The sequence below is a fragment of the Variovorax sp. 770b2 genome, assembly GCF_900115685.1.
Taxonomy (GTDB): Bacteria; Pseudomonadota; Gammaproteobacteria; order Burkholderiales; family Burkholderiaceae_C; genus Variovorax.
Genome location: NZ_FOXJ01000001.1, coordinates 453,170 through 509,826, shown reverse-complemented (window position 1 = coordinate 509,826; position 56,657 = coordinate 453,170). Strand labels below are relative to the sequence as shown.

At 66.5% G+C, this 56,657-nt stretch carries 50 protein-coding genes and 1 tRNA gene (1 of these 51 cut by a window edge); 19 read left to right on the top strand and 32 right to left on the bottom strand.

What is annotated here, in order from left to right; all coding sequences use genetic code 11:
- The 6 genes in view from BM133_RS02175 to BM133_RS02150 are tightly spaced (at most 40 nt apart) and all read left to right on the top strand, a layout consistent with a single transcriptional unit that may run on beyond the window.
- Positions 1–950, top strand: the 3' portion of a protein-coding gene (locus BM133_RS02175) for an ABC transporter substrate-binding protein (protein ID WP_093431329.1). 316 nt of this gene lie to the left of the window's left edge; the window shows 950 of its 1,266 coding nt (coding positions 317–1,266); its start codon lies off the left edge, out of view; the stop codon is at positions 948–950.
- A 40-nt stretch (positions 951–990) separates the two neighbouring features.
- Complete coding sequence (locus BM133_RS02170; protein ID WP_093431327.1) at positions 991–1,857, top strand: carbohydrate ABC transporter permease; 867 nt, start codon at positions 991–993, stop codon at positions 1,855–1,857.
- Positions 1,850–2,701 carry a carbohydrate ABC transporter permease gene (locus BM133_RS02165; protein WP_093431326.1) on the top strand — a complete coding sequence of 284 codons (852 nt, stop codon included), beginning with the start codon at positions 1,850–1,852 and terminating at the stop codon, positions 2,699–2,701. Before BM133_RS02170 ends, BM133_RS02165 begins: the two co-directional genes overlap by 8 nt.
- A 3-nt stretch (positions 2,702–2,704) precedes the next feature.
- On the top strand, positions 2,705–3,826 hold the full coding sequence (locus BM133_RS02160) for an ABC transporter ATP-binding protein (RefSeq protein WP_093431324.1): 1,122 nt from the start codon (positions 2,705–2,707) through the stop codon (positions 3,824–3,826).
- Positions 3,827–3,851: 25 nt separating this feature from the next.
- Positions 3,852–5,102, top strand: coding sequence for a YbiU family protein (locus BM133_RS02155; RefSeq protein WP_093431323.1), 1,251 nt, complete (start codon positions 3,852–3,854; stop codon positions 5,100–5,102).
- 19 nt (positions 5,103–5,121) lie between these two features.
- A complete protein-coding gene (locus BM133_RS02150; RefSeq protein WP_093431321.1) occupies positions 5,122–6,321 on the top strand; it encodes an AGE family epimerase/isomerase in 1,200 nt (399 codons plus the stop codon).
- A 55-nt stretch (positions 6,322–6,376) separates the two neighbouring features.
- On the opposite strand, the gene BM133_RS02145 is transcribed toward BM133_RS02150, so the two are convergent.
- The 4 genes from BM133_RS02145 to BM133_RS02130 are packed head-to-tail and all read right to left on the bottom strand — an operon-like array spanning position 6,377 to position 11,394.
- Complete coding sequence (locus BM133_RS02145; protein ID WP_093431319.1) at positions 6,377–7,939, bottom strand: DHA2 family efflux MFS transporter permease subunit; 1,563 nt, start codon at positions 7,937–7,939, stop codon at positions 6,377–6,379.
- A 38-nt stretch (positions 7,940–7,977) separates the two neighbouring features.
- Entirely contained in the window at positions 7,978–9,333 is a 1,356-nt protein-coding gene (locus BM133_RS02140; protein ID WP_093431318.1) for an HlyD/EmrA/EmrK family protein, read from the bottom strand.
- Between the two features lie 50 nt (positions 9,334–9,383).
- Entirely contained in the window at positions 9,384–10,865 is a 1,482-nt protein-coding gene (locus BM133_RS02135) for an efflux transporter outer membrane subunit (protein ID WP_093431316.1), read from the bottom strand.
- Positions 10,858–11,394: a MarR family winged helix-turn-helix transcriptional regulator gene (locus tag BM133_RS02130; RefSeq protein ID WP_093431315.1), complete on the bottom strand. Its 537-nt coding sequence runs from the start codon at positions 11,392–11,394 to the stop codon at positions 10,858–10,860. The genes BM133_RS02135 and BM133_RS02130 overlap by 8 nt, the downstream gene beginning before the upstream one ends.
- A gap of 79 nt (positions 11,395–11,473) precedes the next feature.
- Here BM133_RS02130 and BM133_RS02125 point away from each other — a divergent pair, with 79 nt between their 5' ends.
- The gene (locus BM133_RS02125; RefSeq protein ID WP_093431313.1) at positions 11,474–13,258 is read left to right on the top strand and encodes an ABC transporter transmembrane domain-containing protein; all 1,785 of its coding nucleotides are present in this window, start codon (positions 11,474–11,476) and stop codon (positions 13,256–13,258) included.
- Positions 13,259–13,270: 12 nt separating this feature from the next.
- Here BM133_RS02125 and BM133_RS02120 read toward each other — a convergent pair whose 3' ends face one another.
- The 26 genes from BM133_RS02120 to BM133_RS01995 form a co-directional block, all read right to left on the bottom strand.
- On the bottom strand, positions 13,271–13,723 hold the full coding sequence (locus BM133_RS02120; RefSeq protein WP_093431312.1) for a DUF1178 family protein: 453 nt from the start codon (positions 13,721–13,723) through the stop codon (positions 13,271–13,273).
- Positions 13,724–13,730: 7 nt separating this feature from the next.
- Entirely contained in the window at positions 13,731–14,336 is a 606-nt protein-coding gene (locus BM133_RS02115) for an NUDIX domain-containing protein (RefSeq protein ID WP_093431310.1), read from the bottom strand.
- 1 nt (position 14,337) lies between these two features.
- Positions 14,338–14,643 (bottom strand): DUF2818 family protein, encoded by a 306-nt coding sequence (locus tag BM133_RS02110; RefSeq protein WP_093431308.1) that lies wholly within the window; start codon positions 14,641–14,643, stop codon positions 14,338–14,340.
- Positions 14,644–14,658: 15 nt separating this feature from the next.
- Positions 14,659–16,146: an NADH-quinone oxidoreductase subunit NuoN gene (gene nuoN, locus BM133_RS02105; RefSeq protein WP_093431307.1), complete on the bottom strand. Its 1,488-nt coding sequence runs from the start codon at positions 16,144–16,146 to the stop codon at positions 14,659–14,661.
- Between the two features lie 110 nt (positions 16,147–16,256).
- Positions 16,257–17,735 (bottom strand): NADH-quinone oxidoreductase subunit M, encoded by a 1,479-nt coding sequence (locus BM133_RS02100; RefSeq protein ID WP_093431305.1) that lies wholly within the window; start codon positions 17,733–17,735, stop codon positions 16,257–16,259.
- 25 nt (positions 17,736–17,760) lie between these two features.
- The gene (gene nuoL / locus BM133_RS02095; protein WP_093431304.1) at positions 17,761–19,806 is read right to left on the bottom strand and encodes an NADH-quinone oxidoreductase subunit L; all 2,046 of its coding nucleotides are present in this window, start codon (positions 19,804–19,806) and stop codon (positions 17,761–17,763) included.
- Positions 19,807–19,813: 7 nt separating this feature from the next.
- Positions 19,814–20,122, bottom strand: coding sequence for an NADH-quinone oxidoreductase subunit NuoK (nuoK, locus tag BM133_RS02090; RefSeq protein ID WP_007837741.1), 309 nt, complete (start codon positions 20,120–20,122; stop codon positions 19,814–19,816).
- Positions 20,119–20,778 (bottom strand): NADH-quinone oxidoreductase subunit J, encoded by a 660-nt coding sequence (locus BM133_RS02085; RefSeq protein ID WP_093431302.1) that lies wholly within the window; start codon positions 20,776–20,778, stop codon positions 20,119–20,121. Before BM133_RS02085 ends, nuoK begins: the two co-directional genes overlap by 4 nt.
- Before the next feature lie 37 nt (positions 20,779–20,815).
- Positions 20,816–21,337 carry an NADH-quinone oxidoreductase subunit NuoI gene (gene nuoI, locus BM133_RS02080; RefSeq protein WP_042579825.1) on the bottom strand — a complete coding sequence of 174 codons (522 nt, stop codon included), beginning with the start codon at positions 21,335–21,337 and terminating at the stop codon, positions 20,816–20,818.
- Positions 21,338–21,354: 17 nt separating this feature from the next.
- The gene (gene nuoH, locus BM133_RS02075; RefSeq protein ID WP_093431300.1) at positions 21,355–22,431 is read right to left on the bottom strand and encodes an NADH-quinone oxidoreductase subunit NuoH; all 1,077 of its coding nucleotides are present in this window, start codon (positions 22,429–22,431) and stop codon (positions 21,355–21,357) included.
- Positions 22,428–24,599, bottom strand: coding sequence for an NADH-quinone oxidoreductase subunit NuoG (nuoG, locus tag BM133_RS02070; RefSeq protein ID WP_093431299.1), 2,172 nt, complete (start codon positions 24,597–24,599; stop codon positions 22,428–22,430). The genes nuoH and nuoG overlap by 4 nt, the downstream gene beginning before the upstream one ends.
- A 20-nt stretch (positions 24,600–24,619) precedes the next feature.
- Entirely contained in the window at positions 24,620–25,960 is a 1,341-nt protein-coding gene (nuoF, locus tag BM133_RS02065; RefSeq protein WP_093431297.1) for an NADH-quinone oxidoreductase subunit NuoF, read from the bottom strand.
- Positions 25,960–26,499 (bottom strand): NADH-quinone oxidoreductase subunit NuoE family protein, encoded by a 540-nt coding sequence (gene nuoE / locus BM133_RS02060; protein WP_256219034.1) that lies wholly within the window; start codon positions 26,497–26,499, stop codon positions 25,960–25,962. Before nuoE ends, nuoF begins: the two co-directional genes overlap by 1 nt.
- Positions 26,500–26,509: 10 nt before the next feature.
- Complete coding sequence (locus BM133_RS02055; protein WP_093431294.1) at positions 26,510–27,763, bottom strand: NADH-quinone oxidoreductase subunit D; 1,254 nt, start codon at positions 27,761–27,763, stop codon at positions 26,510–26,512.
- 1 nt (position 27,764) lies between these two features.
- Positions 27,765–28,376 carry an NADH-quinone oxidoreductase subunit C gene (locus BM133_RS02050; RefSeq protein ID WP_093431293.1) on the bottom strand — a complete coding sequence of 204 codons (612 nt, stop codon included), beginning with the start codon at positions 28,374–28,376 and terminating at the stop codon, positions 27,765–27,767.
- 13 nt (positions 28,377–28,389) lie between these two features.
- Positions 28,390–28,869, bottom strand: a complete 480-nt coding sequence (locus tag BM133_RS02045; protein ID WP_007837763.1) for a NuoB/complex I 20 kDa subunit family protein — start codon at positions 28,867–28,869, stop codon at positions 28,390–28,392.
- Between the two features lie 12 nt (positions 28,870–28,881).
- Entirely contained in the window at positions 28,882–29,241 is a 360-nt protein-coding gene (locus tag BM133_RS02040) for an NADH-quinone oxidoreductase subunit A (protein WP_012748607.1), read from the bottom strand.
- Positions 29,242–29,308: 67 nt separating this feature from the next.
- Positions 29,309–29,393: transfer RNA gene (locus BM133_RS02035), tRNA-Leu, on the bottom strand.
- 119 nt (positions 29,394–29,512) lie between these two features.
- Positions 29,513–29,914: a preprotein translocase subunit SecG gene (secG, locus tag BM133_RS02030; protein WP_093431291.1), complete on the bottom strand. Its 402-nt coding sequence runs from the start codon at positions 29,912–29,914 to the stop codon at positions 29,513–29,515.
- A 37-nt stretch (positions 29,915–29,951) separates the two neighbouring features.
- Positions 29,952–30,737, bottom strand: a complete 786-nt coding sequence (tpiA, locus tag BM133_RS02025; protein WP_093431290.1) for a triose-phosphate isomerase — start codon at positions 30,735–30,737, stop codon at positions 29,952–29,954.
- Positions 30,731–31,729, bottom strand: a complete 999-nt coding sequence (locus BM133_RS02020) for an NAD(P)H-quinone oxidoreductase (protein WP_093431288.1) — start codon at positions 31,727–31,729, stop codon at positions 30,731–30,733. Before BM133_RS02020 ends, tpiA begins: the two co-directional genes overlap by 7 nt.
- An 88-nt stretch (positions 31,730–31,817) precedes the next feature.
- The gene (gene pnp / locus BM133_RS02015) at positions 31,818–34,145 is read right to left on the bottom strand and encodes a polyribonucleotide nucleotidyltransferase (protein ID WP_093431286.1); all 2,328 of its coding nucleotides are present in this window, start codon (positions 34,143–34,145) and stop codon (positions 31,818–31,820) included.
- A 206-nt stretch (positions 34,146–34,351) separates the two neighbouring features.
- Positions 34,352–34,618 (bottom strand): 30S ribosomal protein S15, encoded by a 267-nt coding sequence (gene rpsO / locus BM133_RS02010; RefSeq protein ID WP_056579564.1) that lies wholly within the window; start codon positions 34,616–34,618, stop codon positions 34,352–34,354.
- 89 nt (positions 34,619–34,707) lie between these two features.
- Positions 34,708–35,637, bottom strand: coding sequence for a DMT family transporter (locus BM133_RS02005; protein ID WP_093431284.1), 930 nt, complete (start codon positions 35,635–35,637; stop codon positions 34,708–34,710).
- Between the two features lie 79 nt (positions 35,638–35,716).
- Positions 35,717–36,889: a pyridoxal phosphate-dependent aminotransferase gene (locus BM133_RS02000; RefSeq protein ID WP_093431282.1), complete on the bottom strand. Its 1,173-nt coding sequence runs from the start codon at positions 36,887–36,889 to the stop codon at positions 35,717–35,719.
- Positions 36,890–36,907: 18 nt separating this feature from the next.
- Positions 36,908–38,197, bottom strand: coding sequence for a branched-chain amino acid ABC transporter substrate-binding protein (locus tag BM133_RS01995; protein WP_093431280.1), 1,290 nt, complete (start codon positions 38,195–38,197; stop codon positions 36,908–36,910).
- Between the two features lie 124 nt (positions 38,198–38,321).
- Here BM133_RS01995 and BM133_RS01990 point away from each other — a divergent pair, with 124 nt between their 5' ends.
- Both BM133_RS01990 and BM133_RS01985 read left to right on the top strand, forming a co-directional pair.
- Entirely contained in the window at positions 38,322–38,693 is a 372-nt protein-coding gene (locus tag BM133_RS01990) for an Hsp20/alpha crystallin family protein (RefSeq protein ID WP_093434966.1), read from the top strand.
- Positions 38,694–38,883: 190 nt separating this feature from the next.
- Positions 38,884–39,639 (top strand): alpha/beta hydrolase-fold protein, encoded by a 756-nt coding sequence (locus BM133_RS01985; RefSeq protein ID WP_093431279.1) that lies wholly within the window; start codon positions 38,884–38,886, stop codon positions 39,637–39,639.
- Here BM133_RS01985 and tsaD read toward each other — a convergent pair.
- On the bottom strand, positions 39,575–40,636 hold the full coding sequence (tsaD, locus tag BM133_RS01980; protein WP_093431277.1) for a tRNA (adenosine(37)-N6)-threonylcarbamoyltransferase complex transferase subunit TsaD: 1,062 nt from the start codon (positions 40,634–40,636) through the stop codon (positions 39,575–39,577). The genes BM133_RS01985 and tsaD overlap by 65 nt on opposite strands.
- 118 nt (positions 40,637–40,754) lie before the next feature.
- Between tsaD and BM133_RS01975 the strand changes: the two genes are divergently transcribed.
- The 9 genes from BM133_RS01975 to cobA all read left to right on the top strand — a co-directional run bounded on the left by BM133_RS01975 (position 40,755) and on the right by cobA (position 53,201).
- Positions 40,755–42,059, top strand: coding sequence for a nitrate regulatory protein (locus BM133_RS01975; RefSeq protein ID WP_093431276.1), 1,305 nt, complete (start codon positions 40,755–40,757; stop codon positions 42,057–42,059).
- A 336-nt stretch (positions 42,060–42,395) separates the two neighbouring features.
- Positions 42,396–43,640: a CmpA/NrtA family ABC transporter substrate-binding protein gene (locus tag BM133_RS01970; protein ID WP_093431274.1), complete on the top strand. Its 1,245-nt coding sequence runs from the start codon at positions 42,396–42,398 to the stop codon at positions 43,638–43,640.
- 10 nt (positions 43,641–43,650) lie between these two features.
- On the top strand, positions 43,651–44,571 hold the full coding sequence (ntrB, locus tag BM133_RS01965; RefSeq protein WP_093431273.1) for a nitrate ABC transporter permease: 921 nt from the start codon (positions 43,651–43,653) through the stop codon (positions 44,569–44,571).
- A gap of 55 nt (positions 44,572–44,626) precedes the next feature.
- The gene (locus BM133_RS01960; RefSeq protein ID WP_093431271.1) at positions 44,627–45,436 is read left to right on the top strand and encodes an ABC transporter ATP-binding protein; all 810 of its coding nucleotides are present in this window, start codon (positions 44,627–44,629) and stop codon (positions 45,434–45,436) included.
- 111 nt (positions 45,437–45,547) lie between these two features.
- Entirely contained in the window at positions 45,548–48,013 is a 2,466-nt protein-coding gene (gene nirB, locus BM133_RS01955) for a nitrite reductase large subunit NirB (RefSeq protein WP_093431270.1), read from the top strand.
- A 13-nt stretch (positions 48,014–48,026) separates the two neighbouring features.
- Positions 48,027–48,431, top strand: a complete 405-nt coding sequence (nirD, locus tag BM133_RS01950) for a nitrite reductase small subunit NirD (protein ID WP_093431268.1) — start codon at positions 48,027–48,029, stop codon at positions 48,429–48,431.
- Positions 48,432–48,553: 122 nt separating this feature from the next.
- The gene (locus BM133_RS01945; protein WP_093431267.1) at positions 48,554–51,358 is read left to right on the top strand and encodes a nitrate reductase; all 2,805 of its coding nucleotides are present in this window, start codon (positions 48,554–48,556) and stop codon (positions 51,356–51,358) included.
- Positions 51,359–51,405: 47 nt separating this feature from the next.
- A complete protein-coding gene (gene ybiB, locus BM133_RS01940; protein ID WP_093431266.1) occupies positions 51,406–52,311 on the top strand; it encodes a DNA-binding protein YbiB in 906 nt (301 codons plus the stop codon).
- A 131-nt stretch (positions 52,312–52,442) separates the two neighbouring features.
- Entirely contained in the window at positions 52,443–53,201 is a 759-nt protein-coding gene (gene cobA, locus BM133_RS01935; protein WP_371286302.1) for a uroporphyrinogen-III C-methyltransferase, read from the top strand.
- Positions 53,202–53,204: 3 nt separating this feature from the next.
- Here the strand turns inward: cobA and BM133_RS01930 are convergent, their stop codons facing one another.
- Positions 53,205–54,308: a hypothetical protein gene (locus BM133_RS01930; protein WP_093431265.1), complete on the bottom strand. Its 1,104-nt coding sequence runs from the start codon at positions 54,306–54,308 to the stop codon at positions 53,205–53,207.
- A 222-nt stretch (positions 54,309–54,530) separates the two neighbouring features.
- Between BM133_RS01930 and pilQ the strand changes: the two genes are divergently transcribed.
- Positions 54,531–56,645: a type IV pilus secretin PilQ gene (gene pilQ, locus BM133_RS01925; RefSeq protein ID WP_093431263.1), complete on the top strand. Its 2,115-nt coding sequence runs from the start codon at positions 54,531–54,533 to the stop codon at positions 56,643–56,645.
- The last annotated feature ends 12 nt before the right edge of the window (positions 56,646–56,657 follow it).

The following is a 56,657-nucleotide window of genomic DNA, read 5'->3' as shown; positions in this document are numbered from 1 at the left end:
TGGTGGCCGACCTCAACGCGCTCGCGCAGAAAGACGGCTGGGACAAGGTGGTGCCGCCCGCGCTGCAGAAGTTCTCCAAGTACAACGGCAAGTGGATCGCCGCGCCGGTGAACGTGCACTCGACCAACTGGGTGTGGGCCAACCAGGCCGTGCTCGCCAAGGCGGGCGTCACGGCCGAGCCGAAGACCTGGGACGAGTTCATCGCCGCCGCCGAGAAGGTGCAGAAGGCCGGCTTCATTGCGCTGGCCCACGGCGGCCAGCCCTGGCAGGACGCCACGCTGTTCGACAGCGTGGCGATGTCCACCGGCGGCGTCGACTACTACCGCAAGGCCTTCATCGAGCTGGACACCAAGACCATCGCCTCGCCCACCACCGAGAAGGTGTTCCAGCGCATGGCGCAGTTGCGCAAGCTGGTGGACAAGGACTTCTCGGGCCGCGACTGGAACGTGGCCTCGGGCATGGTGATCGGCGGCAAGGCCGGCTTCCAGATCATGGGCGACTGGGCCAAGGGCGAGTTCGTCAACGCCAAGCAGGTGCCGGGGAAAGACTTCGCCTGCTTCCGCTTCCCGGGCACGCAGGGCACGGTCACCTTCAACGCCGACCAGTTCGTGATGTTCACGCTCAAGGACGCGGGCAAGACCGCCGCGCAGCAAAAGCTGGCCGCCGCCATCATGGACCCGGGCTTCCAGTCGACCTTCAACGTGGCCAAGGGCTCGGCGCCGGCGCGCACCGACGTGCCCGACACCGCCTTCGACGCCTGCGGCAAAAAGGCCATCAAGGACCTGGCCGAGGCCAGCAAGGCCGACACGCTGGTGGGCTCCATCGGGCACGGCCACGCGGAGCCGGCCTCGATCAAGAACGCGTTCTACGACGTGATCACCCGCCACTTCAACGGCCAGCTCGACGACAAGAAGGCGGTGGCGGCCATGGTGTCGGCCGCGAAGAACTGATGCGCCGCTGCTGCAGGGTGCCCGGCGTGCGTGGACGTTCATGAAAGCCGGACTGCTGCCCAAGCTGCTGCTCAGTCCGAGCGCGCTGCTCGTGCTGGTGTGCGTGTACGGCTACATCATGTTCACGGTCTACCTGTCGTTCACGACCTCGACCATGCTGCCCAGCGCCGAGTGGGCCGGCACGGCGAACTACGAACGGCTCGCGGGGCTGGAGAACTGGGCGGTGTCGCTGCGCAACCTCGCGATCTTCGCGAGCCTCTACATCGTGGTCTCGATGGCGCTGGGCCTCGCGCTGGCAATCCTCATCGACCAGAAGGTGCGCGCCGAGGGCGTGCTGCGCTCGATCTACCTGTACCCGATGGCGCTCTCGCTGATCGTCACCGGCACCGCGTGGAAGTGGCTGCTCGACCCCGGCGTGGGCATCGAGCACACATTGCAGAGCCTGGGCTGGAGCGGCTTCTCGTTCGGCTGGATCAAGGACGGCGAGATGGCGATCTATTGCGTGGTCATCGCGGCCGTGTGGCAGACCACCGGCTTCGTGATGGCGATGTTCCTCGCGGGCCTGCGCGGCGTGGACGGCGAGCAGATCAGCGCGGCACGCGTCGACGGCGCGCGCCCCTGGCAGATCTACACGCGCATCGTGATCCCGCAGCTCGGGCCGGTGTTCGTCTCGGCCTTCGTGATCCTGGCGCACATGGCGATCAAGTCGTACGACCTGGTGATTGCGCTGACCAACGGCGGACCGGGGCGCTCGACCTGGCTGCCTTCGGTGTTCATGTACCAGTACACCTTCACGCGCAACGAGATGGCGGTGGGCGCGGCGAGTTCGGTGCTGATGCTCGCGGCCATCGGCATCGTGGTGGTGCCGTACCTGCTGCGCGAGATGCGGGGAGCCAGGCATGGCTGAACGTGCGATGCGCTTCGTCTTGTATGCCGTGCTGCTGGTGCTGGCTTTCGTGTTCCTGATGCCGGTCTATGTGATGGTCATCAATTCGCTCAAGCCGCTCGAGGAGATCCGCAGCGGCAACCTGATGACGCTGCCGATCGACTGGACCTTGGAGCCCTGGCGCGCGGCATGGAGCACGGCGCAGATCGGCGTGCAGCCCACGGGCCTGAAGCCCTACTTCATCAACTCGTTCCTGCTGGTGGTGCCGGCGGTTGCCATCTCCACGCTCATCGGCGCGCTGAACGGCTACATCCTCACGCAGTTCCGCATTCGCGGGGCGCACCTCCTGTTCGCGGCGATGCTGTTCTCGGTGTTCATTCCGTTCCAGATCGTGCTGATCCCGATGGCCAAGACGCTGGGCTTTCTCGGCATCGCGGGCACGGTGACGGGGCTGATCTTCGTGAACGTGGTGTACGGCATCGGCTTCACCACCCTCTTCTTTCGCAACTACTACGCGGCGTTTCCACAAGAGCTGGTGCGTTCGGCGCGGATGGACGGGGCGGGCTTCTTCGGGGTGCTGCTGCGCATTCTCTTGCCCAACAGCACGCCGATCGTCGTGGTGACGGTGATCTGGCAGTTCACCAACATCTGGAACGAGTTCCTCTTCGGCGCTTCGTTCAGCGACTACAGCTCGTTCCCGATCACGGTGGCGCTCAACAACCTGGTGAACAGTTCCACCGGGGTCAAGGAATACAACGTGCATTTCGCGGGGGCGTTCATTGCGGCGCTGCCCACGCTGGTGGTGTATCTGGTGTCGGGAAAGTATTTCGTGCGCGGCCTCATGGCCGGCTCGGTCAAAGGTTAGTGCATGGCTTCGCTGGACTTGATTGGTATTCGCAAGCGCTTTGGACCCGTCCAGATCCTGCATGACATCTCCATCGCGCTGAAGGACGGTGAGTTCCTCGTGCTGGTCGGCCCCTCGGGCTGCGGCAAGAGCACGCTGATGAACATCATCGCGGGGCTGGAGGAGCCCACCGAGGGCCGGCTGCAGCTGAACGGCGCGGACATCACCCAGGTGGCGCCCGCGGAACGCAACATCTCGATGGTGTTCCAGTCCTACGCGCTCTACCCCAACATGACGGTGGCCAAGAACATCGAGTTCCCGCTGGAGATGCGCAAGGTCGACAAGGCCGCGCGCGCCGAGCGCGTGAAGAAGGTGGGCGAGCTGCTGCAGATCGGCCACCTGATGGACCGCAAGCCGCGCCAGCTCTCGGGCGGCCAGCGGCAGCGCGTGGCCATCGGCCGGGCGCTGGCGCGCGAGCCGCAGCTCTACCTGTTCGACGAACCGCTCTCCAACCTCGATGCGCAGCTGCGGCTGGACATGCGCACCGAGATCAAGAAGCTGCACCAGCGGCTGAACGCCACCATCGTCTACGTCACGCACGACCAGATCGAGGCGATGACGCTGGCCACGCGCATCGCGGTGATGAAGGGCGGCGTGCTGCAGCAGCTGGGCACGCCGCACGAGGTGTACAACCGGCCCGCCAACACCTTCGTGGCGAGCTTCATGGGCTCGCCGCGCATGAACCTGCTGCGCATGCGGGTGGCGATGTCGCCGGCCGGCGGACTGCAACTGCTGACGGCGGGCGCGGGCGGCGCGGTGAGCATCGACCTGCCGCTGTCGCTCACGCCCGCGCAGTTGCATGCGTATGCGGGCCAGGAGGTGATCGTCGGCCTGCGCGCCGAAGCGGTCGGCCTTGCGGCCAACGGTGCGGCGGCGCATGCTGCGCAGAGCGTGGTGAATGCGCGCGTGCAGGTGATCGAGCCGACCGGGGCGGACACGCTGGTGCTGCTGGACCTCGGCGGACACGACTTCACCGCGCGCCTGCCGCCGGACGTGACGCTTCAGGCCGGCGCGACGGCACGCTTCGCGATCGACCTGTCCAAGATCGTCTTCTTCGACACCGAAGCCGAAACGCTGATCGACTGACAAGCCCACCAGGAGAACGTCCGTCATGACCGACTGGATGAACGATATTCCCCGCGCCGTGTTGCACGCCCAGCGCGATCTGCGCGCCAGCGTGCCCGACCTTGCGCAGCGCTTCGCGCTCGAAACCGAATTCCTCGAAGACGAGGTGGCCAAGGTGCGCGCCGAGCAGGCCAGCGGCGGCGCGGTGCCCGAGCTGGCCTATGCGGACATCGCGCACGGCCGCGTGTCGCCCGAGCAGATCGCTCGCATTCACCGGCGCGGCTGCGTGGTGGTGCGCGGCGTGTTCGACCCGGCGCAGGTTCGGGCGTGGAACGAAGAGATTGGCCGCTACATCGACGGCAACAACTACTACGAACACGCGAAGGCCAAGGCCGGCCTCGACAAGTACTTCAGCGCCCTGGCTTCGGGACGGCCGCAGATCTTCGGCCTCTACTGGTCGCGCCCGCAGATGCAGGCGCGGCAGGCCGAGAGCCTGAACACGACACGCACTTTTCTCAACCGCCTCTGGACTTTCGAGAAGAACGGCACCCGCTTCTTCGACCCCGACCGCCAGGCCAACTATGCCGATCGCATCCGCCGCCGCGAGCCGGGCGATTCGACGCTGGGCCTGTCGCCCCACTCCGACGGCGGCTCCGTCGAGCGCTGGTGCGAGCCCACCTTCCGGCACGTGTACCGCGAGGTGTTCGAAGGCGATCTCGCGCGCTTCGACGCCTTCGATGCCGACGGCCGCACCGCGACGCGCGAGATTCCCTCTCCCGCCGTGTGCTCGGCCTTTCGCACCTTCCAGGGCTGGACCGCGCTGTCGCGCCAGGGCCCGGGCGACGGCACGCTGCGGCTGGTGCCGATCGCGCGCACCGCGCCCTGGATGCTGCTGCGCGCGCTGCAGCCCGATGTGCCCGAAGGCGATCTCTGCGGCGCCCAGCCGGGCCGCGCGCTTGGTGCCACGGCCGAGTGGCATGGCGAGCTGCGCGAAGGGCTGGTCCCGATTCCGCTGGTCGAGCCCGGCGACACCGTGTGGTGGCACTCCGACGTGATCCACGCCGTGGAAGACGAGCACCGCGGCAGCCAGCACAGCAGCGTGATCTACATCGCCGCCGCGCCCTGGTGCGAGAAGAACCGCGCCTTCATGGCGCGGCAGGCGCCGGCCTTCCTGGCCGGACGCAGCAGCCCCGATTTCGCGCCCGAAGACTACGAAGTCGATTTCGAAGGCCGTGCCACGCCCGACGACCTGACGCCCCTGGGGTTGCGTCAGATGGGCCTGCGCGCCTGGGATTGACGAACCCTCTTTTCTTTTCATGCCCGACTTCCGTTCACCCGATTTCCTGATCGACCACATCCGGCACACGCTGGCCTTCTACGAACCGCGCGACACCGACCCTTCGGGCGGTTTCTTCCACTTCTTCCGGGATGACGGCACGGTCTACGACCGCCGCACGCGCCACCTGGTGAGCAGCGCGCGCTTCGTGTTCAACCATGCGAACGCGTACCGCCGCTTCGGCCAGGCGGCCGACCTGGACGCCACGCGCCACGGCCTGGCCTTCCTGCACGGAGCGCATGCGCTGCCCGGCGGCGGTTTTGCATGGCAGATCGACTGGCACGCGGGCCGCGCCACCGTGCAGGACAGCACCCAGCACTGCTACGGCCTGGCCTTCGTGCTGCTCGCGCACGCGCACGCGCTGATGGCCGGTGTGAGCGAGGCGCGCGAGGGACTCGAACACGCGTGGGACCTGATGGAGCGGCACTTCTGGGAGCCACGCCACCACCTCTATGCGGATGAAGCCACGGCCGACTGGCGCGTTGCGCCCTACCGCGGCCAGAACGCCAACATGCATGCCTGCGAGGCGATGATGGCGGCCTTCGAGGCGACGCGCGAGGCGCGCTACCTGGAACGCGCGCTCGCGCTCGCGCAGGCCGTGACGGGCCGCCAGGCGGCGCTCGCCGACGGGCTGGTGTGGGAGCACTACCGCGCGGACTGGTCGGTCGACTGGGACTTCAACCGCGGCGACCGCAGCGACATCTTCCGGCCCTGGGGTTTCCAGACCGGGCATCTGACCGAATGGGCCAAGCTGCTGCTGCAGCTGGAGCGCCTCTTGACCACGCAAGATGGCGAGGCCGGCTGGATCGTGCCGCGCGCGCGCCACTTCTTCGACACCGCGATGTTCCGCGGCTGGGATGCGGACAACGGCGGGCTGGTCTACGGCTTTGCGCCCGACGGCGCGGTGTACGACGGCGACAAGTATTTCTGGGTGCAGGCCGAGAGCTTCGCCGCCGCCGCCCTGCTGGCCGTGCGCACCGGCGAGGCCGGCTACTGGGACTGGTACGACAGCATCTGGGCGTATTCGTGGACGCACTTCGTGGACCACAGGCACGGTGCGTGGCATCGCATCCTCACGCCGCAGAACCAGAAGATCAGCGACGAGAAGAGCCCGGCCGGCAAGACCGACTATCACACGATGGGGGCGTGCTACGACGTGCTGAAGGCGCTGGGCAAGTAAAAACCCCCAGGGTCCCGAAGGAGCCTGGGGGTGATGGCAATCACGGCGTGTGTTGTCAGTGCGCGCCGGCTGCGGCATCGCCGCCGGCACCGCCCTTTTGCGGCTTGGCCAGCCACACCAGCGGAATCAGCAAGAGGAACAGGATCGCCGACGCATAGAAGATGTCGTTCGTCGCCAGCATGTAGGCCTGCTGGTCGACCAGGCGGTTGATCTGCCCCATCACCTGGTCGGTGCTGAAGCCGCTGCTGGCGAGCCCGGACATCGCGCTGGTGGCGGCGTTGTTGCCCTGGTTGATGGTCTCCGCGAGTTGCGCGTGGTGCAGCGTCGCGCGGTTGTCCCACAGCGTGGTGGTGAGCGAGGTGCCCATGGCACCGGCCGTGATCCGCAGGAAATTCGACAACCCCGAGGCGGCCGGAATGCGGTCTGGCGTGAGGCCCGACAGCGTGATCGTCACCAGCGGGATGAAGAAGAACGCCATCGCGATGCCCTGGATGATCGTCGGGATGATGATCGTCACGAAGTCGGCCTGCGTATTGAAGTTCGACCGCATCCACAGGATGAGCGCGAACACCAGGAACGAGAAGGTCGCATAGCGGCGCGGATCGATCTTGGCCACCGTGAGTCCGACGATCGGCGAGAAGAAGATCGCCAGGAGCCCCACGGGCGCCATGATCATCCCCGCCTGCGTCGCGGTGTAGCCCATCCATTGCTGCAGCCACAGCGGCAGCAGCACCACGTTGCCGAAGAACAGGCCGTAGGCCACGGCCGTTGCCACGGCGCCCGACCAGAAGTTGCGGCGCTTGAAGAGCGACAGGTCGACCACCGGGTGCTTGTCGGTCAGCTCCCAGATCAGGAAGAACGCGAAGCCCACCACGGCCACCACGGCCATCGTGATGATCTGCGGCGAGTGGAACCAATCGAGCTCCTTGCCCTTGTCGAGCATCAGCTGCATCGAGCCCACCCACAGCACCAGGAGCGCCAGGCCGATGGCGTCGATCGGCACCTTGTGCGTGGTGCTCTCGCGCTTGCGATAGAGCGCCCAGGTGATGGAAGCCGCGACGATGCCCACGGGGATGTTGATGTAGAAGATCCACGGCCACGAGATGTTGTCGGTGATCCAGCCGCCCAGCAGCGGCCCCATCACCGGCGCGACCAGCGTGGTCATCGACCACATCGCCATCGCAAGGCCGGCCTTGGCCTTCGGATAGCTCGACAGCAGCAGCGTCTGCGACAGCGGAATCATCGGACCGGCGACAAAGCCCTGCAGCGCGCGGAACAGGATGAGCGTGGTCATGTTGGGCGCCAGGCCGCACAGCAGCGAGGCCATCATGAACAGGATCACGCTGGCCATGAACAGGCGCACCTGGCCGAAGCGCTGGGTCATGAAACCCGTGAGCGGCACCGCGATGGCGTTGGCCACCGCGAAGCTGGTGATGACCCAGGTGCCCTGCGTGGTGCTCACGCCCAGGTCGCCCGAGATGGCCGGCAACGACACGTTCGCGATCGACGAGTCGAGCACGTTCATGAAGGTTGCCGCAGACAGCGCGATCGTGCCCCACACGCGGGCGGAGCCCTCGAGCGGTGCGTGCGCTATGTAAGCGGGAGCGGCGGTGGCCATTGCGCGTGCTTTTTCAGTTCAAGCGAAGCGGGCAACGATCAACCGGGCTGGCCCTGGGTGGCGACCTGCGCACCGGTGGCCGGCGTGGCCGGCGTACCAGCCGCGGGCGCACGGCTTGCCGGTGCGGCAGCGGCGGTGGCCGGTGCGGCCCGGCCGAGGTTGGCCGCGACGATGCGGTCCACTTCAGCATCGGCGCCGCGGTCCAGCTGGCTGTAGACCTGCGTCTGCGTGAGCGCGCTGCCGCGCGGTGCGTCGGCGAGCATCTTGCCGCTCTTGGAGGAGATGTCGATCTCGGCGTCCATCGACAGGCCGATGCGCAGCGGGTTGGCCTTGAGCTGCTCGGGGTCCAGCGCGATGCGCACGGGCACGCGCTGCACCACCTTGATCCAGTTGCCGGTCGCGTTCTGTGCCGGCAGCAGTGCGAACGCGCTGCCAGTGCCCACGCCCAGGCCCGCGACCTTGCCGCTGTATTCGACCTTCTTGCCGTAGACGTCGGCCGTGAGCTTCACGGGCTGGTCGATGCGGATGTTGCGCAGCTGCACTTCCTTGAAGTTGGCGTCGACCCACAGCTGGTTGAGCGGCACGATCGACATCATCGGCGTGCCGGCCGAGACGCGCTGGCCGAGCTGCACGGTGCGCTTGGCGACGTAGCCGTCCACCGGCGCGGGCATGGCGACGCGCTGCGTGGCGAGGTAGGCCTCGCGCACCTTGGCGGCGGCGGCCAGCACGCTGGGGTGCTGCGCGACGCTGGTGCCGTCGGTCAGCGACTGGTTGCTCACCAGCGCTTCCTTGGCGGCGACCACGCCGGCCTGCGCGGCGGCGAGCTGGCTCTTGGCCGTGTCGAGCTGTGTTTCGGCGTGGTTGAGTTCTTCCTTGGACACCGCGCCGTTGCCCGAGAGCGCGCGGCGGCGCTGCAGGTCGTCCTGCGCCTTGGCGATGTCGCTCTGTGCCTTGACGATGTCCGACTGGCGCAGCGTGACCTGCGCGGCCAGCGAGCCGTTGTTGGCGTAGAGCGTGCGCGTCTGGCGCACGGCCTGGGCCAGCGCGGCTTCGGCCTGTTCGAGCGAGACCTTGGCATCGGCCGGATCGAGCTGCACCAGCGGCTGGCCGGCCTTCACGAAGTCGGTGTCGTCGGCGTTGATGGCCATGACGGTGCCGCCGATCTGCGGCGTGATCTGGATGACGTTGCCCTGCACGTAGGCGTTGTCGGTGTCCTCGTAGTGGCTGGCGACCAGCCATTCGTAGAGGCCCCAGCCGCCGCCGGCGACGATCACCACGGCCGCAAGGGCCGTGAGCGCGCGGCGGCGCTTGCCGTTGCCGGCGGGCGCTTCGGGTGCAGCAACGGCTGTGGGAGCTGCGGAAGCAGCGGGCGTCGGAGTGTTGTTGTCGCTCATGATGAATTTCTTTCCGAAAACGAGAGAGTCGGGCGTCGAGTCAGGTCTGTTCAGTTCACTACGGCCGTCGGGGCCGATGCCGTGGCGGTCGAGGTCGCCGGCGGCTGCCAGCCACCGCCGAGAGCCCGCGCGAGGCCCACCTGCGTGTCCAGCGCGCGCGCGGCCAGATCGACGGCCAGCCGGCGCTGCGCCAGCACCGAGGTTTCCGCCGTCAGCACGTTGAGGTAGTTGCCCAGGCCCGCGCGGTAGCGCTGCACCGCGATGTCGTAGGCGCCTTCGGCGGCCGTCTGCGCGGCGCGCTGTTCGGTCTGCTGGCGGGTGATCGACTGGGCGCTGGAGACCTGGTCGGCGGCATCGCGTACCGCATCGATCACCGTCGCGTTGTAGCTCTCGACCGCCACGTCCAGGTCGGCCGACTTGCCGCGCAGGTTGGCGCGCAGCTTGCCGCCTTCGAAGATCGGCAGGCTGATGGCCGGGCCCACGCCCCACTGCTCGCTGCCCGACTTGAGCAGCTTGCCGAAGCCCAGGCTCTGGAAGCCGACGAAGGCCGTGAGGTTCACGTTGGGATAGAACTGGGTCTTGGCGTTGGCCACGTCGCTGGTGGCCGCTTCGACGCGCCAGCGGGCAGCGGCGATGTCGGCGCGGCGGCCCAGCAGGTCGGCCGGGATGTTGGCCTGCAACGCCATCGGCTTGACGCCGGCGAGCACCGGCGGCTTGAGCGATGCCGACACATTGGGCTGGCCCACGAGCGCGTCGAGCGCATGCTGCTGCAGCGCGATCTGCTCGTTGAGGGCTTCGATCTGCTGGCGCGCTTCAGGCAGGCCGCCTTCGCTCTGGCGCAGTTCGAGGTTGGTGTCGAGCCCGGCGGAGACGCGGTCGTGCACGAGCTTGAGCGTCTCGTCGCGCTGGGCGAGCGTGCGTTTGGCAACCGTCAACTGGTCGTTCAGGCGCGCCCACTGGAAGTAGCTGCGCGCGACGTTGCTGGCGAGCAGCACGCGTGCGGCATCGGCATCGGCCGCGGCGGCGTTGGCGGCGCCGATGGCGGTGTCCAGCGCGGTGCGGTTCTTGCCGAAGAAGTCGAGCTCCCAGCTTGCGCCCAGTTGCAGCAGGCCGATGTTCTGCGTCGAGCCGCCGAGCGGTGCGGGGTAGATGTAGTTGCTGTTGAACTTCTGGCGGTTCAGGTCGAGCTCGCCGTTGACCTTGGGCTTGAGCGCCGCACCGGCGATGTCCGCCGAGGCCTGCGCCCGCGCGAGGCGGGCCTGCGCGACCTGCAGGTTCGGATTGCCGGCCACGGCCTGGTCGATCAGCGTGTTGAGCTGCGCGTCGCCGAAGGCGAGCCACCATTGGGTGTCGAGCCTGGAGACGGGCGCCGCGGCGCTGTCGGGCGCGATGCCCAGCGACGACGCATCGCGCAGCTTTGCCTGCGAACCGATGCCGGCCATGTCGGCACAACCGGCCAGCGCAACCAGCAGCAACGCGGCTGCCACGACGGGAGTGCGACGCACAGCGCGCACGGCGAGGGAATCATTCATTTTTATCTCCACGGGCCGCGAGGGCCTGCGCGTTGTCGAGGATGCGGCGCAAGTAACCCTTGAGCTGCTCCCATTCCTCGGTGGTGAAACCTGCCAGATGCTCGTTCTGCACGCGGCTGAGCACGTAAGGCACTTCCTTGGCGGCGGCACGGCCTTCGTCGGTGAGTTCGATGTTGACCACGCGGCGGTCTTCGAGCGAGCGCACGCGGCGGCACAGCCCCTTGGCTTCGAGGCGGTCGAGCAGCCGCGTCATGGCGCCGGTATCGAGTTCGCAAGCCCGGGCCAGTTCGGCCACCGTGGTGGCCGCGCCGATGTGCAGCTTGTACAACGGCACCCACTGCGGAAAGGTCGGGCTGCCGGGATCGCACATGCGGGTTTCTACCGACTGGGCCACCGCCGTGACGATGCGGCGCATCAGGTAACCGATGCTTTCCTCGGTCTGGTAACTCTCCGCCCGGTAGAAGACAGGCGGACGACGCACAGCGTCATCGGGGTCCGACGAGGCGTTGGGGGTGTTTGCATCGCTCATGGGTCGAAATATTAGCTGCCATGGCAGTTATTGTCAAGGCTGCCTTTGTAGGGGCAAGGTTTCGGTAGAATCCGCGCCCATGGCTTCCTCCCCACCGTCTTCCATGGCCAAGGGCTCGCCCCGGTCGCTGTCGGGCCTGAGCCCCTTCCTTCGCCCCTACCGCGTGCAGATCGTGCTGGCGGCCGTTTTCCTGGTGATGGCGGCCGTCACGACGCTGGCTTTTCCGCTCGCGCTGCGAAGCCTGATCGACGGCGGACTGATCAATCCCGACAAGGGCGCCCAGACCATGGCGCTGCGCGAGCACTTCGGCGCCCTCTTCGCCGTGGCCGTGGCGCTGGGTCTGTTTTCGGCGGCGCGCTTCTATACCGTGAGTTGGCTCGGCGAACGCGTCACCGCAGACCTGCGCAACGCGGTCTACGGCCATGTGCTGCACCAGAGCCCGGCCTTCTTCGAGACCACGCAGACGGGGGAAGTGCTCTCGCGCCTGACCGCCGACACGACCCTGGTGCAGACGGTCGTGGGCTCGTCCCTCAGCATGGGCCTGCGCAATGCGGTGATGGGCGTGGGCGCCCTGGCCGTGCTGGTCTGGACCAATCCTTATGTGATGGTGCAGGTGCTGGGCATCCTGGTGCTGGTGGTGCTGCCGAGCATGTGGTTCGGCCGGCGGGTGCGCAAGCTCTCGCGCGCCAGCCAGGACCGCGTGGCCGATTCGAGCGCCATCGCAGCCGAAGTGCTGAATGCGATTCCGGTGGTGCAAAGCTACACGGCCGAGGGGCGCGAGGCCGACCGCTTCGACGCCTCGACCGAGAACGCCTTCCGCACCGCCGTGCGCCGCACCAAGGCGCGCTCGGTGCTCGTGGCCTTCATCATCATCGCGACCTCGGCGGCGCTGCTCTGGGGTCTCTACCAAGGCACGCAAGCCGTGCTGCGGGGCGACATCACGGCCGGCCACCTCGGCCAGACCGTGGTCTACGTGGCCATCCTCGCGAGCGCGACCGCCGTGCTCGGCGAGGTGTACGGCGATCTGCTGCGCGCAGCCGGGGCCACCGAACGGCTGATGGAGTTGCTGCACGCGCCGGCCGTCATCACCTCCCCGCCGAATCCGACAGTCACGCCGATCCCGGCCGCGGGCAGCACGATCAAGCTGGACGCGGTGACCTTCCACTACCCATCGCGGCCCGGTACGCCGGCACTGCGCGACTTCAGCCTGGACATCGCGCCCGGCGAGACGGTGGCGCTGGTCGGCTCCAGCGGCGCGGGCAAGAGCACGGTGTTCCAGTTGCTGCTGCGCTACTACGACCCGCAGTCGGGCCAGCTGCTGCTGGACGGCGCGCCGCTGGCGTCGCTCGCCCTGCCCGACCTGCGCACCCGCATCGGCCTCGTGCCGCAGGACGCGGTGATCTTCTCGGCCAGCGCATTCGAGAACATCCGCTACGGCCGGCCCGAAGCCACGGCGGACGAGGTGCACGCGGCCGCCCGCGCCGCGTTCGCGCACGACTTCCTTGCAGCATTGCCCGAGGGCTACGACACCTTCCTCGGCGAGCGCGGCGTGCGCCTCTCGGGCGGCCAGCGCCAGCGCATCGCGATTGCACGCGCGATCCTCAAGAACCCGCCGCTGCTGCTGCTGGACGAGGCCACCAGCGCGCTCGATGCAGAGAGCGAGCGCATGGTGCAGGCCGCGCTCGAATCGGCCATGGAAGGCCGCACGACGCTGGTCATTGCGCACCGCCTGGCGACCGTGCAGAAGGCCGACCGCATCATCGTGCTGGACCACGGCGGCATCGTCGAACAGGGAACGCACGCGGCGCTGGTGGCGCAAGGCGGGGTCTACGCCCGCCTGGCCGCGCTTCAGTTCACGGCCTGAGCCGCGGGGCGGTTACTGCAGCGTCTCTTTGAGCGCTGCGGGAATCGGCAGCGGCATCACCGCAATGCCTTCGTCGAGCAGCGCTTCGGTCTGCTCGGGTGTCGCCTGCCCGCGAATGCCACGCTCTTCGGCTTCGCCGTAGTGCATCTTGCGGGCTTCCTCGGCAAAACGATCGCCGACGTCCTCGGTCTTCGCAATGACCTCGCGCACGGCGCGCATCCAGCGGGCTTCAGGGGAGAGTTGTTGTGCCGGCATCTGGGAGGGTGCAGCGGGCGCTGCCTCTACTGGCGCCTTGGCATTGCCAAGATTCAGGCGCGGCGCGCTCAGCAGCTTGACGATGGCGGTGTCGCCGCAGACCGGGCATTCGACCAGCCCACTTGCCAACTGCGTCTCGAAGGCCTCGTTGGACGCGAACCAGCCCTCGAAGCCATGGGCATGCGTGCAGCGGAGATCGAGGACCTTCATGCGCGGATTATCCCGCGCCGCCTTGCGACGCTGCCGCTTTCCAGTCGAGTGCCCATGCGCCGGAAAGGACGTTCTGCAGCCAGAGGGTGCAGGTCAGCGTCTTGGCGTCGGTCACCGTGCCGTCGCCGCACCAGCCCGCCAGTTCCCCGGGCGTGGCGGTGAACACGTCGAGGAACTCGCCGTGGTCGAGTTGCCGCTCGCCGAGCGAGAGGCCCCGCGCGAAGTAGATGTGGATGATCTCGGTCGAGTACGCCACGGCCAGGTGCATCGCACCGGCATGCGCCCACTCGCGTGCGGTGTAGCCGGTTTCCTCGAGCAGCTCGCGCTGGCCGCAGACCAGCGGGTCTTCGCCCGGATCGAGCTTGCCGGCCGGAAACTCGACCATCACATGGCCCACCGGGTAGCGGTACTGCCGCTCCAGCACCACGCGGCCATCGTCGAGCAGCGGAATCACCACCACCGCGCCGGGATGCACCACGTATTCGCGCGTGGCGTTGTGGCCATCGGGCAGGCGGATGGTGTCGCGCTTGGCCTGCAGGAACTTGCCCTTGAAGAGCTCCTCGCTGCTGACGAGCTCTTCCTTCAGGTGCGAATCGGCGATGGGAGGTGTCATGTCAGTGCCTGTGCTTCATCAGGTAGCGCCAGGTGAACCCTGGAAAGGCCAGCACGATGAAGAGCGCGCCGGTCACCGCGTAGAACTCCCAGCCCTGGGGCGAAATCTGCCCCGCCCTGCGTTCGAACAGCAGCCCGATGCCACCGGCAATGAAGTACAGCACCACCAGCTCGGCAAAGCGGATCGCGAGCGATTTGCGCCTCGCCGGCAGCGGCACCGCACCGAACAGGCGCTCGTTGAAGAACGGCAGGTTGGCGGCCAGCAGCGCCACCAGCAGGACGACCCAGACCGACGCGGTTTGCGACACCGTGGGCCGGCCGCGTCAGTGGGCCAGCGTGGCCGCGATGGCGTCGTAGCACAGCGTCATCAGACCGCCGGGCAGCACGCCGAGAATCAGGATCAGTGCGCCGTTGATCGCGAGCACGGTGCGCACGTCGAACGAAGCCGACACGGTGGTGGCCGTGACCGGTGCGTCGAAGTACATGACCTTGACCACGCGCAGGTAGTAGAAGGCGCCGACCAGCGACATCATCACGGCGAACACCGCCAGGCCGATGTAGATGGCCTGGCCCGAGGCGATCAGTGCCTGCAGCACGGCCAGCTTCGCGTAGAAGCCGACCAGCGGAGGAAGACCCGCCAGCGAGAACATCGCGATGGCCATCACGCCGGCGTACAGCGGGCTGCGCTGGTTGAGGCCGGCCAGATCGGTGATCTCCTCGCTCTCGAAGCCTTCGCGCGCCAAGAGCAGGATGATGCCGAAGCTCGCCAGGGTGGTCAGCACGTAGGTCACGATGTAGAACATCGAGGCGCTGTAGGCGGCCTGTGCGTTCTGCGTGCCCGACAGGTCCGAGCCCGCGACCATGCCCAGCAGCATGAAGCCCATCTGCGAGATGGTCGAGTACGCCAGCATCCGCTTGAGGTTGCTCTGTGCGATGGCGGCGAGGTTGCCGATCAGCAGCGACGCAATGGCCAGCACGGCCAGCATCTGCTGCCAGTCGATCGCGAGCGGCTGCAGGCCGTCCACCAGGAGGCGGATGATGATGCCGAAGGCAGCCAGCTCGGGCGCCGCGCCGATCAGGAGCGTGACGGCCGTGGGCGCGCCCTGGTAGACGTCGGGCACCCACATGTGGAAAGGCGCCGCGCCCACCTTGAATGCCAGGCCGGCCACGATGAACACGAGCCCGAACACCAGCACCTGGTGATTGACCTTGCCGGTCGAGATCGCCTTGAACACTTCGTTCAGGTCGAGCGAGCCGGTCGCGCCGTACATCATCGACAGGCCGTACAGCAGGAAGCCGCTGGCCATCGCGCCGAGCACGAAGTACTTCATGGCCGCTTCGCTGGCCACCGCGTTGTCGCGGCGCAGCGCGACGAGCGCGTAGCTCGAGAGCGTGAGCAATTCCAGGCCCAGGTAGATCAGGAGGAAGTTGCTGCCCGAGATCATGACGAACATGCCCAGCAGCGCGAACATGCTCACGGTGAACAGTTCGCCGCCGCGCAGCATCTCGCGGTCGGCCGCATACGGGCGGCCGTAGATCAGGGTGACCATCAAGGCGATGGTGGAGAAGCACTTGAGCCAGTTGCCCATCGAGTCGCTCACGACCATGCCGCCGAAGCCGTACGAGGTCTTGCCGTCGAGCGCGGCCATGCCGGTGAGCACGGCCACCACCAGCAGCGTGAGCAGCGTCAGCACATAGGTGCGGGTGCGGCGCGGGCTCGTGTCCGACAGGTCGACCAGCGCAATGATGCAGGCCATGACCAGCAACACGATTTCGGGGTAGATCGTGACCCAGCTGAGTTTGTCAATCATCTCGTTCTCTTGTCTTCAGCGTGGCCGGACGGCGCAGGGCCGCCCCAAGCCGGTCCGAGCCCCCTTGGGGGGCAGAGCAGCGGCGTAGCCGCAAACGTGGGGGCTCATGGTTATGAGGGCAGCTTCGAAACTGCCACATGGCGAAGAAGCTCAACGACCGAGGCGTCCATCGCATCGGTGAAGGGCTTCGGATACAGGCCCATCCACAACACGGCGATCGCCAGCAGCGACAGCATCAGGAACTCGCGGGCGTTGATGTCGGTGAGCTCCTTGACGTGGTCGTTGCCGACCGGGCCGAGGTACACGCGCTTGTACATCCACAGGGTGTAGGCGGCGCCGAAGATCAGCGCGGTGGCTGCCCCCAGGCCGATCCAGAAGTTGGCCTTCACGGCGCCCAGGATCACCATCCACTCGCCCACGAAACCGGCGGTGCCCGGCAGGCCGCAATTGGCCATGGCGAACAGCAGCGCAAACGCGGCGAACTTGGGCATGGTGTTGACCACGCCGCCGTAGTCGGCGATCTGGCGCGAGTGCACGCGGTCGTACAGCACGCCGATGCCCAGGAACATGGCGCCCGAGACGAAGCCGTGCGCAATCATCTGCACGATGCCGCCGGACACGCCGAGCTCGTTGAAGATGAAGAAGCCCAGCGTCACGAAACCCATGTGGGCGACCGACGAGTAGGCCACCAGCTTCTTCATGTCCTGCTGCACCAGCGCGACCAGGCCCACGTAGATCACCGCGATCAGCGACAGCGCGATCATGAGCCAGGCCCATTCGTGCGACGCATCGGGAGCGATGGGCATCGAGAAGCGCAGGAAACCGTAGGCGCCCAGCTTCAGCATGATCGCGGCCAGCACGGCCGATCCGCCCGTGGGCGCCTCGACGTGCACGTCAGGCAGCCACGTGTGGACCGGCCACATCGGCACCTTGACGGCGAAGGCCGCGAAGAAGGCGAAGAACAGGAAGGTCTGCGCAGTCGAGCCCAGCGGCAGCTTGTGCCAGGCCAGGATGTCGAAGCTGCCGCCCGACTTGTTGTACAGGAAGATCAGCGCCACCAGCATCAGCAGCGAGCCGAGCAAGGTGTAGAGGAAGAACTTGAACGCCGCGTAGATCTTGTTCGGGCCGCCCCAGATACCGATGATCAGGTACATCGGGATCAGCGTGGCTTCGAAGAACACGTAGAACAGGATGCCGTCGAGCGCGGAAAACACGCCGATCATGAAACCCGACAGGATCAGGAACGCGCCCATGTACTGGTTCACGCGCTCGGTGATCACTTCCCAGGCCGAGATCACGACCACGACCGTGATGAACGAGGTCAGCAACACCATCCACAGCGACAGGCCGTCAAGACCGATGTGGTAATTGACGTTGAAGCGGGAGATCCAGCTCGTCTTCTCGACGAACTGCATGGCGGCGGTTCCGTTCTGGAAGCGCGTGAACAGCGGCACCGTGACCAGGAAGCTCACGATGGCGCCGACCAGCGCGACCCAGCGCACGCCCTTGGCATGCTCGTCGCGGCCAAACGCCAGCAGCACGGCGCCGAATGCGATCGGCACCCAGATGGCAAGGCTCAACAAACCCATTTTTCTTTTTCTCCAGCGTTCGGGCTCAGCGTTTGAACCAGACGAAGTACGTCATCAGGATGAAGATGCCGAGCAGCATCGCGAAGGCATAGTGATAGATGTAGCCCGACTGCACCCAGCGAACCACGCTGGAGATACGGCCGATCACTTTCCACGAACCATTGACCACGGCACCGTCGATCAGGGCCTGGTCGCCGCCCTTCCAGAGGCCGGTACCGAGCGCACGCGCACCGCGGGCGATGATGTTCTCGTTGATCCAGTCGAGGTAGTACTTGTTCTCGAGCAGGCGATAGATCGGATCGCAGGCGCGCTTGATCGCGGCCGGCAACGCCGGGTTGATCATGTACATGTAGTACGACAGCACCACGCCTGCCAGCGCCAGCCAGAACGGCGCGGCCTGCAGGCCGTGGATCGCCATGGCGACGGGGCCGTGGAAAGCTTCTTCCAGTTCCTTCATGGCGTGGTGCTTGGTACCGTCCACGAAGATCGCCTGCTTGAAGAACTCGCCGAAGAGCATCGGCTCGATCGTCATGAAGCCGATCACCACCGAGGGAATGGCCAGCAGCACCAGTGGCAACCAGACCACCATCGGCGATTCGTGCGGCTTGTGGGCATCGTGGCCGTCATGGCCATGGCCGTGATCGTCGCCGTGCGCCGCATGGTCGTCATGGTGCGCATCGGGGTTCTGGTCGTAGCGTTCCTTGCCGTGGAAGACCAGGAAGTACATGCGGAACGAATAGAACGCCGTGATGAACACGCCGGCCAGCACCGCGTAGTAGGCGAAGTTCGCGCCCCACAGGTGGCTCTCGTGCACCGCTTCGATGATGCTGTCCTTCGAGTAGAAGCCTGCGAAGAACGGCGTGCCGATCAGCGCGAGCGAACCCAGCAGCGAGGTGATCCAGGTGATGGGCATGTACTTGCGCACGCCGCCCATCCAGCGGATGTCCTGGTTGTGGTGCATGCCGATGATCACCGAGCCCGCGCCCAGGAACAGCAGCGCCTTGAAGAACGCGTGCGTCATCAGGTGGAACACCGCGACCGAGTAGGCCGAGGCGCCCAGTGCCACCGTCATGTAGCCCAGTTGCGAGAGCGTCGAGTACGCGACCACGCGCTTGATGTCGTTCTGGATGATGCCCAGGAAGCCCATGAAGAGCGCGGTGATGGCGCCGATCACGAGGATGAAGCTCAGGGCCGTGTCGCTCAGCTCGAACAGCGGCGACATGCGCGCCACCATGAAGATGCCGGCCGTCACCATCGTGGCCGCGTGGATCAGCGCGGAGATGGGCGTCGGGCCTTCCATCGAGTCGGGCAGCCACACGTGCAGCGGGAACTGCGCGCTCTTGCCCATCGCGCCGATGAACAGGCAGATGCAGATCACGGTGATCAGCATCCACTCGGTGCCGGGGAAGGTGATGCCGGCCAGCGTGTTGGCCTTGGCGAAGGCTTCGCCGTAGTTCAGCGTGCCGGCGTAGGCAGCAATGAGGCCGATGCCCAGGATGAAGCCGAAGTCGCCCACGCGGTTGACCAGGAAGGCCTTCATGTTCGCGAAGATCGCGGTCGGCTTGTTGAACCAGAAGCCGATCAGCAGGTACGACACCAGGCCCACCGCTTCCCAGCCGAAGAAGAGCTGGAGCATGTTGTTGCTCATGACGAGCATCAGCATCGAGAAGGTGAACAGGGAGATGTACGAGAAGAAGCGGTTGTAGCCGTCGTCTTCTTCCATGTAGCCGATGGTGTAGATGTGCACCATCAGCGACACGAAGGTCACCACGCACATCATCATGGCCGTGAGGCCGTCGACCAGGAAGCCGACTTCCATCTTCAGGCCGCCCACCACCATCCATTCGTAGAGCGTGGCGTTGAAGCGGGCACCGTCGACCACCACGCTCTTGAGCGTCATGGCCGAGATGATGAAGGCGACGAGTACGCCCAGGATCGTCAGCGAATGCGTGACCTTGCGGCCGATGTGATTGCCACCGAACCTGGTGCCGAAGAGGCCTGCGACGACGGCGCCGACCAGGGGTGCCATGGGCACGGCCAGCAGGGTGGATGCGGAAAGGGTTGCGCTCATGTTGCTATCAACCCTTGAGCGAGTTGAGTTCGTCGACGTTGATGTTCGACTTGTTGCGGAACAGCAGCACCAGCAAGGCCAGGCCGATGGCCGACTCGGCCGCTGCCACCGTCAGGATGAAGAACACGAAGATCTGGCCGTGCATGTCGCCCAGGTAGTGCGAGAACGCCACGAAGTTCATGTTGACCGCCAGCAGCATCAGTTCGATGGCCATCAGCAGCACGATCAGGTTCTTGCGGTTCAGGAAGATGCCGATCACCGACAGCGCGAAGAGCATCGCGCCGAGCGAGAGAAAGTGTCCGAGCGTGAGCGTCATGCCTTGTTTTCCTTTGCTGCCGCATCCGCCGGGGGTGCTTCCACCACAGGTTCGGCCGCACGCGTGACCTGCATCTGCACGATGCGCACGCGGTCGCGCGCCTTCACGCGCACCTGGTCGGAGGGGTTGACGTACTTGCTGTCCTTGCGGGTGCGCAGCGTCAGTGCAATGGCGGCCACGATGGCCACGAGCAGGATGACCGCGGCGATTTCCAGCGGATACAGGTATTCGGAATAGAGCAGCTTGCCCAGTTCGAGCGTGTTCGAGGTGTTGGCGGAAGTAGTCGCCATGGCACGCGGCGCTTCACCCAGGCGGAAGCCGCCCATCAGCACGGCGGCCATTTCGAGCGCGATCAGCGCGCCGACACCCGCCGCGAGCGGGAAGTGCTTCCAGAAGCCCTCTCGCAAGCCGTCCACGTTGATGTCCAGCATCATCACGACGAAGAGGAACAGCACCATCACGGCGCCGACATACACCAGCACGAGCGAGATCGCGAGGAACTCGGCGCGCAACAGCAACCAGATGGCCGAGGCCTGGAAGAAGGCCAGCACCAGGTACAGCGCGGCGTACACGGGATTGCGGGCGGTGATGACGCGGAAGGCTGCAAACAGCAGCACCACGGCAAACAGATAGAACAGACCGGTCTTGACGTCCATTGGAATTCGAATTGGTACGGGTTTCGGGCTGATCGGATCAGCGGTACTTGGCGTCGGCCGCCTTGTTCGCTGCAATTTCTTTTTCGTAGCGGTCGCCCACGGCCAGCAGCATGTCCTTGGTGAAGTACAGGTCGCCGCGCTTTTCGCCGTGGTATTCGAAGATATGGGTCTCCACGATCGAGTCGACCGGGCAGCTCTCTTCGCAGAAGCCGCAGAAGATGCACTTGGTCAGGTCGATGTCGTAGCGCGTGGTGCGGCGCGAGCCGTCGTCGCGCACATCGGACTCGATGGTGATCGCCAGCGCCGGGCAAACGGCTTCGCAGAGCTTGCAGGCAATGCAGCGCTCTTCGCCGTTTTCATAGCGGCGCAGCGCGTGCAGGCCGCGGAAACGCGGCGACAGCGGCGTCTTCTCTTCGGGGAACTGCACCGTGATCTTGCGGGCGAAGGCGTACTTGCCCGTGATCGCCAGGCCCTTGAACAGCTCGAACAGCATGAAGCTGCCAAGGAAGTCCTTCAGCGAGAACGGCGCGGACGGTGTTGCGGTGTGCGCAGCAGACATGATGTTGGCGCTTCCAGTTATTTCCAGATGTTGAACGGCGTCTGCATCCAGCCACCGACCACGACCAGCCACACGAGGGTGACGGGAATGAAGATCTTCCAGCCCAGACGCATGATCTGGTCATAACGGAAGCGCGGGAACGTCGAGCGCACCCACAGGAACATGGTGACCACGCAGAAGGTCTTGGCACCGAGCCAGATCCAGCCGGGAATGAAGCTCAGGAACTCGAACGGTGGCAGCCAGCCGCCCAGGAACAGCACCACGGTCAGGATCGAGACCAGCCACATGTTGGCGTACTCGGCCAGGAAGAACATCGCGAAGCTCATGCCCGAGTACTCGATCATGTGGCCCGCAACGATTTCCGATTCGCCTTCCACCACGTCGAACGGATGGCGGTTGGTTTCTGCCAGCCCCGAGATGAAGTAGACGACGAAGATCGGCAGCAGCGGCAGCCAGTTCCACGACAGGACGCCGACACCCATGTTGGCGAACATGCCCTTGCCCTGCACGTTGACGATCTCGCTCATGTTCAGGCTGCCCGTGACCATCAGCACCACGACGAAGCAGAAGCCCATCGCGATTTCGTAGCTCACCATCTGTGCCGAGGCGCGCAGCGCGCCGAGGAACGCGTACTTCGAGTTCGACGCCCAGCCGGCAATGATCACGCCGTACACCTCAAGCGAGGTGATGGCCATCACGAACAAGAGGCCCGCGTTGATGTTGGCCAGCGCCACATCGGGCCCGAAGGGAATCACCGCCCACGCGGCGAGCGCCGGCATGATGGTCATGACCGGGCCGAGCAGGAACAGGCCCTTGTTGGCGACCGTCGGAAGGATGATTTCCTTGGTCATCAGCTTGAGCGCATCGGCGATCGGCTGGAGCAGGCCCAGCGGTCCGATGCGGTTGGGGCCGATGCGGATCTGCGTAAAGCCGATGGCCTTGCGTTCCCACAGCGTGAGGTAGGCCACGGCCAGCATCAACGGGATCACGACCACGATGATCTTGATCAGCGTCCAGATCACGGGCCATGCCACGGCCGTCCACCAGCCTGCGGCGATCAGCCCCTGGCCGAAGCCATGAATGGTGTCGATCATGCCAATGCCTCCTCGGCCTGACTCGATGCGACCGGTGCGGTCGATGCGTTGCGCGCATCGGCCGTCAGTTGCAGCGACGGCGCGCGGCGCACGATGGAGTCGAGCTGGTAGATGCTCGCGACCACAGGTGCCGGTGCGACGCCGTTGGAGGCGACAGCGTTGGCAGCCGTTGCATTGTTCAGGGCGTTGGCCGGAACGGCACCGCTCTCGCCCACCGTCTTGAGCACGTCGGCGGTCGATTCGAACGCGAAGCCGGGCAGACCCAGCAGGTTGGCCAGCACGCGCAGCACCTTCCAGGCCGGACGCGCTTCGCCTTGCGGCTTCACGACGGCATGGAAACCTTGCAGGCGGCCTTCGGCATTGACGAAGGTGCCAGGCGTTTCGGTGAACGGCGCGATGGGCAGCAGCACGTCGCTGAATTCGAGGTTGGCCTTGAAGGGGCTCAGCGTGACGACCATCTGCGCATTGCCGATGACATCGGCGGCGGCAGCACCGGCGGCCGAGTCGAACACGGGCTCGGTGTTCAGCAGCAGCACGGCCTTGAGGCCCGAGCCCGCGGCGAGCATGCGGCCGGCATCGAGGCCACCGTTCTTCGGGAAGGCGCCGACGAGCTGCGCGCCCACGGTGTTGGCGGCTTCGGTCAGGAAGCCGACGGTGGCGCCGGTCTGAGCGCCGATCCAGTTCGCCAGGGCCAGCAGGCTGCTGGCTTGGGCGTGGTGGGCGACGGCGTTGCCGAGCAGGATCGCCTTGCGCTCGCCGCCCAGCAGCGAGGCTGCGATGGCTTGTGCGGCGGCGTCCGGAGCATTCTTCGGTGCCAGCGGTGCAGCAGCGCCGTTGGTCTGGCCGATGGCGGCAGCGACGGCAGCCAGGGCTTCGACCCAGTGGTCGGCTTCGACGATCGTCGATTGCGCCACGTTGATGGCCCAGGCTTCGCGGTCTGCCATGAGGCTGGCCGAGGTGATCACCGACAGCGCGGCGCCCTTGCGCACGGCCTGGCGGATGCGCTGTGCGAACAGCGGATGTTCCTTGCGCAGATTCGAACCGACGACCAGCGCGCGCTGCACTTGCGTGAGCGATGCGATCGAGGTACCGAGCCAGCGCACACCTTCGAACGCCGTGAATTCGGCGTTGCGGAGGCGATAGTCGATGTTGTCGCTGCCCAGTTCACGCGTGAGCATGGCCGCAAGCTGCAGCTCTTCGAGCGTGCTGTGCGGGCTGACCAGCGTGCCGATGCTTTGCGCGCCGTGGTCCGTCTTGATCTGCTTCAGGCCATTGGCCACGTATTCGAGGGCGGTCTGCCAGTCGACCTGTTGCCACTGGCCGCCTTGCTTGAGCATGGGCTGCGTCAGGCGTTCGGGGCCGTTGAGCGCTTCGTACGAGAAGCGGTCGCGGTCGGCGATCCAGCATTCGTTGACGTCTTCGTTCTCCAGCGGCACCACGCGCATCACGCGGTTGTTCTTGACCTGCACGATCAGGTTCGAGCCGGTGGAGTCGTGCGGGCTCACGGACTTGCGGCGCGACAGTTCCCAGGTGCGGGCGCTGTAGCGGAACGGCTTGCTCGTGAGCGCACCGACCGGGCAGATGTCGATCATGTTGCCCGAGAGTTCCGAGTCGACCGAGTCGCCGAGGAAGGTCTCGATTTCGGAATGCTCGCCACGCTGCGTCATGCCCAGCTCCATCACGCCGGCCACTTCCTGGCCGAAGCGGACGCAGCGCGTGCAATGGATGCAGCGGCTCATTTCTTCCATGCTGATCAGCGGGCCGACGTCCTTGTGGAAGACGACGCGCTTTTCTTCTTCGTAGCGCGAAGAAGAGCCGCCGTAGCCCACGGCCAGGTCTTGCAGCTGGCACTCGCCGCCCTGGTCGCAGATGGGGCAATCCAGCGGGTGGTTGATCAGGAGGAACTCCATGACCGACTGCTGCGCCTTGATGGCCTTCTCGCTCTTGGTGCGGACGATCATGCCCTGCGTGACGGGCGTGGCGCAGGCCGGCATCGGCTTGGGCGCCTTCTCCACGTCGACCAGGCACATGCGGCAGTTGGCCGCGATGCTGAGTTTCTTGTGATAGCAGAAGTGCGGGATGTAGGTGCCCGCCTTGTCGGCCGCATGCATCACCATGCTGCCTTCGGTCACTTCGACCTTCTTGCCGTCGAGTTCGATTTCGATCATGAGTATGTTTCTTCTCGCGCTCAGGCCTGAACGGGCGCCTTCGGGACGTAGCCAGGGATCAGGGCCTCGAACTCGTGGCGGAAGTGCTTGATCATGGCGCGCACCGGCATCGCCGCTGCATCGCCGAGGGCGCAGATGGTGCGGCCCTGGATGTTGTCTGCCACGGAGTTCAAGAGGTCCATGTCGGTCGCCTTGCCCTGCCCGTTGTGGATGCGGTCCACCACGCGGTAGAGCCAGCCCGTGCCTTCGCGGCACGGCGTGCACTGGCCACAGGACTCGTGCATGTAGAAGTACGACAGGCGCTTGAGCGACTCGACCATCGAGCGGCTGTCGTCCATGACGATCACCGCGCCCGAGCCCAGCATGGAGCCGGCCTTGGCGATGGAGTCGTAGTCCATGGTGCAGGCCATCATGATGTCGGCCGGCAGCACCGGCGAGGACGATCCACCGGGGATCACGGCCTTGAGCGTGCGGCCCTTGCGGACACCGCCGCACAGTTCGAGCAGCTTGGAGAACGGCGTGCCCATGGGCACTTCGTAGTTGCCCGGCAGCTCGACGTCACCGCTCACCGAATAGATCTTGGTGCCGCCGTTGTTCGGCTTGCCGCATTCGAGATACGCCGGACCGCCGTTGTTGATGATCCAGGGCACCGCCGCGAAGGTCTCGGTGTTGTTGATGGTGGTCGGCTTGCCGTAGAGGCCGAAGCTCGCCGGGAACGGCGGCTTGAAGCGCGGCTGGCCTTTCTTGCCCTCGAGCGATTCGAGCAGCGCGGTTTCTTCGCCGCAGATGTAGGCGCCGAAGCCATGGGCCGCGTGCAACTGGAAGTTGTACGTGCTGCCCATGATCTTGTCGCCAAGGTAGCCGGCGGCGCGTGCTTCTTCGAGGGCTTCCTCGAAGCGGTCGTAGCTCTGGAAGATCTCACCGTGGATGTAGTTGTAGCCCACGCTGATGCCCATCGCATACGCGGCGATGGCCATGCCTTCGATCACGATGTGCGGGTTGAACTGCAGGATGTCGCGGTCCTTGCACGTGCCCGGCTCGCCTTCGTCGGAGTTGCAGACGAGGTACTTCTGGCCCGGGAACTGGCGGGGCATGAAGCTCCACTTCAGGCCCGTCGGGAAACCTGCGCCGCCACGGCCGCGCAGGCCCGAGGCCTTCACTTCGGCGATCACCTGGTCGGGCGTGAGGCCCTCGGTGAGGATCTTGCGCAGCGCCTTGTAGCCGCCGCGCGCTTCGTAGTCGGTCAGGCGCCAGTTGGTGCCGTTCAAGCCCGCATAGATCTGCGGCTCGATGTGGCGGTCATGGAAACAGGTCTGGACGCCCGTGGCCTGGAACTGCTGGAGCACTTGTTCGGGTGACATTACGCGGTCTCCCCTTTGGTAGAGCCACGCAGGCCCTCGATGAGCTGGTCGAGCTTCTCGTTGCTCATGAAGCTGCACATGGTGCGGTCGTTGACCAGCATCACGGGCGAATCGGCGCAGGCGCCCAGGCACTCGCTCTGCTGCAGCGTGAACACGCCGTCGGCCGTGGTCTCGCCCATCTTGATGCCCAGCTTCTTCTCGAGGTGAACGAGCGCGGTGACGCCGTCACGCAGCTGGCACGGCAGGTTGGTGCACACGTTGAGCTTGAACTTGCCCACCGGGTGCTGGTTGTACATGTTGTAGAAGGTCGTCACTTCATGCACGGCGATGGGCGCCATGCCGAGGTAGTCGGCGATCTCGCGCTCGCGCTGCATGCTGATGTAGCCTTCGCCCTGCTGGACGATGGCCAGGCACGCCATCACGGCGGAGGCCTTGCCGGCTTCGGGGTATTTGGCGACCTCGCGCGCAAAGCGCTCGAGCACGTCGGCCGTCAACGGGGCCGAAGGGGCCGCGTCATGGTGGTGGGCGGAGGAAGTCATTCGCTCTTTCTCACCTGTCGATTTCGCCGAACACGATGTCCATCGTGCCGATCACCGCGACAGCGTCGGCGATCATGTGACCGCGCGACATTTCGTCGAGGGCGGCGAGGTGCGGGAAGCCGGGTGCGCGGATCTTCAGGCGGTAGGGCTTGTTGGCGCCGTCGCTCACGAGATAGATGCCGAACTCGCCCTTCGGATGCTCGACGGCGGCATAGGCCTCGCCTTCGGGCACGTGGAAGCCTTCGGTGAAGAGCTTGAAATGGTGGATCAGTTCCTCCATGTTCGCCTTCATCGATTCGCGCGCGGGGGCGGCGACCTTGTGGTTGTCGGTGATCACCGGGCCGGGATTCACACGCAGCCATGCCGAGCATTGCTGGATGATCTTGTTGGCCTGGCGCATCTCTTCGACGCGCACGAGGTAGCGGTCGTAGCAGTCGCCGGTCTTGCCCACGGGCACGTCGAACTGCATCTGGTCGTAGACGTCGTAGGGCTGCTTCTTGCGCAGGTCCCATTCGATGCCCGAGCCGCGCAGCATGGGGCCGGTGAAACCCAGGTTCAGCGCGCGCTCCGGCGTCACGACGCCGATGCCCACGGTGCGCTGCTTCCAGATGCGGTTGTCGGTGAGCAGCGTCTCGTACTCGTCGACCATCTTCGGGAAGCGCTTGCAGAAGTCGTCGACGAAGTCGAGCAGCGAACCCTGGCGGTTTTCGTTCAGGCGCTCGATGGCCTTCGCGTTCTTGATCTTGCTGACCTTGTACTGCGGCATCGCATCCGGCAGGTCGCGGTAGACGCCGCCCGGACGGAAATACGCCGCGTGCATGCGCGCGCCGGAGACGGCTTCGTACATGTCGAACAGGTCTTCGCGCTCGCGGAAGCAGTAGATGAGCATGTTCATCGCGCCACAATCCAGGCCGTGCGCGCCGAGCCACAAGAGGTGGTTCAGCAGGCGGGTGATCTCGGCGAACATCACGCGGATGTACTGCGCGCGGATCGGCACGTCCAGGCCCATCATCCGCTCGATGGCCAGGCAGTAGGCATGCTCGTTGGACATCATCGACACGTAGTCGAGGCGGTCCATGTAGGGCAGCGACTGGATGAAGGTACGCGATTCGGCGAGCTTCTCGGTTGCGCGGTGCAGGAGACCGATGTGCGGGTCGGCGCGCTGGATCACTTCGCCGTCCAGCTCGAGCACCAGGCGCAGCACGCCGTGCGCCGCCGGATGCTGGGGGCCGAAGTTGAGGGTGTAGTTCTTGATTTCGGCCATATCAGTGCAAACCGCCGCCGTAGTTGTCTTCGCGGATCACGCGCGGCGTGATTTCTCGCGGCTCGATCGATACCGGCTGGTACACGACGCGCTTCTGTTCTTCGTCGTAGCGCATTTCGACGTGACCCGACACCGGGAAGTCCTTGCGAAACGGGTGGCCGATGAAGCCGTAGTCGGTCAGGATGCGGCGCAGGTCGTCGTGGCCGTCGAACACGATGCCGTAGAGGTCGAACGCTTCGCGCTCGAACCAGGTGGCGGCGCTCCAGACGGGCTGGAGCGAGTCGACCACGGGCAGGTCTTCGCTGGTCGCAAACACCTTGAGGCGCACGCGTTGGTTGAGCGTGACCGACAGCAGGTGCGAGACGACGCAGAAGCGCTCGCCTTGCCACTCGCCTTCGCGGTAGTCGGAATAGTCCATGCCGCAGAGGTCGAGCAATTGCTCGAAGCGGCAACCGGGCGCATCGCGCAGCAACGTGGCGGCTTCGATGTAGTCGGCCGCACTCACCACGACAGTCACCTCGCCCAGCGCAAGCGTCACGCTCTTGGCCTTGGCGCCCAGCGCCTCGGTGATGGTGGCGCGCAGCACCTCCGGCGAAATTGCAAAGTCAGTCATCGTCGGCAATCTCTCAGGCGCGGGCAATGGTGTTGGTGCGGCGAATCTTCTGCTGCAGCTGGATCACGCCGTAAAGCAAAGCTTCGGCGGTGGGCGGGCAACCGGGCACGTAGACGTCGACGGGCACGATGCGGTCGCAGCCGCGCACGACTGAATAGCTGTAGTGGTAGTAGCCACCGCCATTCGCGCACGAGCCCATCGAGAGCACCCAGCGCGGCTCGGGCATCTGGTCATAAACCTTGCGCAGTGCCGGCGCCATCTTGTTGCACAGCGTGCCGGCCACGATCATCAGATCGGACTGGCGCGGGCTCGGACGGAACAGCATGCCGAAACGGTCGATGTCGTAGCGGGCAGCGCCCGCGTGCATCATTTCGACCGCGCAGCATGCGAGGCCGAACGTCATCGGCCAGAGAGATCCGGTCTTCGCCCAATTCACCACCGAGTCATAGGTGGTGGTGACGAAACCTTCTTTGAGAACGCCTTCAATGGCCATCGTGATTCCTTGTCATTCCCAGTCGAGCGCGCCTTTTTTCCACTCGTAGGCGAAGCCCACGACGAGGATGGCGAGAAAGATCATCATGGCCCAGAAGCCGACAGCACCGATCTCCTTGAGCGCAATGGCCCACGGAAAGAGAAAGGCAATTTCGAGATCGAACAGGATGAAGAGAATGGCAACGAGGTAATAGCGCACGTCGAACTTCATGCGCGCATCCTCGAAGGCTTCGAAGCCGCACTCATAGGGAGCGTTCTTCGCAGCGTCAGGCCGGTTGGGGCCGAGGATGTATCCGATGACTTGGGGGGCGACGCCTACGCCGACTCCGACCAAAATGAACAAAAGGACGGGAAGGTAGGAATCGAGGTTCATCGAGAATTTTTCACCGCTTGCCACCGGCAAGAAGAACCCCTGGATGAGGCTTTCTGCCGATGAGATTTGGTGCGGTCGGCGAGACTCGAACTCGCACAGCTTTCGCCACTACCCCCTCAAGATAGCGTGTCTACCAATTTCACCACGACCGCGGTTTTTGCTGTTCAGATGGCATGAGGTACCGGTTAAGGCATTTGGCTTTCTGAACAGCTTTAGAGTTTACCCTGAAATACAGCCGTTTCTCGCTGGCGACTGCATGAAAACGACTGGATTACTTGTTCGGAATCTGACCGGCGCCCGAAACGGGTGCGGCAGGTGCCGAAGCCGGTGCACTCGGAGCGCCCGCACCAGGGATTTCGCCTGCTGCACCAGATGCCGGTGCTGCCGGTGCACCCACGGCCGCACGCTCGAGAAGACTGCCGCCGCCCGCAGGACGCGCATGGCTGAAGTACGCGAGCAGCAGCGTGCATGCGAAGAACACCGCAGCCAGCACGGCCGTGGTGCGCGAGAGGAAGTTCGCGCTGCCGCTGGCACCGAACAGGCTGCCGGCACTGCCGCTGCCGAAAGCGGCGCCCATGTCGGCGCCCTTGCCGTGCTGGATCAGGATCAGGCCGATCATCGCCAGGGCCGCCAGCATTTGCACGCCGACCAGAAGGTTGAGGACCACGTTCATTCGTTCTTACTCCTAATTGATAACAGCCGTTGCGCGTTCAGCGCGCAGCGGCAGAAATGATCTGCAGAAAGTCGGGGGCCTTGAGCGACGCGCCGCCGATGAGGCCGCCGTCGATGTCGGCCTGCGCCAGCAGTTCGGCGGCATTGGCCGCGTTCATGCTGCCGCCATAAAGAATGCAGATGCCGGCCGCGTGCTCGCTCGCCGCGTGATGCAGTTGCGCACGCAGCACGGCATGCACTGCCTGCGCCTGCTCCGGCGACGCCGTCTTGCCCGTGCCGATGGCCCAGACGGGCTCGTAGGCGACGACGATTTCGCTGATGCAGTGGCCGTTCACGTGGATTACTGCGGCCAGCTGGCGCTTGACGACCTCTTCGGTCTGCCCTGCTTCGCGCTCGGCCAGCGTCTCGCCGACACAGACGATCGGCGTGATGCCGTTCGCCAATGCAGCAGCCGCCTTCGCAGCCACGACCTCATCGGTCTCGCCGTGATATTGCCGACGCTCGGAATGCCCGACGATGGCATAGCGCACGCCGAAATCCTTCAGCATCGCCGCCGACTGCTCGCCGGTGAAGGCGCCTTGGGGATGCGCCGAAATGTCCTGCGCACCGAGTGCCAGCGACGGCGAACCCGCCAGCAGCGATTGCAGCTGCGCGAAGTACGGCGCAGGCGCGCAGAGCGCGACATCGCAGGCGGCCGGGCTTGCCGCCAGGCCTTGCTGCAACGCCTTCACCAGCGCCTCGTTGGCGGCCAGGCCGCCGTTCATCTTCCAGTTGCCGGCGATCAGTTTCTTCTTGGTTGTCATCGCGTTGTTCGTTGTCACCATGTCAGCACGATCTTGCCGATGTGCTGGTTCGATTCCATCAGCGTGTGAGCCTGGGCTGCGCCACTGGGTTCACCCGCCACCGCAAAAGTGCTGTGAATCACAGGCTTGATCGCGCCGCTTTCGAGCAGCGGCCACACCTTTTCGCGCAGTGCCTTGGCAATGGCGCCCTTGAACGCCACCGGCCGAGGCCGCAGCGTGGAGCCGGTGATCGTGAGGCGCCTGCGCAGCACGAGGCCGGCATTGATCTGGGCCTTCACGCCGCCCTGCACCGCAATGATCACGAGCCGGCCGTCTTCGGCCAGGCACTCGATCTCGCGCGCCACGTACTCGCCCGCCACCATGTCGAGGATCACGTCCACGCCCTTGCCGCCGGTGAGCTTCTTCGCCTCTTCGACGAAGTCGCTCGTGCGGTAGTTGATGGCGTGATCGGCCCCCAGCTTCTTGCAGGCTTCGCACTTGTCGTCGCTGCCGGCCGTGACGATCACGGTCGCACCGAGCGCCTTGGCGATCTGGATCGCCGTGACGCCGATGCCGCTCGAGCCGCCCTGGATCAGGAGCGTCTCGCCCTTTTGCAGGCGGCCGCGCTCGAACACATTGCTCCAGACGGTGAAGAAGGTCTCGGGCAGCGAAGCCGCATCGACATCGCTCCAGCCCTTGGGCACCGGCAGGCATTGCGCCACGGGCGCCACGCACAGCTCGGCATAGCCGCCACCGGCAATCAATGCGCAGACGTGGTCGCCGATCTTGAAGCCCGCCTCGGCCAGCGCCGCGGCGTCGCCCGACACGATCTCGCCGGCCACTTCGAGGCCCGGCAAGTCCGAAGCGCCCGGCGGCACCGGATAGTGCCCCATGCGCTGCAGCACGTCGGGGCGGTTGACCCCGCTGGCCGCAACGCGGATCAGCAACTCGCCCACGCCCGCCACCGGATCGGGACGATCGGCCACGCGCAGCACCTCAGGGGCGCCGTACGAAGTGATTTCAATGGCTTTCATGGTCTTTCGGCCTCCAACGCCCGCAGGTGGGGCGCAGCTAGCTGTTCAAAAGATAGCAACGGCAGCAAGAACTGCCGTTGCGCCCTTCTTACTCCTGAGGCTCGCGCGGTGCTTGCGGCTGCTGCTCGCCGGCCGGAGCCTGTTGCTGCTCGTTGCGCGGTTGCTGCTGCTGGTCGTTGAAGCGCGGTGCGCGCTCGCCACGGTCACCACCACGGTCGCCGCCGCGATCGCCACGGTCCGAACGCTCACGGCGCTCGCCGCCACGGTCGCCGCGATCGCCACGGTCTTCACGCGGCGGGCGCTCGCTGTATTCCATGCCGGCCGGGCGCTCGGTCAGGGCCTTCATGGACAGCTTGACGCGGCCCTTTTCATCGGTTTCCAGAACCTTGACCTTCACGATCTGGCCTTCGCTCAGATAGTCGGTCACCTTCTCGACGCGTTCGTGCGCGATCTGGCTGATGTGCAGCAGGCCGTCCTTGCCGGGCAGCAGGTTGATGAGCGCGCCGAAGTCCAGGATCTTGGTGACCGGGCCTTCGTAGACCTTGCCGATTTCGACTTCGGCCGTGATCTGCTCGATGCGGCGCTTGGCGAACTCGGCCTTTTCAGGATCGGTCGAAGCGATGGTGATCGTGCCGTCTTCGTCGATGTTGATCGTCGTACCGGTTTCTTCCTGCAGGCCACGGATGACCGAGCCGCCCTTGCCGATCACGTCGCGGATCTTCTCGGGGTTGATCTTCAGCGTGGTCAGGCGCGGAGCGAAGCTGGAGACTTCGGCCTTGGCCTCGCCCATGGCTTCCTGCATCTTGCCCAGGATGTGCATGCGCGCTTCCTTGGCCTGCGCCAGTGCGACCTGCATGATTTCCTTGGTGATGCCCTGGATCTTGATGTCCATCTGCAGCGCGGTGATGCCGTTGGTGGTGCCCGCAACCTTGAAGTCCATGTCGCCCAGGTGATCTTCATCGCCCAGGATGTCGGTCAGCACGGCGAAGCGGTTGTCTTCCTTGATCAGGCCCATGGCGATGCCGGCCACGTGCGCCTTCATCGGCACGCCCGCATCCATCATCGAGAGGCAGCCGCCGCAGACCGAAGCCATCGACGAAGAGCCGTTCGACTCGGTGATTTCCGACACCACGCGAACGGTGTACGGGAATTCTTCCTTGGTCGGCAGCACGGCGACGAGCGCGCGCTTTGCCAGGCGGCCATGGCCGATTTCGCGGCGCTTGGTCGAGCCCATGCGGCCCACTTCGCCGGTGGCGAAGGGAGGCATGTTGTAGTGGAACAGGAAGCGGTCTTCGTACTCGCCGGCCAGCGCGTCGATGCGCTGCGCGTCGCGTTCGGTGCCCAGCGTGGTGATGACCAGCGCTTGGGTTTCACCGCGCGTGAACAGGGCCGAACCGTGGGTGCGCGGCAGCACGGAATTGCGGATCTCGATGGGGCGCACGGTGCGCGTGTCGCGGCCGTCGATGCGGGGCTCGCCCGACAGGATCTGGCTGCGCACGATCTTCGATTCGATCGAGAACAGCAGGTCGTTGACCTTGCCTGCGTCGAAGGGCTCGCCGCTTTCCTTGAGCGAGGCCATCACGCTGGCATTGGCTTCGCGCAGGGCTTGCGTGCGGGCTTGCTTGCTGCGAATTTGATAGACGGCGCGCAGCTTTTCTTCGGCCAGGCCCTTGACCTTGGCGACGAAGGCTTCGTCTTCGGCTGGTGCCTGCCAGTCCCACACCGGCTTGCCGGCGTCGCGCACGAGGTCATGGATCGCATTGATCGCGATGCCGGCCTGCTCGTGGCCGAACACCACGCCGCCGAGCATGATTTCTTCGCTCAGTTGCTGGGCTTCGGACTCGACCATCAGCACGGCAGCTTGCGTGCCGGCGACGACGAGGTCCATCTGCGAATCCTTGCGGGCCGTCTGGCCCGGATTCAGCACGTACTGGCCGTTGATGTAGCCCACGCGGGCAGCACCGATGGGGCCGCTGAACGGGATGCCGGAGATCGACAGAGCGGCGCTCACGCCGATCATGGCGGCGATGTCGGCGTCGACTTCAGGGTTGAGCGACACGGTGTGGATGACCACGTGCACTTCGTTCAGGAAGCCTTCGGGGAACAGCGGGCGGATCGGACGGTCGATCAGGCGGCTGGTCAGCGTTTCGTGTTCGCTGGGCTTGGCTTCGCGCTTGAAGAAGCTGCCGGGGATCTTGCCCGCGGCGTAGGTCTTCTCGATGTAGTCGACGGTCAGCGGGAAGAAATCTTGTCCCGGCTTGGCCGACTTGGAGGCGACCACGGTCGCCAGGATCACGGTGCCGTCGATGTCGACCAGCACGGCGCCATTGGCCTGGCGGGCGACTTCGCCCGTTTCCATGACGACAGTCTTGTCGCCCCATTGGAAGGACTTGGTGACTTTGTTGAAGAGGCTCATGTTTGCTCCTGTTTTAGTAGCGAACCACACAGGGTTCGCAAGGGGCGGAGGCTGTCTCAGAACACGATGCCATTCCAGCGAAGCTCGGGGCGAACTTCATTGGAATGACACAGCTTCGCTCTGTTTTGGCACTCCGAAAGTGGATCGCGAAGTAAAAAACGCCTGAGCTAGCGGACTAACCCAGGCGTTTTTTCATGCGATTCGGTTTACTTGCGCAGACCCAGCTTGGCGATCAGCGCGGTGTAACGTTCAGCGTCCTTGGACTTGAGGTAGTCCAGGAGCTTGCGGCGGCGGCTCACCATGCGCAGCAGGCCGCGACGACCGTGGTGGTCCTTGGCATGCGTCTTGAAGTGGGGGGTGAGCTCGTTGATACGGGCGGTCAGCAGTGCGACTTGCACTTCTGGGCTACCAGTGTCGTTGGCGGCGCGGGCGTTGTCTTTGACGACTTCGGCCTTGATGGAGGCTGCGATCATGTTGAATTTCCTTGTTCCGGGATGTTTGACTTGCGGTGAGCGCTGGAACTGCCCTCACCGTGCGCCTTGCGGCATGCAAAGCCTCGGGATTATAGCTCGGCGGGCCTGAGGGGGCTTTCCGGGCGCTTCCCACCCCTTCCATCGAGCGAAGCAAGCCCTACGGCACCCAGCACGCAGACCGCACCGCCGATCTGCGCCAGGCTGATACTTTCGCCCAACCAGAGCGCCGCCAGTATCAGCGCCGAAACCGGCAGGAGCGCCGTGAAAAGCGCCGCCTCCGCCCCCTTCAACCGGGCCGATCCGGCAAACCAGAGGACGAAACCCAGCACCGTCGGCACCAGCGCGTAGTAGGCGACGCCAATCAGGGCGTCGTTCGGCAACGGGTGTTCCCAGGCGCGCTCGAACAGCGCGGGAACCAGCGACAGCAGCAACCCGAATGCCGTCATCAGCGTCGACAGCGCCAGAGGCCGCACCGGCACCCGCAGGCGCTTGTTGAGCAGGATGAACATCGCCTCGCAGACGACCGCGCCCAGCACCAGCAGGTTGCCGGCCATGGCGGCGGGGGATTTTGAGTCCCCTGCGGAGCCCTCCCCCGGCCAACTGATCGCCAGCACCCCTGCCGTTGCCAGCACGATGCTGCCGATCAGATAACGCCCCGGCCGCTCGCGCAAAGCCAGCACGGCCACCAGCGCCGCCACGGCCGGCAGCGTGCCCGCCACGACGCCCGCGCTGGCCGCCGGCGCCCAGCGCACGCCCATGATCAGCAAGACCGTGTAGCCCACGCTGCCCAGTCCGGCCTGGCACACGAGCAGTGCCAGGTCGCGCCGATCCGGCCGCGGCCACGCCGTGCGGGTCAGCCGCAGCAGCACCAGAAACACCGGTAGCGCCATCGCAAACCGCAGCGCGGTGGCTGTGAATGGCGGCAGGCCGCTCGCAATGATCTTGCTGGCGACGACGGTGCTGCCCACCATGACCATCGCCAGCGCGCACAGCGCCATTCCCTTGATTCGTTCCGACATGCATGACCTTTCGCTCTCGAAGAAAGGCCAAGCTTCGCGGGCCGCGAGCGCCGCGTATTGAACGAAATTGCAGGCCGGATCAGCCCTTGCGCTGCGGCTGTGCCGCGAGCCACTGGCGCAGCCGCTCCACGCCCTGCACCAGCCGCTGCGGGTCTTTCGATGCAAAGCACCAGCGCAGCCAGCCCTGCGCCTCCGGCGCGAAGGCGTTGCCGGGTGCGAGCCCGAGGCCCGCCTCGACCACCAGCCGCTTGGCGACGTCGAGCGAATCGCCGAAACCTTCGAGCCGGAAGAAGGCATACATGCCGCCCTTGGCCGGCGCGACTTGCACACCGGGCACCGCTGCCAGCAGCGGCACCAGCGTGTCGCGGCACAGCTTCAGGTGCGCGACCACGCGCGGCGTGATCTGTGCCGTGTGCTCAATCGCCGCGATGGCCGCGCGCTGCGTGAACACGCTGGCACAGGAGGTGTTGAACTCGATCAGCTTGCCGATGCCATCGACCATCGCGGGCGGCAGCACCAGCCAGCCGAGGCGCCATCCGGTCATCAGGAAACTCTTGGAGAAACTGTGCGTCACGACAAGCCGGTCATCGGGCCTGGAGATGTCGAGAAATCTCGGCGCGCAGCCGTTCGTCGACGGCTCGAAATAGAGCCGCTCGTACACCTCGTCGGCGAGGATCCAGGTGCCGGTCTGGCGGCAATGGTCGAGCACGGCCTGCTGCTCGTCGCGCGTCATCGTCCAGCCGGTGGGGTTGTTGGGCGCGTTGACGATCAAGAGCTTCGTCTTCGGCGTGACCGCGGCGCGCAGCGCTGGGAGGTCGAGCGTCCACTGCCCTTCGACCGGCACCAGCGGCACCGAGCGCACATGCGCGCCCATGATCGCGGGCTGCGCCGTGAGGTTGGGCCACACCGGCGTCACCGCGACCACGTCGTCGCCCGCATCGACCAGCGCCTGCACCGCCAGCATCAGCGCGCTCACGCCGCCCGAGGTGACGGCGATGCGCGAGGCGTCGACCGCCGGATGCAGCGCGCTGGTGTAGCGCGCGATCGCCTCGCGCAACTCCGGCAGGCCGAGGTTGTGGGCATAGAAAGTCTCGCCGCGCTGCAGCGACTCGATGGCCGCCTGGCGGATCACCTCGGGCGTGACCTCGTCGCTCTCGCCGAACCAGAAGGCGAGCACGTCGTCGCGGCCCAGGCCCGCATTGGCCACCTCGCGGATCCTGGAGGCTTCGAGGTTGTGGATGGCTTCACGCATCGGCTTTTGTCCTGTTCGTCATGGTCGTTTCATCTTGCACGATGTCGGCAGCTCGGCGCGCTCCGGGGCGATCGTCTTGATCACGCGAAAGCCGTAGCCCGAGCCCTCGACGTCGAACTGCACACCGGGCTTGCCCTGCCTGTCCATCACGCCGACCACCAGCTGCTGCTGGAATTGATGGTCCGCAGCGCGCATGCGGCCGCGCTGGCCGTAGAGGCTCACGTCGGCCTGCTCCAGCGCGCGCGCCACCGCCACCGCATCGACGCTGCCCGCGCGCTCGACGGCCTGCGCGAGCGACTCGACGAGCAGTTGCATCCGCATGTGCACGTAGTCGTCCGCGGGCTTCGGAAAGCGCGCACGGAACGCGCGATAGAAGGCCTCCGACTGCACGGTCTGCACGTTGGGCAGCCAGTCGGCCACCGCCACCACGCGGCCGATGCCCGCATCGCCGATGGCCGCGGGCGCGCCGAGCGCGTTGCCGTAGAAGGTATAGAACGTGCCGTTGAATCCCGCCTCGCGCGCGGCCTTCACGAGCAGCGTGAGGTCGTTGCCCCAGTTGCCGGTGAACACCGCCTGCGCGCCGCTTGCGAGGATCTTGGTGGCGTAGGGCGCGAAGTCCTTCACCTTGCCCATCGGGTGCAGTTCGTCGCCGACGATCTCCACGTCGGGCCGCTGTACGCCCAGCTGTCGGCGCACCTCGCGCAGCACCGCCTGGCCGAAGCTGTAGTCCTGCCCGATCAGGTAGGTGCGTTTGAGCGCGGCGTCGTCCTTCACCACGTCCATCAGCGCCGCCACGCGCATGTCGGCGTGGGCGTCGAAGCGAAAGTGCCAGAAGCTGCAGCGCTCGTTGGTCAGCGCCGGATCGACCGCCGCGTAGTTCAGGAAGATCACGCGCCGCGCGGGGTCGCGCTCGTTGTTCTTGTCGATGGCATCGACCAGCGCCGCCGCGGTGGCCGACGAGTTGCCCTGCAGCACGATGCGCGCGCCGTCGTCCATGGCGGCGCGCAACGCGGAGAGCGCCTCTTCGTTCTGGCCCTTGCTGTCGTAGCGGTCCAGCTGCAGCGGGCGCGCGCCACCGGGCAGCTTCACGCCGCCGCGCGCGTTGACGCGCTCCACCGCCCACAGCAGGTTGCGGAACACCGCCTCGCCCGTGTTCGCGAAGGGCCCGCTCATGCTTTCGATCAACGCAAGACGGATGGGTGCAGGTGGCGCGATCGGGGTTTGTGCAAGCCCCGCGAGGGGGGTCGCGCATAGCGCCAGCGCCGCGAATTTCAAGGCCCGTCGGCGCCAAATAAAGGGGGGAGTCATCGTCTTGAAACGCGTGCGGCTGCGCCTAGATGAGGTGTCAAGCGGCACTCAGGATTGAATGGCCGCGCAGTGTAAGGGACACACATTCCTTGTCCCCATTGTGTTCATTCAGGAGCTCTTCATCATGTTTTTCGCACCCACCATCCGCACCACCCGCTTCGTTCCCCGCTCGCAGGACCGCGCCTTCGAACGCTTCGTGAACGACGCCTTCGCCGCACCCCGCCGCTCGCCGCTGGTGGAGCAGGACGACACGAGCTGGACCCTTTCGCTGGACGTGCCGGGCCTCTCGCGCGAAGACCTCGCAATCAGCATCGAAGGCGCCGTGGTGCGCATCGACAGCAAGGCCGAAGCCAAGCGCCAGTTCAAGGCCGCCTACGAACTGCCGCAGGACATCGATGTCGCGGCGAGCCAAGCCAAGCTGGAGAATGGCGTGCTCACGCTCAAGCTCGGCAAGCTCGCGCCGGTGAGCCAGGCCTCCCAGTTGCAAATCAACTAAGACGGTCTATGCCCACAAGAGGAAAATGTTAGTAGTGGCTTGTTTTTGACTTTAAACAAGCACCTTATTCACAATAGCGCTGGATAACGTCACATGATGTGACGTTTTTCTAGTACTTTCTTCTTCGTGGGCGTCTCGCAAACGCATCGAATTTCGTGCCGGTGCGGGCCGGGGTGCCCCTCAAGGCACCATGAACACGCACCTGCGGTCAGCCACCGACGACGAACGGTCCGAAACGCTCCTGGTCTTCTTGCCCGGCGCGTACCTCAAACCCGAGGAGTTCGAGCGTCACGGCTTCATCAGCGCCGTCAGGGAGCGCCATCTGGCCGCCGACGCGATGCTGGTCGACGCCGACGTCTCCTACTACTACGACCAGACCCTTAGCGATCGCCTGCAGGCGGACGTCATCGAGCCGCAGCGCGCCCGGGGCTACACCTCGATCTGGCTCGTGGGCATTTCCATCGGCGGCTTCGGCGCGCTGATCCACGAGCTGGCGCGGCCAGGTTCTGTGGACGGCATCGTCGCCCTCGCGCCCTACCTCGGGCGCCGCGTGCTCGGCGCGGAGATCCAGAAGGCCGGGGGCCTGCGCACATGGCATGCGCCCACCGGTCCCCAGCCCGACGAGGAACCCGACCGCAAGCTCTGGCCCTTCTTCCAGCAGTACCTGGAGGCCCAGCCCTCCAGGAACCTGCCGCCGCTGTACCTGGGCTTCGGCCTCAACGACCGCTTTGCGGGCAACCACCGACTGCTGGCCGACGCGCTGCCGCCGGGCCGCGTCTTCACGACCGAAGGCGGGCACGACTGGCCGCAGTGGCGCGAGCTCTGGCGCAGCATGTTGGAGGTGCTGCCCCTGCCCTTGCAGGGCCGGCCGCGCCAACCGGTTACGCAGTCTCAGGCAATGGCGGCGCCTCCGCCGCCAGCGAAGCCATGGGCCATCGCGGCTTGACGTCGAAGGCGTAGCGCGCGCTGGCCTGCGAGATGCCCGATTGCAGCCGCATGGCGGCCGCCATGGCGATCATGGCGCCGTTGTCCGTGCACAGGTGCAGCTCGGGGTAGTGCACGCGCACGCGTCGCTTGGCGCACGCCGCATTGAGCTGCTCGCGAAGGTTCTTGTTCGCGCCCACGCCACCGGCCACCACCAGGCGCTTGAGCCCGGTCTGGTCGAGCGCGGCGAGCGATTTCTTCAGCAGCACCTCGACGATCGCCGCCTGCGTGGACGCCGCGAGATCGGCCTTGTTCGCCTCGAGCTGGTCGCCCAGCTTCTTGGCCTGCGTGAGCACCGCGGTCTTCAGGCCCGCAAATGAAAAATCCAGATCGCCGCTGTGCAGCAGCGGCCGCGGCAGCTTGAACGCCGTTGCGCTGCCGCCTTCGGCCAGCTTCGCGAGCCATGGGCCGCCCGGGTACGGCAGGCCCATGAGCTTGGCGCTCTTGTCGAAGGCCTCGCCGGCCGCATCGTCGATGGTTTCGCCGAGCAATTCGTAGCGGCCCACGCCGTCGACCCGCATCAGTTGGGTATGGCCACCCGACACCAGCAGCGCGACGAACGGGAATTCAGGCGGATCGGCGCTCAGGAACGGCGACAGCAGATGCCCTTCGAGGTGATGCACGCCCAGCACCGGCTTGCCCAATGCCACGCCCAATGCGCAAGCCACGCCGGCGCCCACCAGCAGCGCGCCGGCAAGCCCCGGCCCGCGCGTGTAGGCCACCACGTCGATCTCGCCGAGCGAGCGCCCGGCCTCGGCCATCACGGTTTCGGTCAGCGGCAGCACGCGGCGGATGTGGTCGCGGCTGGCCAGTTCGGGCACCACGCCGCCGTAGGCCTGGTGCATGACGATCTGGCTGTGCAGCGCGTGCGAAAGCAGCACCGGCAGCGCGTCGCCGTGCGACTCGACCAGCGCCACGCCGGTCTCGTCGCAGGATGATTCGATTCCCAACAAGAGCATCCGGCGAGTGTAGGTGGCGCCCGCACGGCGGTGCCCGCGAAGGGGCAACCGCGGGCCGGGCGAAAGCAGAGGCACGGATGTTGCAGCAACGGCGTGCGTCCCCCTTCTTCACCCCCCCATGAAATCCGGCCTGCATTTCCTGATCGCCGCCCGCCAGTGCGAAATCGACGAACTCGACCAGCTCGCCCGCACCAGCGAGCTGGTCGGCCTGATCGGCCGGCTGGTGCATGCGCTGCAGCGCGAGCGCGGCATGTCCAACGTGTTCCTCGCCTCGCGCGGCCAGCGCTTTGCCGACCAGCGCGATCCGCAGATCGCCGAATGCCAGGCGCTCGAGCAGGCGGTGCGCAACGGCTTCGACCAGCTGGAGACCGAGGCCCGCCAGCGCGCCAGTGCCGGCAACAGCGCGCGCCTGTTCAGCCGCATCGCCTGGGTGCTGCCGGGGCTGGACGCCCTGCCCGCGCTGCGCCAGCGCGTCGGCGCGCTCGAACTGGCGCCGACGCAATCCACCGCGGCCTTCGCCAAGCTGGTCGCCGGCCTGCTGGCCGTGGTGTTCGAGGCGGCCGACGGTGCCACCGACCCCGAGATCTCGCGCCTCCTGGTCGCCATGTTCAACTTCATGCAGGGCAAGGAATTCGCGGGCCAGGAGCGCGCCTTCGGCGCCGCCACGCTGGCGCTGGGCCGCAGCAACGAGGCGCAGCGCGTGCAGTGGCTGCACCTCATCGAATCGCAGGAGCGGTGCTTTCACGTCTTCACCGATTTCTCCAGCGACCAGGTGCTGGCGCTCTGGCGCGAGAGCGAGTCGAACGCCACGATGGCCGAGCTCGAACGCCTGCGCCGCGTCGGCACCACGCTGGCCGTCCCGGTCGCCCCGGTCGCCGCACTCGCGGTGCCCGATGCGCAGCACAGCCAGCTGAGCCAGAACTGGTTCGACTGCTGCACGCGCCGCATCGACGCCATGCGCACGGTCGAAGACCGCCTGGCCGCCGACCTGCGTGCCCTCTGCAACCGCAAGACGGCGCAGGCGCGCACCGACCTTGCGGCCTACCGGGAATTGCTCGGCACGCTGGCGCCGCAGTCCGGCGGTGCCCTGTTCTTCGACGATGCGGGCACCCAGGCCGTGTCCCCCGCCCCCTACGGCCGCCTCCTCGAACGCTCGGTGCTCGACATGGTGCAGGAGCAGTCGCAGCGCCTGCAGGCCATGAGCGACGAACTGCAGACCGTGCGCGCCTCGCTCAACGAGCGCAAGGTGGTCGAGCGCGCCAAGGGCCTCCTGATGGCGCACCGGCGCCTCTCCGAGGACGAGGCCCACAAGATGCTTCGCCAGACCGCCATGAACCAGAAGCGTCGGCTGGTCGACGTGGCCGAGTCGATGCTCGCCATGGCCGACTACCTGCCCATGCCTGATGCCCGTGCGCCCCGCTGAAAGCGTTTCAAGTTGGTGCAACGCACAAAAACGTGCTTTCGATGGCCGGTGGCATCCGGCGGCATTTCTGCCTGCACACACCGTGTGCTCGAGCTACTTTTTCGATAGCACCGCACACCCCGCAACCACTGGCACGCAGTTTGCGTAAGTGAATACATAAGACCCTTCGTGGTCTACAGGCAGGCGGCACCCAACGGCGGGTGTCACCCACCGCATCGGACAAAGGCGTCCCCATCCCGCAAGGGCTCTCGTTCGCGAGCAGCCCCTGCGTGGTCGGGACGCCTTTTTTGTTTTTGACTTTGCCTTTTGTTCGTTCTTCAACCGGAGCCCGCCCTCATGACCGACCTGCTGAAAACCCGCCTCAGCCGCCGCCGCGTACTGCAAGCCGCCGCCATCGGCGCCGTGGGCATCGACCCCGCGCTGCGCGCCGCCGTCTGGGCCCAGGGCTCGGACAAGCCCGAGAAAGAAGAAGTGAAGATCGGCTTCATCCCGCTGACCGACTGCGCCAGCGTGGTGATGGCCTCGGTGCTGGGCATCGACAAGAAGTACGGCGTGAAGATCGTTCCCAGCAAGGAAGCCAGCTGGGCCGGCGTGCGCGACAAGCTCGTGAGTGGCGAGCTCGACATGGCCCACGTGCTCTACGGCCTCGTCTACGGTGTGCACGTCGGCGTCGGCGGCCCGAAGAAGGACATGGCGGTGCTCATGGGCCTGAACCGCAACGGCCAGGCCATCACGCTGTCGAAGGCGCTGGCGGACAAGGGCGCGGTGGACGCGCCGTCGCTCGCCAAGCTCATGGCCAAGGAGAAGCGCGAATACACCTTCGCCGGCACCTTCCCCACCAGCACCCACACGATGTGGCTCAACTACTGGCTGGCCTCCGCCGGCATCAGCCCGGTGGCCGATGCCAAGGTGATCGTGGTGCCGCCGCCGCAGATGGTGGCCAACATGCGCGTGGGCAACATGGACGGTTTCTGCGTCGGCGAGCCCTGGGGCCAGCGCGCGATCATCGACAAGATCGGCGTCACTGCGATCACCACGCAGGACATCTGGAAAGACCATCCCGAGAAGGTGCTCGGCACCCGCGCCGAGTACGTCAAGGCCAACCCCAACACCTGCCGCGCCGTGATGATGGCCGTGATGGAGGCCAGCAAGTGGATCGACGCCAACCTCCAGAACAAGGCGAAGATGGCCGACACGGTGGCCCAGAAGAGCTACATCAACACCAGCGTCGACGCCATCAACCAGCGCATCCTCGGGCGCTACGAAAACGGCATGGGCAAGACCTGGGACGACCCCAACCACATGAAGTTCTTCGACGACGGCGCGGTGAACTTCCCCTACCTGTCGGACGGCATGTGGTTCCTCACGCAGCACAAGCGCTGGGGCATCCTGAAGGAGCACCCCGACTACCTCGCGGTGGCCAAGCAGATCAACCAGATCGACATGTACAAGGACGTAGCCGGCGCCATGAAGGTGAGCGTGCCCAAGGACCCGATGCGCACCAGCAAGCTGATGGACGGCACCGTCTGGGACGGCAAGGACCCGAAGAAGTACGCCGACTCCTTCAAGATCCATGCATAGGGAGAACGACATGGTCAGCGCCGTCTTTCATTCGCCTGTCGAGGCCCCCCTTCCCCTCCCGCGCGCGGGAGAGGGCCGTACCGAAACGCTCCCCCCGCCTGCTCCGCTTGCCGAAGCGCAGAAGCAGCCGAAGCAACGAACGCCCCTGGACTTTCGCGCCTTCTGGATGCGCGTGCTGCCGCCGCTCGCGGGCTTCGGCCTGCTGGTGCTGATCTGGGAAATCGTGGCCATGAAGAGCACCACCGGTTTCCCCTCGCCGGCGGCCACCTGGCAGCAGGCGACGACGGTGTTCAGCGATCCGTTCTACAGCAACGGCCCGAACGACCAGGGCGTGGGCTGGAACGTGCTCTCGTCGCTGCAGCGCGTGGCGCTGGGCTTCGGCCTCGCGGCGCTGGTGGGCATTCCGGCGGGCTTCGCGATCGGGCGCTTCGAGTTCCTCGCGCGCATGTTCAATCCGCTGATCAGCCTCTTGCGCCCGGTGTCGCCGCTCGCGTGGCTGCCCATCGGCCTCCTGGTGTTCAAGGGCGCGAACCCAGCGGCCATCTGGACCATCTTCATCTGCTCGATCTGGCCGATGGTCATCAACACCGCCGTGGGCGTGCAGCGCGTGCCGAGCGACTACATGAACGTGGCCAAGGTGCTCAACCTGTCCGAGTGGAAGATCCTCACCAAGATCCTCTTCCCCGCCGTGTTGCCCTACATGCTCACCGGCGTTCGCCTGGCGGTGGGCACCGCGTGGCTGGTGATCGTCGCGGCCGAGATGCTGACCGGCGGCGTGGGCATCGGCTTCTGGGTGTGGGACGAGTGGAACAACCTGAACGTCGCCAACATCATCATCGCGATCTTCGTGATCGGCATCGTCGGCCTGGTGCTGGAGTTCGCGCTCATCAAGCTGGCCACCGCATTCACGTTCGAAGAGGTGAAGTCATGAGCCGCACGGCCGCTCCGAAGGCGAATACCGCAGCGCTGCTGCGCGGAGGTTTGCAATGAACGACGATTCGAAGTACATCGAGATCCGCGACGTCGAGCAGCGCTTCAAGACTGCAAAGGGCAGCTTCCTCGCGCTGCGCAACATCAACCTGAACGTCGCCAAGGGCGAGTTCATCACGCTCATCGGGCACTCGGGCTGCGGCAAGTCGACGCTGCTGAACCTGATCGCCGGGCTCACGACGCCGACGCAGGGCGTGCTCCTTTGCGCGAACAAGGAAATCAAGGGCCCCGGGCCCGAGCGCGCCGTCGTGTTCCAGAACCATTCGCTCTTGCCTTGGCTCACCTGCTTCGAGAACGTGTACCTCGCGGTCGAACGCGTGTTCGCAGCGACGGAGAGCAAGGCGCAACTGCGCGAGCGCACCGATGCGGCACTGGCGCTCGTCGGCCTTACGCCCGCCGCGCAGAAGCGCCCCGGCGAAATCTCCGGCGGCATGAAGCAGCGCGTGGGCATCGCCCGGGCGCTGTCGATGGAGCCCAAGGTGCTGCTGATGGACGAACCCTTCGGCGCCCTGGACGCACTCACCCGCGCCAAGCTGCAGGACGAACTGCTCGCCATCGTGCAGAAGACGCACAGCACCGTGGTCATGGTCACGCACGACGTGGACGAAGCCGTGCTCCTGAGCGACCGCATCGTAATGCTCACCAACGGTCCGGCCGCCACCATCGGCGACGTGCTGGCGGTGGACATCGCGCGCCCGCGCAACCGCGTCGAGCTGGCGGAAGACCCGGCTTATGTGCATGCGCGCAAGGCGGTGATCGATTTCCTCTACACGCGCCAGGCGCATGTAGAGAAAACCGCAGCCTGACGCAGCGGCAGCCGGTCGACCGGCGTCACGACCTCTGCCCCACGACGACGGCGCGAGTGCGAGCGCGCCGCGGGCTCTCGTTCGCTTGATTTCAAGGAAAGGTCCAGCCCCATGAAGAAAATGAAACTCGTGATGGTCGGCAACGGCATGGCCGGCGTGCGCACGCTCGAAGAGCTCCTGAAGATCGCGCCCGACCTCTACGACATCACCGTCTTCGGCGCGGAGCCGCACCCCAACTACAACCGCATCCTGCTGTCGCCCGTGCTCGCGGGCGAGCAGACGGTCGAGGAGATCGTGCTCAACAGCTGGGAGTGGTACAGCGACAACCACATCACCCTGCACGCCGGCAAGAAGGTGGTCGAGGTCGACCGCGTCAAGCGCATCGTGCGCGCCGAGGACGGCACCGAGGCACCTTACGACCGCCTGCTGATGTGCACCGGCTCCAACCCCTTCATGCTGCCCGTGCCCGGCAAGGACCTGAAGGGCGTGATCGCCTACCGCGACATCGCCGACACCGACTACATGATCGAGACCGCGCGCACGCACAAGAACGCGGTGGTCATCGGCGGCGGCCTCCTGGGCCTGGAAGCGGCCAACGGTCTCATGCTGCGCGGCATGAAGGTGACCGTGGTGCACGTCATGCCCTGGCTCATGGAGCGCCAGCTGGACGACGTGGCGGGCAAGCTGCTGCAGAAGTCGCTCGAAGACCGTGGCCTCAAGTTCCTGATGGGCGCGCAGACGCAGGACATGGTGGGCAACGAAGAGGGCCGCGTCAAGGCCATCCGCTTCAAGGACGGCACCGAGGTCGCGGCCGACCTGGTGGTCATGGCCGTGGGCATCCGCCCCAACGTCGAGCTGGCCGAGAAGATGCGTCTGCACTGCAACCGCGGCATCGTGGTCACCGACACCCTGCAGACCGTGACCGATGCGCGCATCTACTCGGTGGGCGAATGCGCGGCGCACCGCGGCATCGCCTACGGCCTGGTCGCACCATTGTTCGAACAGGCCAAGGTTGCGGCCAACCACCTGGCGCAGTTCGGCATCGGCCGCTACCTGGGCTCGCTCACCTCCACCAAGCTCAAGGTGACGGGCATCGACCTCTTCAGCGCCGGTGAATTCATGGGCGGCGAAGGCACCGAGGAAATCGTGATGAGCGACCCCTTCGGCGGCGTCTATAAGAAGCTGGTGCTCAAGGACGACAAGCTGGTCGGCGCCTGCCTCTACGGCGACACAGTCGATGGCAGCTGGTACTTCAAGCTGCTGCGCGATGGCCGCAGCGTGCACGACATCCGCGACAGGCTGATGTTCGGCGAATCGAACATCGGCGACACCGGCCACGAGGGCCACAACAAGGCCGCGAGCATGCCCGACGATGCCGAGGTGTGCGGCTGCAACGGCGTGAGCAAGGGCACCATCTGCAAGGCGATCAAGGACAAGGGCCTCTTCACGCTCGACGAGGTGAAGAAGCACACCAAGGCGAGCGCCAGCTGCGGCTCGTGCACCGGTTTGGTCGAGCAGATCCTGATGTTCACCGCGGGCGGCGACTACTCGGCCACGCCGAAGAAGAAGGCCATCTGCGGCTGCACCGATGCGAGCCACCAGGACGTGCGCGACGCGATCCGCAAGGACCACTGGCTCACGCACGACGAGGTCTACCGCAACCTCGGCTGGCGCACGCCCAACGGCTGCGCCACCTGCCGCCCGGCCGTCAACTACTACCTGATCAGCACCTGGCCCAAGGAGGCGAAGGACGACCCGCAAAGCCGCTTCGTCAACGAGCGCAGCCACGCGAACATCCAGAAGGACGGCACCTACTCGGTCATTCCGCGCATGTGGGGCGGCCATACCACGCCCGACGAGCTGCGGCGCATTGCGGACGCGGCCGACAAGTACAGGATTCCGACCGTCAAGGTCACCGGCGGCCAGCGCATCGACCTGCTGGGCGTGAAGAAGGAGGACCTGGAAGGCGTGTGGAAGGACATCGGCATGCCCTCGGGCTTCGCCTACGCCAAGTCGCTGCGAACGGTGAAGACCTGCGTGGGCAGCGAGTGGTGCCGCTTCGGCACGCAGGACAGCACGCAGATGGGCAAGGACCTGGAGCGCGCGCTCTGGGCCATGTACTCGCCGCACAAGGTGAAGCTGGCCGTGTCCGGCTGTCCGCGCAACTGCGCCGAAGCCGGCATCAAGGACGTGGGCGTCATCGGCGTCGACTCGGGCTGGGAGCTCTACGTGGGCGGCAACGGCGGCATCAAGACCGAGGTGGCGCAGTTCCTCGTGAAGGTGAAGACGGCCGCCGAGGTGATGGAGCACGCGGGCGCCTTCCTGCAGCTGTACCGCGAGGAAGGCTGGTACCTGGAGCGCACGGTGCACTACATCTCGCGCGTGGGCCTGGACCACGTGAAGAAAAAGATCCTCGAAGACGCGGAAGGCCGCAAGGCGCTCTGGGAGCGGCTGCAGTTCGCGCTCGACGGCGAGCCCGATCCGTGGTTCGAGTCGGCCGAGGCCTCGGTGGACGTGCGGCAGTTCGCGCCGCTGTCGGTGCCGATGGTGCCGGCCGATGCCATCCACCCCGCCTGAAAGGACGCCTGCCATGAGCGAATGGAAAGCCATCTGCCGCATCGACGACATCCCCGTGCTCGGCGCCCGGCGTGTGGCGCGGCCCGCGGGGGTGGACGTCGCCGTGTTCCGCAATGCCGAGGACCAGGTCTTCGCGCTGCTCGACCGCTGCCCGCACAAGGGCGGCCCGCTGAGCCAGGGCATCGTGTTCGGCACCAGCGTGGCCTGCCCGCTGCACAACTGGACCCTCGGGCTGGACGACGGCTGCGCGAAGTCGCCCGATGAAGGCTGCACGCCGAAGTTCGCGGTGAAAGTGGAAGGTGGCATCGTCCACCTGGACGCGGGCGAGCTCGCGACGCACGCCATCGACCTGGAACGCCCGGTCGCGGGGCCCAGGCCCTTCGCCACGATGGCCATCTTGTCCACCGAAGAAAGCTGAATCGACCATGGTGCAAGAGACGCGCTCCACCTGCCCCTATTGCGGCGTCGGCTGCGGACTCGCCTGCGGCGGTCCGCTGTGCGGTGAATGTGAACGCCGCAGCCTCCTTCACTCCTCACGCCATGGCTGATACGCGCTCCACCTGCCCCTATTGCGGCGTCGGCTGCGGCGTGATCATCGAATCCGACGGCGCGCAGATCACCGGCGTGCGCGGCGACCCCGACCACCCGGCCAACTTCGGGCGCCTCTGCACCAAGGGCTCGACGCTGCACCTGACGGCCAGCGCGCCGGTCACGCTGCAGGCGCGGCTGCTGCAGCCGCTGCAACGCATCGTGCGCGGGGAGGCGCCGATGGTCGTTTCATGGGACACGGCGCTGGACAACGCCGCGGGCAAGTTCGCGCAGGTCATTCAGGACCATGGGCCGGACGCTGTCGGCTTCTACATCTCGGGCCAGTTGCTGACGGAGGACTACTACGTCTTCAACAAGCTCGCCAAGGGCCTGGTCGGCACCAACAACGTGGACACGAACTCGCGCCTGTGCATGAGCAGCGCCGTTGCCGGCTACAAGCAGACGCTGGGCGCCGACGCGCCACCGGCCTGCTACGACGACCTGAAGCATGCCGAGTGCCTTTTCATCGTGGGCAGCAACACCGCGTGGGCGCATCCGATTCTTTTTCGCCGCATCGAGGATGCGAAGGCCGCGAACCCCGCGCTCAAGATCGTCGTGGCCGACCCGCGCCGCACCGACACGGTCGAAATCGCCGACCTGTTCCTGCCGATCCAGCCCGGCACCGATGTGATGCTGTTCAACGGCATGCTGCACCTGATGCTGTGGGAAGGCTGGACCGATGCGAAGTACATCGCGGCCCACACCAGCGGCTTCGATGCGCTGAAGGCCACGGTGCGCGAATGCACGCCCGACAAGGTGGCGCAGGTCTGCGGCATCTCGAAGGACGACCTGATGGCGGCTGCGCGCCTGTTCGCCACCTCCCCCGCCACGCTGAGCCTCTATTGCCAGGGCCTGAACCAGTCCGCGAGCGGCACGGCGAAGAATGCCGCGCTGATCAACCTGCACCTGGCCACCGGCCAGATCGGCAAGCCCGGCGCCGGCCCGTTCTCGCTCACCGGCCAGCCCAATGCGATGGGGGGGCGCGAAGTGGGCGGCCTGGCCAACCTGCTGAGCGCGCACCGCGACCTGGCCAACCCCGCGCACCGCGCCGAGGTGGCCGCGCTCTGGGGCGTGCCCTCGGTGCCATCGAAGCCCGGCAAGACGGCCGTGGACATGTTCCAGGCCGCCGCCGACGGCGAGATCCGCGCGCTGTGGATCGCCTGCACCAACCCCGCCCAGTCGATGCCCGACCAGGCCACGGTACGCCGCGCGCTGGAGCGCGCCGAATTCGTGGTGGTGCAGGAGGCCTTCTCCACCACCGCCACCTGCGCCTTCGCCGACCTGCTGCTGCCCGCCACCACCTGGGGCGAGAAGGACGGCAGCGTGACCAACAGCGAGCGCCGCATCTCCCGCGTGCGCCCTGCCATCGCCGCGCCGGGCGAGACGCGGCACGACTGGTCGATCGCCACGGACTTCGCGCGCCGCCTCGAAGAGCGGCTCGGCCGTGCGGGCACGCTCTTTCCCTACGACACCGCCGAATCGGTCTGGAACGAACACCGCGAAACCACGCGCGGGCGCGACCTGGACATCACCGGCCTGAGCTACGCGATGCTCGACGACGCCGGCCCGCAGCAATGGCCGCTGAAGGAAGGCGAAAGCAGCGGCCGGGTGCGCCTGTACGAAGACGGCGTGTTCCCCACGCCCGATGGCCGCGCCCGCTTCGCCGACACGCCCTACACGCCGGTGGCCGAGGCCCGCGAGGCGCGCTATCCCTTCTCGCTCAACACCGGGCGCCTGCGCGACCAGTGGCACGGCATGAGCCGCACCGGCACCGCCCCGCGCCTGTTCGGCCACGTGGCCGAGCCCATGGTGCAGATGAACCCGCAGGACATGGCGCGGCGCCAGATCGGCGAAGGCGACCTGGTGCACCTGACATCCAGGCGCGGCTCGATCCTGCTGACCGCGCGCGGCAGCGCCGAGATCGGCTTGAGCCAGGCCTTCGTCGCAATGCACTGGGGCGAGGAGTACCTGAGCGGCTGCTCGTCGACCGGCACGCGGCTGGCCGGCATCAACGCGCTCACCACGCCGGCCTACTGCCCCACCTCGAAGCAGCCGGAACTCAAGCACACGGCGGTGAAGATCCTCAAGGCCGAGCTGCCGTGGTCGCTGCTCGCAATGGGTTGGCTGCCCCCCGACGAGGTGCTGGCGGCCCACCGCACGCTGCAGCCGCTGATGGCGATGTTTCCGTTCGCCACCTGCGTGCCGTTCTCGGGCAGCACCAGGGACGCGGCGGGCGCCGAGCGCAGCGGCCTCCTGTTTCGCGCGGCCGCGCACGATGCGCCGGCCGATGCGTTGCTCGAGCAGATCGAAGGGTTGCTCGGCCTGCAAAGCCCCGACACCCTGCGCTACGCCGACCGCCGGCGCGGCCAGCGCCGCTCGGCACGGCTGGTGCGCCGCGCCGACCAGAGCGCCGGCCTGGAAGCCTTCCTGCTCGCGGGCGACACCAGCGCCGAAGCCTGGATCGCCACGCTGCTGCGGGAGGAACTGCCCGCGCAGAGCTACGGCCGGCTGCTGCTCTCGCCCGGCGCCCGCGCGCCGCTGGCGGTGCAATCGCGCGGAAAGCCGGTCTGCACCTGCTTGAACGTGACCGACCTGGCGATCCAGGCCGAACTGGGCCGCTGCGGCGGCACGCCCGACGAGCGGCTGGCCGCCCTGCAGGGAACGCTGAAATGCGGCACGAACTGCGGCTCGTGCATTCCGGAGCTCAAACGCATGATCCGCATGGCGCCCGCCGAGGCCATTCCCGAGGGGGCATAAGCCGACTCACATTCCGGCATAAGCGTTGCAGGACAATCCGCCTACCCATGGGAATCAGCCAATACATCAAGGAAATCGGCCGCGGCGCGCGAGGCGCCAGGCCGCTCACGCGCGAACAGGCCACCGACCTGTTCGGCCAGGTGCTGGACGGCACCGTCACCGACCTGGAGATCGGCGGCTTCTGCCTGGCGATGCGCATCAAGGGCGAGACGCCCGAGGAGATGGCCGGTTTCCTCGACGCCACGCATGCGCGGCTGCACCGCATTCCCGCCGGCGACCGCGCGCTCATCGTGCTGCCCAGCTACAACGGCGCGCGCAAGCTGCCGGTGCTCACCCCGCTCCTGGCGCTGCTGCTGGCCCGCGAAGGCCTGCCGGTGCTGGTGCACGGCAGCGCCACCGAAACCGCACGCGTGCTCGCCTCGAACGTGCTCGCCGCGCTCGACGTGCCGCCCATGACCGCCATCGGCCCCATCGCCGACGGTACCGTGGGCTTCGCCGCGACCGAGCTGCTGAACCCGGCGCTCAAACGCCTGCTCGACGTGCGCCGCGTGGTCGGCCTGCGCAACCCCGGCCACAGCGTGGTCAAGCTGATGCAGCCCACGGCCGGCCCCGCGGTGGTGGTGGCCAGCTACACGCACCCCGAATACGCGCGCACCATGGCCGAGACCTTCGAGCTGATGGGCACCACCGCCCTGCTCTCGCGCGGGCTCGAAGGCGAGGTGGTGTCCGATCCGCGCCGCACCGCGCAGATCGACGGCTTCGTGCGCGGCGCGCGCACCGAACTGCAGGCGCAGGCCAGCGGTACCGCGGCCGAGGTGCCCGGGCTGCCCAAGGAAATCGACGTCGCCACCACGGCCGACTACACGCGACGCGTATTGAACGGCGAGCTTCCCGTGCCCGAAGCCATCGCCGCACAGGTCGGGCACATCAAGCAACTGGCATCCCACATATGAAACCGACACGACCAACCCCAGAAACACCGCGGAACGGGCTTCGCCCGGCCGCAGGTGTTGCCCCCGGTGAGGGGGAAGGAGAAGCGACACGAAGTGCGCGAAGCCTGGGGGAGAACCACGTATGCACGCTGGTGGGCGCCGGCCCTGGCGACCCGGAACTGCTGACCATCAAGGCCGTCAAGGCGATCCAGGCCGCCACGGTGCTGCTGGTCGACGACCTCGTGAGCGAAGAGATCCTGGCCTACGCCCGCCCCGGCGCGCGCATCGTGCACGTGGGCAAGCGCGGCGGCTGCAAGAGCACGCCGCAGGCCTTCATCGAGCGGCTCATGATCACCGCGGTGCGCGAAGGCGAGACCGTGGTGCGCCTGAAGGGCGGCGACCCGTTCATCTTCGGACGCGGCGGCGAAGAGGTGGAGCACCTGCGCGAAGCGGGCATCGAATGCGCGGTGGTCAACGGCATCACCGCCGGTCTGGCGGCAGTGACCTCGCTGGGCGTGCCGCTCACGCACCGCGACCATGCGCAGGGCGTGGTGTTCGTCACCGGCCACGCCAAGACCGGCGCGGGCGCGCAGGAAGACCCGACCGACTGGCGCGCGCTGGCCGCCATGGCGCACAACGCGCGCCTCACGCTGGTGATCTACATGGGCGTGGCGGGTGCCCGCCACATCGAGCGCGAGCTGCTGCACGGCCTGCCCGGCGACACGCCGGTGGCCGTGGTGCAGCACGCGAGCCTGCCGCACCAGCGCCACATCGCGACCACGCTCGACGGCCTGCAGGCACGCATCGCCGAAGCCGGGCTCGCGAGCCCCGCGGTGATCGTGGTGGGCGACGTGCTGCGCGGGCTGGCCGCGGCGGCGCTGCCGGCGGACGCGAACCGCTTCGGCACCTAGGTCTCAAAAACTTCCGACCAGCCCGGGCCGTCCGCGCAAAGCGGTGGCGTCCGGCGCAAAACCTCCGCGCAGCACCACCGGCGCCTGGCTCCCCAGGCTGGCGATGAGTGCGATCCAGGCGATGGCCAGTTCGCCATCGGCTGCGGCCAGGCGCTGCCGGTCGAGCATCAGGCCCTGGAAGTCTTCCAGCATCTGGACTTCCGACATGTCCCCGCGGCTCATCCGCACCTTCGAGCGCTCGAATTCGTCTTTCGCCCGGCGCGCCCGCCCGCTCGCATCGGCGGCCATGTCGTTCGATGCCTGCAGCCGTCGCAAGGCCTCGGCCACCTCCGCGCGGCCCCGCGCCACGGCCTGCGGGAAAAGCGGATAGCCGGGAAGCGCCGCCTCGGCCGGCGGATCGCTGTCGCCGCCGTCGCCACTGTCCCGCGCGGCGTCGATGGTGCCCACGAGCAAGGCCTGCGGCTCGATGCCATAGAGCGACGCCGCCAGCTGGATGTCGTCGCGATTGGCCAGCAGCGCAGCGGGCACTGCCTGCGGCAGCGAGGCCGAGAAACGGGGCAGCCTGCGCTGCGCGACCTCGTCGGCAATCGTCTTTTTCAACGCCGCTTCCGGCAGGCCGCAGCGCGCCACGAGGAAAGCGAGGTTCGCCTCGCGCTGCGCATCGATCTTCTTCATCGCCGCCGCGGCGCCAGTTTCGCGTCGCACCAGTTCCTTGCTGAAGTCGTCGTGCAACGCCGCACTGGCGGCGATGAGTTGCGACTGGCGGCGCACTGCAATGAGCGCGCTCTCGAGGTAGGTCAGGCGCAGCGTCTGGACAACCACCGCCACGTAGGCCGCCGAGACGCCGATCTCCGCGGCCGGCGCATCCGGGCGCTCGCCAGCGCCCGCGGCGCGGCCGGCCTGCGCAATCAGTGCGTTCAGGGCCTCGCTCTGGAAGGCTGACCACCAGGGCCGAGCGCCGGGGCGCAACGCAGACGCCACGGGCAGCACCTCCCGATGCGAAAGACCGGGGTGCGCCACGACGTAGCTCGCGCTCACGCCCGATCCGGCACAGGCAATGCCCAGCGCAGCGGCCAGCATCGCAACCATCGATCGATTCATCACCATGCGCACGCTCCACAAGAATCCGGAAACCGCGATGGTTCCTCGCAAATTCGGAGAAATCGGAGAGGCGGCGAAGCGGTGTCGCCGCCATCCATTGCTTGCGTGCAACACAAGTTGCGATCCGTCGCGCCTCGGCAAGATTCCTCCCAGATTGGGCGAAACCATCCATCCGTCACAGGCAGGGCGCGCATGTCGTTCGCGCCTCGCCTCACACGGAGAGAACCCATGAAGACTTGCCCGCGCTCGCCGAGCGTTTTGCGACCGCGACGATGGCTCGGTGCCGCGGTCCTTTCGCTGATTTCGCTGGCCCCGATCGCTGCGCACGCGCAGAACGCGCAGAACGCCATCGAAGCCGTCACCAGCACCGCCAGGGGCGGCACGGAGCTCGTGCGCATCGACTTCACGGAGCCCCTCGCCGCGCTGCCCACCGGCTTTGTCGTGCAGGCGCCGGCACGCATCGCGCTGGACTTTCCGGGCGTGACCAATGCGGTCGGCCGCTCGGCCATCGAATTCAACACCGGCAACCTGCGCACCGCCAACGTCGTGCAGGCCGGCGAGCGCTCCCGCGTGGTGCTGAACCTGCAGCGCGCGGCGACCTACCAGGCCGAGATCCAGGGGCGATCGCTGCTGGTCTCGCTGCAGTCCGGAACGGGCCAGGCACCGAAGACGCCAGCCAATGCCGAGTTCGCCGAAGGCAGGCAGCGCCAGGTGACGCCATTGCAGGACATCGACTTCCGCCGCGGCAGCGATGGCGCCGGCCGCGTGCTCATCGCCATGGGCAGCAGCCAGCTGGGCGTGGACGTGCAGCGGCAGGGCGCGACGTTGGTGGCCGAGTTCATGCGGGCCTCGCTGCCCGAGGGCCTGCGCCGGCGCCTCGACGTGTCCGACTTCGGCACCGCGGTCGACGCGGTGAGCGCGCAGCAGCTGGGCGACCGGGTGCGCCTGTCGATCACCGCGCATGGCGACTGGGAGCAGAGCGCCTACCAGGCGGACGACCAGTTCGTCATCGAGGTGCGCCCGCGCAAGACCGATCCGGCCAGGCTCACGCAGGGCACGGGCTACACCGGCGAGAAGCTCACGCTCAATTTCCAGAACGTCGATGTGCGCGCGCTGCTGCAGGTGATCGCGGACTTCACCGGCTTCAATGTGGTCACCTCCGACTCGGTCTCGGGCGCCCTCACGCTGCGGCTGAGGGACGTGCCGTGGGACCAGGCGCTCGAAGTCATCCTGCAGGCGAAGAACCTGGGGCTGCGCAAGAACGGCAGCATCCTCTGGATCGCGCCGAAGGACGAGATCAACGCCAAGGAAAAGATCGAGCTGGAGGCGCAGGCGACCGTGGAGAACCTGGTGGCGCTGCGCACGCAATCGTTCCAGCTCAACTACGCCAAGGCGGCCACGGTGGTGCAGAGCCTGACCGGCACCGGGAGCGGAGGCGGCGGTGGCGGTGGCGGCGCCGCGACGACCCGCCTCCTGAGCACCCGCGGCAGCGCCATTGCCGAGGTGCGCACGAACCAGCTCTTCGTCACCGACACGCCCGTGCGCCTGGCGGAGGTGAGCGAGCTCATCCGCAAGCTGGACGTGCCGGTGCGGCAGGTGCTGATCGAGGCGCGCATCGTGGAGGCCTCGGACACCTTCGGCAAGTCGCTCGGCGTGAAGCTGGGCGGCGGCGCCACGGGCACGAACGCCTCCCTGGGCACCAGCCCCACGGGCACCGCCAACGCGTTCACCTCGTTCACCAGCAGCAACTTCGTGAACCTGCCGGCCGGCGATGCGGGCGGCACGGGCAACAGCGCGGGGGCCTTCTCGCTGTCGCTGTTCAATGCGAGCTTCACGCGCGTGCTGAACCTGGAGATCTCGGCGCTGGAGGCCGAGGGCAAGGGCCGGCTGGTGTCGAGCCCGCGCGTGGTGACGGCGGACCAGACCAAGGCGCTCATCGAACAGGGCGAGGAAATTCCCTACCAGCAGGCCACCTCCAGCGGCGCGACGTCGATCTCGTTTCGCAAGGCCGTGCTCAAGCTGGAGGTCACGCCGCAGATCACGCCCGAGGGCAACATCATCCTCACGCTGGACGTGAGCAAGGACGCCCGCGGCGTCAACACCTCGGCCGGCCCCGCCATCAACACCAAGCATGTGCAGACCGAGGTGCTGATCGACAACGGCGGCACGGTGGTGATCGGCGGCATCTTCGAGCTGACCGAGACCAGCGACGAGTCGCGCGTGCCGGTGCTGGGCGAGGTGCCCTACCTGGGTGCGCTGTTCCGCTCGCGCGAGCGCGTGGTGAACAAGGTGGAGATGCTGGTGTTCATCACGCCGAAGATGATCGGGCGCGCAGGCTCCTGATCCACGCGATGC

What these genes read in the sequence shown, in the direction of transcription:
- BM133_RS02170 (WP_093431327.1), top strand. Translation starts at nt 991, where the DNA reads ATGAAAGCCGGACTGCTGCCCAAGCTGCTGCTCAGTCCGAGCGCGCTG.
- BM133_RS02165 (WP_093431326.1), top strand. Translation starts at nt 1,850, where the DNA reads ATGGCTGAACGTGCGATGCGCTTCGTCTTGTATGCCGTGCTGCTGGTG.
- BM133_RS02160 (WP_093431324.1), top strand. Translation starts at nt 2,705, where the DNA reads ATGGCTTCGCTGGACTTGATTGGTATTCGCAAGCGCTTTGGACCCGTC.
- BM133_RS02155 (WP_093431323.1), top strand. Translation starts at nt 3,852, where the DNA reads ATGACCGACTGGATGAACGATATTCCCCGCGCCGTGTTGCACGCCCAG.
- BM133_RS02150 (WP_093431321.1), top strand. Translation starts at nt 5,122, where the DNA reads ATGCCCGACTTCCGTTCACCCGATTTCCTGATCGACCACATCCGGCAC.
- BM133_RS02145 (WP_093431319.1), bottom strand. Translation starts at nt 7,939, where the DNA reads ATGGCCACCGCCGCTCCCGCTTACATAGCGCACGCACCGCTCGAGGGC.
- BM133_RS02140 (WP_093431318.1), bottom strand. Translation starts at nt 9,333, where the DNA reads ATGAGCGACAACAACACTCCGACGCCCGCTGCTTCCGCAGCTCCCACA.
- BM133_RS02135 (WP_093431316.1), bottom strand. Translation starts at nt 10,865, where the DNA reads ATGAATGATTCCCTCGCCGTGCGCGCTGTGCGTCGCACTCCCGTCGTG.
- BM133_RS02130 (WP_093431315.1), bottom strand. Translation starts at nt 11,394, where the DNA reads ATGAGCGATGCAAACACCCCCAACGCCTCGTCGGACCCCGATGACGCT.
- BM133_RS02125 (WP_093431313.1), top strand. Translation starts at nt 11,474, where the DNA reads ATGGCTTCCTCCCCACCGTCTTCCATGGCCAAGGGCTCGCCCCGGTCG.
- BM133_RS02120 (WP_093431312.1), bottom strand. Translation starts at nt 13,723, where the DNA reads ATGAAGGTCCTCGATCTCCGCTGCACGCATGCCCATGGCTTCGAGGGC.
- BM133_RS02115 (WP_093431310.1), bottom strand. Translation starts at nt 14,336, where the DNA reads ATGACACCTCCCATCGCCGATTCGCACCTGAAGGAAGAGCTCGTCAGC.
- nuoN (WP_093431307.1), bottom strand. Translation starts at nt 16,146, where the DNA reads ATGATTGACAAACTCAGCTGGGTCACGATCTACCCCGAAATCGTGTTG.
- BM133_RS02100 (WP_093431305.1), bottom strand. Translation starts at nt 17,735, where the DNA reads ATGGGTTTGTTGAGCCTTGCCATCTGGGTGCCGATCGCATTCGGCGCC.
- nuoL (WP_093431304.1), bottom strand. Translation starts at nt 19,806, where the DNA reads ATGAGCGCAACCCTTTCCGCATCCACCCTGCTGGCCGTGCCCATGGCA.
- nuoK (WP_007837741.1), bottom strand. Translation starts at nt 20,122, where the DNA reads ATGACGCTCACGCTCGGACACTTTCTCTCGCTCGGCGCGATGCTCTTC.
- BM133_RS02085 (WP_093431302.1), bottom strand. Translation starts at nt 20,778, where the DNA reads ATGGACGTCAAGACCGGTCTGTTCTATCTGTTTGCCGTGGTGCTGCTG.
- nuoI (WP_042579825.1), bottom strand. Translation starts at nt 21,337, where the DNA reads ATGTCTGCTGCGCACACCGCAACACCGTCCGCGCCGTTCTCGCTGAAG.
- nuoH (WP_093431300.1), bottom strand. Translation starts at nt 22,431, where the DNA reads ATGATCGACACCATTCATGGCTTCGGCCAGGGGCTGATCGCCGCAGGC.
- nuoG (WP_093431299.1), bottom strand. Translation starts at nt 24,599, where the DNA reads ATGATCGAAATCGAACTCGACGGCAAGAAGGTCGAAGTGACCGAAGGC.
- nuoF (WP_093431297.1), bottom strand. Translation starts at nt 25,960, where the DNA reads ATGTCACCCGAACAAGTGCTCCAGCAGTTCCAGGCCACGGGCGTCCAG.
- nuoE (WP_256219034.1), bottom strand. Translation starts at nt 26,499, where the DNA reads ATGACTTCCTCCGCCCACCACCATGACGCGGCCCCTTCGGCCCCGTTG.
- BM133_RS02055 (WP_093431294.1), bottom strand. Translation starts at nt 27,763, where the DNA reads ATGGCCGAAATCAAGAACTACACCCTCAACTTCGGCCCCCAGCATCCG.
- BM133_RS02050 (WP_093431293.1), bottom strand. Translation starts at nt 28,376, where the DNA reads ATGACTGACTTTGCAATTTCGCCGGAGGTGCTGCGCGCCACCATCACC.
- BM133_RS02045 (WP_007837763.1), bottom strand. Translation starts at nt 28,869, where the DNA reads ATGGCCATTGAAGGCGTTCTCAAAGAAGGTTTCGTCACCACCACCTAT.
- BM133_RS02040 (WP_012748607.1), bottom strand. Translation starts at nt 29,241, where the DNA reads ATGAACCTCGATTCCTACCTTCCCGTCCTTTTGTTCATTTTGGTCGGA.
- secG (WP_093431291.1), bottom strand. Translation starts at nt 29,914, where the DNA reads ATGAACGTGGTCCTCAACCTTCTGGTCGGCGTGCAAATGCTGGCGGCC.
- tpiA (WP_093431290.1), bottom strand. Translation starts at nt 30,737, where the DNA reads ATGGTGACAACGAACAACGCGATGACAACCAAGAAGAAACTGATCGCC.
- BM133_RS02020 (WP_093431288.1), bottom strand. Translation starts at nt 31,729, where the DNA reads ATGAAAGCCATTGAAATCACTTCGTACGGCGCCCCTGAGGTGCTGCGC.
- pnp (WP_093431286.1), bottom strand. Translation starts at nt 34,145, where the DNA reads ATGAGCCTCTTCAACAAAGTCACCAAGTCCTTCCAATGGGGCGACAAG.
- rpsO (WP_056579564.1), bottom strand. Translation starts at nt 34,618, where the DNA reads ATGATCGCAGCCTCCATCAAGGCCGAAGTCGTCAAAGACAACGCCCGC.
- BM133_RS02005 (WP_093431284.1), bottom strand. Translation starts at nt 35,637, where the DNA reads ATGTCGGAACGAATCAAGGGAATGGCGCTGTGCGCGCTGGCGATGGTC.
- BM133_RS02000 (WP_093431282.1), bottom strand. Translation starts at nt 36,889, where the DNA reads ATGCGTGAAGCCATCCACAACCTCGAAGCCTCCAGGATCCGCGAGGTG.
- BM133_RS01995 (WP_093431280.1), bottom strand. Translation starts at nt 38,197, where the DNA reads ATGACTCCCCCCTTTATTTGGCGCCGACGGGCCTTGAAATTCGCGGCG.
- BM133_RS01990 (WP_093434966.1), top strand. Translation starts at nt 38,322, where the DNA reads ATGTTTTTCGCACCCACCATCCGCACCACCCGCTTCGTTCCCCGCTCG.
- BM133_RS01985 (WP_093431279.1), top strand. Translation starts at nt 38,884, where the DNA reads ATGAACACGCACCTGCGGTCAGCCACCGACGACGAACGGTCCGAAACG.
- tsaD (WP_093431277.1), bottom strand. Translation starts at nt 40,636, where the DNA reads ATGCTCTTGTTGGGAATCGAATCATCCTGCGACGAGACCGGCGTGGCG.
- BM133_RS01975 (WP_093431276.1), top strand. Translation starts at nt 40,755, where the DNA reads ATGAAATCCGGCCTGCATTTCCTGATCGCCGCCCGCCAGTGCGAAATC.
- BM133_RS01970 (WP_093431274.1), top strand. Translation starts at nt 42,396, where the DNA reads ATGACCGACCTGCTGAAAACCCGCCTCAGCCGCCGCCGCGTACTGCAA.
- ntrB (WP_093431273.1), top strand. Translation starts at nt 43,651, where the DNA reads ATGGTCAGCGCCGTCTTTCATTCGCCTGTCGAGGCCCCCCTTCCCCTC.
- BM133_RS01960 (WP_093431271.1), top strand. Translation starts at nt 44,627, where the DNA reads ATGAACGACGATTCGAAGTACATCGAGATCCGCGACGTCGAGCAGCGC.
- nirB (WP_093431270.1), top strand. Translation starts at nt 45,548, where the DNA reads ATGAAGAAAATGAAACTCGTGATGGTCGGCAACGGCATGGCCGGCGTG.
- nirD (WP_093431268.1), top strand. Translation starts at nt 48,027, where the DNA reads ATGAGCGAATGGAAAGCCATCTGCCGCATCGACGACATCCCCGTGCTC.
- BM133_RS01945 (WP_093431267.1), top strand. Translation starts at nt 48,554, where the DNA reads ATGGCTGATACGCGCTCCACCTGCCCCTATTGCGGCGTCGGCTGCGGC.
- ybiB (WP_093431266.1), top strand. Translation starts at nt 51,406, where the DNA reads ATGGGAATCAGCCAATACATCAAGGAAATCGGCCGCGGCGCGCGAGGC.
- BM133_RS01930 (WP_093431265.1), bottom strand. Translation starts at nt 54,308, where the DNA reads ATGGTGATGAATCGATCGATGGTTGCGATGCTGGCCGCTGCGCTGGGC.
- pilQ (WP_093431263.1), top strand. Translation starts at nt 54,531, where the DNA reads ATGAAGACTTGCCCGCGCTCGCCGAGCGTTTTGCGACCGCGACGATGG.